General features: G+C 53.2%; 45 protein-coding genes and 1 other RNA gene (2 of these 46 cut by a window edge). 26 read left to right on the top strand and 20 right to left on the bottom strand.

The window, feature by feature from the left end; translation table 11 throughout:
- Nucleotides 1–224: the 3' portion of a VIT1/CCC1 transporter family protein gene (locus IEY39_RS13090; RefSeq protein ID WP_188932138.1), read on the top strand. It extends 292 nt beyond the left edge of the window; the window shows 224 of its 516 coding nt (coding positions 293–516); its start codon lies beyond the left edge, outside the window; its stop codon occupies nt 222–224.
- On the opposite strand, the gene IEY39_RS13085 is transcribed toward IEY39_RS13090, so the two are convergent.
- From IEY39_RS13085 to IEY39_RS13065, 5 genes are all read right to left on the bottom strand, one after another.
- Nucleotides 225–1,637, bottom strand: coding sequence for a c-type cytochrome domain-containing protein (locus tag IEY39_RS13085; RefSeq protein ID WP_188932137.1), 1,413 nt, complete (start codon nt 1,635–1,637; stop codon nt 225–227).
- Nucleotides 1,634–2,557, bottom strand: coding sequence for a sugar phosphate isomerase/epimerase family protein (locus tag IEY39_RS13080; protein ID WP_188932135.1), 924 nt, complete (start codon nt 2,555–2,557; stop codon nt 1,634–1,636). Before IEY39_RS13080 ends, IEY39_RS13085 begins: the two co-directional genes overlap by 4 nt.
- Nucleotides 2,554–4,068 carry a DUF1501 domain-containing protein gene (locus tag IEY39_RS13075; protein WP_188932133.1) on the bottom strand — a complete coding sequence of 505 codons (1,515 nt, stop codon included), beginning with the start codon at nt 4,066–4,068 and terminating at the stop codon, nt 2,554–2,556. The genes IEY39_RS13080 and IEY39_RS13075 overlap by 4 nt, the downstream gene beginning before the upstream one ends.
- Before the next feature lies 1 nt (nt 4,069).
- Nucleotides 4,070–6,763 carry a DUF1553 domain-containing protein gene (locus tag IEY39_RS13070; protein ID WP_188932131.1) on the bottom strand — a complete coding sequence of 898 codons (2,694 nt, stop codon included), beginning with the start codon at nt 6,761–6,763 and terminating at the stop codon, nt 4,070–4,072.
- A gap of 93 nt (nt 6,764–6,856) precedes the next feature.
- A complete protein-coding gene (locus IEY39_RS13065; RefSeq protein WP_188932129.1) occupies nt 6,857–8,395 on the bottom strand; it encodes an MFS transporter in 1,539 nt (512 codons plus the stop codon).
- 63 nt (nt 8,396–8,458) lie between these two features.
- Between IEY39_RS13065 and IEY39_RS13060 the strand changes: the two genes are divergently transcribed.
- Both IEY39_RS13060 and IEY39_RS13055 read left to right on the top strand, forming a co-directional pair.
- Complete coding sequence (locus tag IEY39_RS13060) at nt 8,459–9,070, top strand: TetR/AcrR family transcriptional regulator (RefSeq protein ID WP_188932127.1); 612 nt, start codon at nt 8,459–8,461, stop codon at nt 9,068–9,070.
- 108 nt (nt 9,071–9,178) lie between these two features.
- Nucleotides 9,179–10,426: an MFS transporter gene (locus IEY39_RS13055; protein ID WP_188932125.1), complete on the top strand. Its 1,248-nt coding sequence runs from the start codon at nt 9,179–9,181 to the stop codon at nt 10,424–10,426.
- Between the two features lie 8 nt (nt 10,427–10,434).
- Here the strand turns inward: IEY39_RS13055 and IEY39_RS13050 are convergent, their stop codons facing one another.
- Both IEY39_RS13050 and IEY39_RS13045 read right to left on the bottom strand, forming a co-directional pair.
- Nucleotides 10,435–11,067, bottom strand: a complete 633-nt coding sequence (locus IEY39_RS13050; protein WP_188932123.1) for a hypothetical protein — start codon at nt 11,065–11,067, stop codon at nt 10,435–10,437.
- 32 nt (nt 11,068–11,099) lie between these two features.
- Nucleotides 11,100–11,945: a hypothetical protein gene (locus IEY39_RS13045; RefSeq protein WP_188932121.1), complete on the bottom strand. Its 846-nt coding sequence runs from the start codon at nt 11,943–11,945 to the stop codon at nt 11,100–11,102.
- 97 nt (nt 11,946–12,042) lie between these two features.
- Between IEY39_RS13045 and IEY39_RS13040 the strand changes: the two genes are divergently transcribed.
- From IEY39_RS13040 to IEY39_RS13030, 3 genes are all read left to right on the top strand, one after another.
- Nucleotides 12,043–13,305: a DUF3667 domain-containing protein gene (locus IEY39_RS13040; protein WP_188932119.1), complete on the top strand. Its 1,263-nt coding sequence runs from the start codon at nt 12,043–12,045 to the stop codon at nt 13,303–13,305.
- A gap of 91 nt (nt 13,306–13,396) precedes the next feature.
- Nucleotides 13,397–14,233, top strand: a complete 837-nt coding sequence (gene mazG, locus IEY39_RS13035) for a nucleoside triphosphate pyrophosphohydrolase (RefSeq protein WP_188932117.1) — start codon at nt 13,397–13,399, stop codon at nt 14,231–14,233.
- Nucleotides 14,230–18,012 carry a sensor histidine kinase gene (locus IEY39_RS13030; RefSeq protein WP_188932116.1) on the top strand — a complete coding sequence of 1,261 codons (3,783 nt, stop codon included), beginning with the start codon at nt 14,230–14,232 and terminating at the stop codon, nt 18,010–18,012. The genes mazG and IEY39_RS13030 overlap by 4 nt, the downstream gene beginning before the upstream one ends.
- 88 nt (nt 18,013–18,100) lie before the next feature.
- On the opposite strand, the gene IEY39_RS13025 is transcribed toward IEY39_RS13030, so the two are convergent.
- The 3 genes from IEY39_RS13025 to rplU form a co-directional block, all read right to left on the bottom strand.
- Nucleotides 18,101–19,696: a DNA polymerase/3'-5' exonuclease PolX gene (locus tag IEY39_RS13025; protein WP_188932115.1), complete on the bottom strand. Its 1,596-nt coding sequence runs from the start codon at nt 19,694–19,696 to the stop codon at nt 18,101–18,103.
- A 342-nt stretch (nt 19,697–20,038) separates the two neighbouring features.
- Nucleotides 20,039–20,305 (bottom strand): 50S ribosomal protein L27, encoded by a 267-nt coding sequence (gene rpmA / locus IEY39_RS13020; protein WP_188932114.1) that lies wholly within the window; start codon nt 20,303–20,305, stop codon nt 20,039–20,041.
- Nucleotides 20,306–20,380: 75 nt separating this feature from the next.
- Entirely contained in the window at nt 20,381–20,680 is a 300-nt protein-coding gene (gene rplU, locus IEY39_RS13015; protein ID WP_188932113.1) for a 50S ribosomal protein L21, read from the bottom strand.
- Nucleotides 20,681–20,877: 197 nt separating this feature from the next.
- Here rplU and IEY39_RS13010 point away from each other — a divergent pair, with 197 nt between their 5' ends.
- The 4 genes from IEY39_RS13010 (at nt 20,878) to ssrA (ending at nt 25,539) form a co-directional block, all read left to right on the top strand.
- On the top strand, nt 20,878–22,371 hold the full coding sequence (locus IEY39_RS13010) for a GH3 auxin-responsive promoter family protein (RefSeq protein WP_188932112.1): 1,494 nt from the start codon (nt 20,878–20,880) through the stop codon (nt 22,369–22,371).
- Nucleotides 22,372–22,388: 17 nt separating this feature from the next.
- The gene (locus tag IEY39_RS13005) at nt 22,389–23,558 is read left to right on the top strand and encodes a 1-deoxy-D-xylulose-5-phosphate reductoisomerase (protein WP_188932111.1); all 1,170 of its coding nucleotides are present in this window, start codon (nt 22,389–22,391) and stop codon (nt 23,556–23,558) included.
- 31 nt (nt 23,559–23,589) lie between these two features.
- Nucleotides 23,590–24,963: an RIP metalloprotease RseP gene (gene rseP / locus IEY39_RS13000; protein ID WP_188932110.1), complete on the top strand. Its 1,374-nt coding sequence runs from the start codon at nt 23,590–23,592 to the stop codon at nt 24,961–24,963.
- Between the two features lie 203 nt (nt 24,964–25,166).
- Nucleotides 25,167–25,539: a transfer-messenger RNA gene (gene ssrA / locus IEY39_RS12995) on the top strand.
- 61 nt (nt 25,540–25,600) lie between these two features.
- Here the strand turns inward: ssrA and IEY39_RS12990 are convergent.
- Nucleotides 25,601–30,499 (bottom strand): FG-GAP-like repeat-containing protein, encoded by a 4,899-nt coding sequence (locus IEY39_RS12990; RefSeq protein WP_188932109.1) that lies wholly within the window; start codon nt 30,497–30,499, stop codon nt 25,601–25,603.
- A 230-nt stretch (nt 30,500–30,729) separates the two neighbouring features.
- On the opposite strand from IEY39_RS12990, the gene IEY39_RS12985 reads away from it, so the two are divergent.
- Nucleotides 30,730–31,974 (top strand): DUF2911 domain-containing protein, encoded by a 1,245-nt coding sequence (locus IEY39_RS12985; protein WP_188932108.1) that lies wholly within the window; start codon nt 30,730–30,732, stop codon nt 31,972–31,974.
- A gap of 84 nt (nt 31,975–32,058) precedes the next feature.
- Here IEY39_RS12985 and IEY39_RS12980 read toward each other — a convergent pair whose 3' ends face one another.
- Nucleotides 32,059–32,238, bottom strand: coding sequence for a hypothetical protein (locus tag IEY39_RS12980; protein ID WP_188932107.1), 180 nt, complete (start codon nt 32,236–32,238; stop codon nt 32,059–32,061).
- Here IEY39_RS12980 and IEY39_RS12975 point away from each other — a divergent pair.
- A complete protein-coding gene (locus IEY39_RS12975) occupies nt 32,174–33,199 on the top strand; it encodes a S26 family signal peptidase (RefSeq protein WP_229688894.1) in 1,026 nt (341 codons plus the stop codon). The genes IEY39_RS12980 and IEY39_RS12975 overlap by 65 nt on opposite strands.
- 196 nt (nt 33,200–33,395) lie before the next feature.
- Here IEY39_RS12975 and IEY39_RS12970 read toward each other — a convergent pair whose 3' ends face one another.
- On the bottom strand, nt 33,396–34,385 hold the full coding sequence (locus IEY39_RS12970) for a DUF3592 domain-containing protein (protein ID WP_188932105.1): 990 nt from the start codon (nt 34,383–34,385) through the stop codon (nt 33,396–33,398).
- A gap of 176 nt (nt 34,386–34,561) precedes the next feature.
- Between IEY39_RS12970 and IEY39_RS12965 the strand changes: the two genes are divergently transcribed.
- Nucleotides 34,562–35,101, top strand: coding sequence for a HEAT repeat domain-containing protein (locus IEY39_RS12965; protein ID WP_188932098.1), 540 nt, complete (start codon nt 34,562–34,564; stop codon nt 35,099–35,101).
- Nucleotides 35,102–35,303: 202 nt separating this feature from the next.
- Here the strand turns inward: IEY39_RS12965 and IEY39_RS12960 are convergent, their stop codons facing one another.
- Nucleotides 35,304–35,618, bottom strand: a complete 315-nt coding sequence (locus IEY39_RS12960; protein WP_188932096.1) for a helix-turn-helix domain-containing protein — start codon at nt 35,616–35,618, stop codon at nt 35,304–35,306.
- 198 nt (nt 35,619–35,816) lie between these two features.
- On the opposite strand from IEY39_RS12960, the gene IEY39_RS12955 reads away from it, so the two are divergent.
- From IEY39_RS12955 to IEY39_RS12935, 5 genes are all read left to right on the top strand, one after another.
- The gene (locus IEY39_RS12955; protein ID WP_188932094.1) at nt 35,817–36,356 is read left to right on the top strand and encodes a putative polyvalent protein kinase domain-containing protein; all 540 of its coding nucleotides are present in this window, start codon (nt 35,817–35,819) and stop codon (nt 36,354–36,356) included.
- A 3-nt stretch (nt 36,357–36,359) separates the two neighbouring features.
- Entirely contained in the window at nt 36,360–36,797 is a 438-nt protein-coding gene (locus IEY39_RS12950; RefSeq protein ID WP_188932092.1) for a hypothetical protein, read from the top strand.
- 156 nt (nt 36,798–36,953) lie between these two features.
- Nucleotides 36,954–38,063 (top strand): SBBP repeat-containing protein, encoded by a 1,110-nt coding sequence (locus IEY39_RS12945; protein WP_188932090.1) that lies wholly within the window; start codon nt 36,954–36,956, stop codon nt 38,061–38,063.
- A gap of 228 nt (nt 38,064–38,291) precedes the next feature.
- Nucleotides 38,292–39,374: an aminotransferase-like domain-containing protein gene (locus IEY39_RS12940; protein ID WP_188932088.1), complete on the top strand. Its 1,083-nt coding sequence runs from the start codon at nt 38,292–38,294 to the stop codon at nt 39,372–39,374.
- A 79-nt stretch (nt 39,375–39,453) separates the two neighbouring features.
- Nucleotides 39,454–41,004, top strand: a complete 1,551-nt coding sequence (locus IEY39_RS12935) for a glycoside hydrolase family 99 protein (RefSeq protein WP_188932087.1) — start codon at nt 39,454–39,456, stop codon at nt 41,002–41,004.
- A 30-nt stretch (nt 41,005–41,034) separates the two neighbouring features.
- Here the strand turns inward: IEY39_RS12935 and IEY39_RS12930 are convergent, their stop codons facing one another.
- Nucleotides 41,035–41,616, bottom strand: coding sequence for a hypothetical protein (locus tag IEY39_RS12930; RefSeq protein WP_188932086.1), 582 nt, complete (start codon nt 41,614–41,616; stop codon nt 41,035–41,037).
- A 124-nt stretch (nt 41,617–41,740) separates the two neighbouring features.
- Here IEY39_RS12930 and IEY39_RS12925 point away from each other — a divergent pair, with 124 nt between their 5' ends.
- Entirely contained in the window at nt 41,741–44,173 is a 2,433-nt protein-coding gene (locus IEY39_RS12925; RefSeq protein ID WP_188932085.1) for an ABC transporter permease, read from the top strand.
- Nucleotides 44,174–44,183: 10 nt separating this feature from the next.
- Here IEY39_RS12925 and IEY39_RS12920 read toward each other — a convergent pair whose 3' ends face one another.
- Entirely contained in the window at nt 44,184–45,575 is a 1,392-nt protein-coding gene (locus tag IEY39_RS12920) for a B12-binding domain-containing radical SAM protein (protein WP_188932083.1), read from the bottom strand.
- Between the two features lie 238 nt (nt 45,576–45,813).
- On the opposite strand from IEY39_RS12920, the gene IEY39_RS12915 reads away from it, so the two are divergent.
- Complete coding sequence (locus IEY39_RS12915; RefSeq protein ID WP_188932081.1) at nt 45,814–46,524, top strand: hypothetical protein; 711 nt, start codon at nt 45,814–45,816, stop codon at nt 46,522–46,524.
- Between the two features lie 19 nt (nt 46,525–46,543).
- Nucleotides 46,544–48,211: a hypothetical protein gene (locus IEY39_RS12910; protein ID WP_188932080.1), complete on the top strand. Its 1,668-nt coding sequence runs from the start codon at nt 46,544–46,546 to the stop codon at nt 48,209–48,211.
- Nucleotides 48,212–48,227: 16 nt separating this feature from the next.
- On the opposite strand, the gene IEY39_RS12905 is transcribed toward IEY39_RS12910, so the two are convergent.
- Entirely contained in the window at nt 48,228–48,692 is a 465-nt protein-coding gene (locus IEY39_RS12905) for a hypothetical protein (protein WP_188932079.1), read from the bottom strand.
- Between the two features lie 213 nt (nt 48,693–48,905).
- On the opposite strand from IEY39_RS12905, the gene IEY39_RS12900 reads away from it, so the two are divergent.
- Nucleotides 48,906–49,115 (top strand): hypothetical protein, encoded by a 210-nt coding sequence (locus tag IEY39_RS12900; protein ID WP_188932078.1) that lies wholly within the window; start codon nt 48,906–48,908, stop codon nt 49,113–49,115.
- A 30-nt stretch (nt 49,116–49,145) separates the two neighbouring features.
- Here the strand turns inward: IEY39_RS12900 and IEY39_RS12895 are convergent, their stop codons facing one another.
- Nucleotides 49,146–50,126, bottom strand: a complete 981-nt coding sequence (locus IEY39_RS12895; protein WP_188932077.1) for a zinc-binding dehydrogenase — start codon at nt 50,124–50,126, stop codon at nt 49,146–49,148.
- A gap of 5 nt (nt 50,127–50,131) precedes the next feature.
- Nucleotides 50,132–51,001 (bottom strand): RNA polymerase sigma factor, encoded by an 870-nt coding sequence (locus tag IEY39_RS12890; RefSeq protein WP_188932076.1) that lies wholly within the window; start codon nt 50,999–51,001, stop codon nt 50,132–50,134.
- 66 nt (nt 51,002–51,067) lie between these two features.
- Here IEY39_RS12890 and IEY39_RS12885 point away from each other — a divergent pair, with 66 nt between their 5' ends.
- Entirely contained in the window at nt 51,068–51,607 is a 540-nt protein-coding gene (locus IEY39_RS12885) for a hypothetical protein (RefSeq protein WP_229688893.1), read from the top strand.
- Nucleotides 51,608–51,962: 355 nt separating this feature from the next.
- Here the strand turns inward: IEY39_RS12885 and IEY39_RS12880 are convergent, their stop codons facing one another.
- Nucleotides 51,963–52,835 carry an OmpA/MotB family protein gene (locus tag IEY39_RS12880; RefSeq protein ID WP_188932073.1) on the bottom strand — a complete coding sequence of 291 codons (873 nt, stop codon included), beginning with the start codon at nt 52,833–52,835 and terminating at the stop codon, nt 51,963–51,965.
- A 446-nt stretch (nt 52,836–53,281) separates the two neighbouring features.
- Here IEY39_RS12880 and IEY39_RS12875 point away from each other — a divergent pair, with 446 nt between their 5' ends.
- From IEY39_RS12875 to IEY39_RS12865, 3 genes are all read left to right on the top strand, one after another.
- Nucleotides 53,282–53,878: an RNA polymerase sigma factor gene (locus IEY39_RS12875; RefSeq protein ID WP_188932071.1), complete on the top strand. Its 597-nt coding sequence runs from the start codon at nt 53,282–53,284 to the stop codon at nt 53,876–53,878.
- 79 nt (nt 53,879–53,957) lie between these two features.
- The gene (locus IEY39_RS12870; protein WP_188932069.1) at nt 53,958–55,109 is read left to right on the top strand and encodes a FecR family protein; all 1,152 of its coding nucleotides are present in this window, start codon (nt 53,958–53,960) and stop codon (nt 55,107–55,109) included.
- A gap of 197 nt (nt 55,110–55,306) precedes the next feature.
- Nucleotides 55,307–57,671: the 5' portion of a SusC/RagA family TonB-linked outer membrane protein gene (locus tag IEY39_RS12865; RefSeq protein ID WP_229688892.1), read on the top strand. 1,025 nt of this gene lie beyond the right edge of the window; only the first 2,365 of its 3,390 coding nucleotides appear in the window; its start codon is at nt 55,307–55,309; its stop codon lies off the right edge, out of view.

The following is a 57,671-nucleotide window of genomic DNA, read 5'->3' as shown; positions in this document are numbered from 1 at the left end:
GCGCGATGACCTTCATCGGCGCAGCCGGCCACGCCCTGCCATTTCTTATCCCCTATTTCAAAACGGCCATGACCGTCGCCATCGCCATCGTCGTCGTCGAACTGTTCGTCATCGCCTGGGTCCGCCACCGGTACATGGAAACACCTCTCGGGAAGGCGGCCATCCAGATCATCATCGGCGGGGTCATCGTTTTTCTCGCGGGTATCTTCATCGGGAAGAGCTGATCACTTCTTCCCTGGCCCACCCGGGGCGGGAGCTCGCACCACCGCCGTATCCGTCGCCAGCACCGGTAAAGAATAGCCCCCCGTATCCAGCATTGTTTTGGGAAACGCCTTTTTCAGCGCAGTCCAATCTTCATGCCCCACCTTTGTTCCGTATAGATATATAGCCCGCAGCTTTGTCAGCCTTTTCAATCCCTCCACCCCTGCGACGCTCACTCCCGTCCCAACCAGGTTCAACACCCGCAACTCCCGCAACCCGCGCAGTGCTGCCAATCCGGCATCCGTTATCCGCGTACCGGCAAGGTCGAGCGACCGCAACGCCACACACTGACCGATCGCCGCCAGTCCGCTGTCGCCAACATCCGTGTGATCAACCCGCAGCGAGAGCAGCTGTTTCTTCAACGCCGACAACAGCACTACTACCTCCTGCACCTTGCTCCCCGCCGCTGCCGCCCCCGAAAGATCCGCATCCAGCCAATTACTATTCTGCGCCACCGGCATCACCAGCACCCCCTTTGCCCGCAACGCCTCAACCGCTCGCCGGTCCGGCGCCTCCACCGCATCGGAGGGTACATCGCTTACCATCGTCCTCGGATGCACCGACTGCACCGCCAGCAAGGCCGGGCGAACGGAATCAGGTTGTTTCAGCTCCGCGACCCGGCGCGTAAAGTCAGCCCCCTGGTCGATCCACCAATGCAATAGCGCGATCTGCCGCTCGGTCAATTGTTTCTTCTGCTTTGGCGGCATGTGATGCTCTTCCTCTTCGGGCAACAACAAACGTTTGATCAGTTCGCTCCCGCTCCCGTTGCCAGGCTCGATCACCACCCCATCTTTTCCACCCTTCATCAGCGCCGCGGTCTCATCCATCCGTAACCCGCCTTTTTGGCGCGTAGCGCCGTGACAGCTGAAGCAGTTGTCCCGCAGAATGGGCCGCACTATTTCCGCATAGGCCTTCGCTGCCTGCACGTTGACAATGGGACTGTCCACCTCCGCCGATGCAGGCGAAGCACTGCCGCCGACGGCCAGGTAATCCGATCCATGGGTAAGCGATCCACCCAGGTGGCCGGTCACAACCACCAGTGCCAGCAATCCCAGCGACAATAGTGTATGCATCCGGTCGAACCCCCGCCGGCGCACCCGCCAGTACACCACCAGCGACAGCAGCGTCAGGCTGATCCCCAGCCATCGGTGCCAGGCTACAAGCGATTCTTCGTAATCTCCGTCGGCGGCCAGCAGCCACCCCGTCACACAGGAAGCTATAGCCGACACCGCCCCCGCCAGCAACACCACTGGCACGGCAGGCCGCAAAGCCGCATACGCCGGCCTGCCTGACAACACCTGCAACAGCAAGGCCGCCAGCAACATCCCGATGGGTAAATGAACGATCACCGGATGAAAATGCGCGATCCACCTCATGCGTATCTGCTTCTTAAGATGTGCATCATATGCGCATTGATGGCCCACTGATCCCCCAGCGGCTGGCGCGTATACGGCAGCGTGGGCATATAGTCGGGCGGACCGAATTCTGTCAATATCGTCAGGCGACGGCCCTCTTTCTTCTTTCGCTCGACAACCTTGTCCCACCACGCAAAATGGGCATCCACCGCCGCCTTCCACTCAGGGGCCCGGGGATCGTTCACCTGTGGCCCCTCCGGATGGCCTATCCGTGCATGAATATGGTCCACCCGTGACAACGTCAGATCGACGGTCGCCGCCTGGTCCTGCAACAGGCTTTCGCTCACATTGCACCAGTGTGATACGTCAAAGGTCACCCGAAGATCGGGATCATTTTCGAGGTAGTGCCGCGCGACGGGCGCCGCAAACAAGATGCGGCTCCGATGTGTCTCATGACAGATGGTGATACCTGTTTTTGCCGCAAGCTCCCGGGTGTGATCGAGAAAGGCCTTGTTCTGGTCATAGCTGAAATAATCGCGGCCCGAATGACAGTTGATATACAGGGGCCGCTGCACCGTGTTGGTCGCCGCTGCCGTCGTCATCCGCCGGAAAAGGTCGAGATGTGCGGCAAAATCGCTTTGCTGCCCCGCACAAAGAAAACCCACATCCAGTCCATGGGCATGCAGGGCGGCAAACAACTCGTCCTGCGCGGGTTTTTCCATCGGCCACCAGATCTCGATGCCGTCATAGCCTTCTTTTTTTGCCTTGGCGCAATAGGCGTCCAGGCTGCCGTCAAAGCCCCAGTTGGTGGCCATGATCTTTAGTTCGAAACCAGCGTTGCTGTTCATGTATTGCTTGTCTTTTGCAAAAGCTTCAAGCGACCCCAGCAACAGCGCGGTTACCGCCGCCGAGCTCGTTGAGATAAAAGTGCTTCTTTTCATACTAAAATATCTTCAATCACCTTCCCAAATACATCCGTCAGCCTGAACGGCCGTCCCTCGAAAACATAGGTGAACTTCTCGTGATCGAATCCCAATTGCTGCAAGATCGTTGCCTGAACGTCAAAGGCTGTCGTCTTCCCACTGATGGCCGAATACCCTATCTCATCCGTCTCCCCATAGGAAAACCCTTTTTTCACCCCTGCCCCCGCCATGAAAATAGTAAAAGCATCGGTATGGTGGTCCCGGCCTTTGAAGGGATTGGGTTTACCTTCCCGGTTCTCCATCATCGGCGTCCGGCCAAACTCCCCACCCCAGATGACCAGCGTGTCCTCCAGCAAGCCCCGCTGCTTCAGGTCGAGGATAAGAGCCGTAATGCTCCGATCGACCTGGCGGCATTTATTGATAAACCCGACGTCGATGGCCAGACTTGCTTCCGTACCATGGCTATCCCAGCCCCAGTCGAACAGCTGTACAAAGCGGACACCCTTCTCCACCAGTTTCCGCGCAAGCAGGATATTGTTGGCAAAACAGGCCTTGCCGGGCTGGGTGCCATAGAGTTCGTGGATATAGGCAGGTTCATCGTTGATGTTCATAGTTTCGGGGACGGATAGTTGCATCTTGAAGGCCATCTCATATTGCGAGATGCGCGACAGTATCTCCGGGTCACCGTAATCTTTATATTCCTCCGCGTTGACGGCATTTATCGCATCGATGGACGCCTTCCGCAGATCACGCGACATCCCTGCCGGGTCTTTGATAAACAACACCGGGTCACCCTCGCTGCGGCATTGCACGCCCTGGTATACGCTTGGCAGAAAACCACTGCCCCACACGCTTTTACCGGCATCCGGGAATTTACCGCCGCTGGTAAGCACGACAAACCCCGGCAGGTTCTGGTTCTCCGTCCCAAGCCCATACGTGACCCAGCTGCCCATGCTTGGCCGTCCAAGCCGGGGTGATCCCGTCTGCACCAGCAGTTGCGCCGGCGCATGGTTAAACTGATCGGTAGTAACGGCCTTCAAAAAGCAAAGCTCGTCTGCGATGGTTGCCAGGTGCGGCATGTTCTCGCTGATCCAGGCGCCACTTTGTCCATGCTGCGCAAAGCGGGCCTGTGGCCCCAGCATCTTGGGTACTCCCCGGATAAAGGCAAAGCGTTTTCCTTCCAGCAGGGAGGCGGGACAGTTCTGGCCATCGAGTTTCTCCAATGCGGGCTTGTAGTCGAACAGCTCCAGTTGCGACGGCGCGCCCGCCATATGCAGGTAGATGACGCGTTTGGCCCTGGCGGGAAACATCGGCAGGCGTGGCGCCAGCGGATGTGCCGGATCAAAAACGATCGGGTTGCCGCCCGTGCCCATACTGCTGCTGTGGCAGGACGGTAGCAGCGAGCCCAATGCCAACGCCCCGAATCCCATCGCGCAGTCCTGTAAGAAATGCCGCCGCGTCCCCCGTCGCGCAACGGCTGCTTCCGCCTCGCGCAGCAATCGCTGGTTGTATAATTCTTTTTGGGTCATATCAATTTTTTGTTACCACCTCATCCAGGTTCAACAATGCACTCGCCACTACCGTCATCGCGTCAGGTGAACCCGCACCGGCCTTACTTGCCTTCGCATACAAGTTCATCATCGCCGTCACCTTTTTCTCCGACATGGCGCGCAGCATGATCGCCCCGTAGCCTGATTGTATCGCATCGCCAAGATCTTCCCCTCCTCGCATCTTATCCGCCAAATGTTTTGCCGCCTCCAGGTAGACCGAATCATTCAACAGCACCAGCGCCTGTAATGGGGTATTCGTCCGGATGCGCCGGGCCGTACACACCTCCCGTGCCACCCCGTCAAAACTGATCATGGAAGGGTAGGGGGCCGTCCGTTTCCAATAGGTATAAAGGGCGCGGCGATACTGATCGTGCCCCGGGCTCTTTTGCCAGTCTTGGCCGTTCCATGGCGAAAGCCAGATACCCTTGGGCTGCCATGGCATAACGGAAGGACCATAGAGTTGCTCATCCAGCAATCCGCTCACAGCCAGCGCCTGGTCTCTGATCTCCTCCGCGGAGAGTCGCACCCGCGGCGCCCGCCAATAATACCGATCGTCGGCATCCTTCGCCTCCGCATCCGCGCGAACTCTGGAATCCTGCCGGTAGGTGGCCGACAACACTATCTCGCGCAACATGCGCTTAATGCTCCACCCATCTTCATGCATGAATCGCCACGCCAGGAAATCCAGCAGCTCCCGGTGGGTCGGCGTCGCCCCCTGTGTTCCCAGGTCTTCCAGCGTCTCCACCAGACCTGTGCCGAACAGCTGCTCCCAAAGCCGGTTGACCATGGTGCGGGCCGTCAGCGGGTTTTGCGGGCTCGTCAGCCACTGCGCCAGCCCCAGCCGGTTACGCGGTGCGCCGGTAGGGAAGGGATTCAGCGTATGCGGCGTTGCCGGTTCTACTCGTGCCCCCTTCACCAGCCAGTTGCCTTTTTCAAAGACATAGGTCGGCCGGTGCATATCGCGCGGGTTGTCCATCATCACCGGCACAGTCGGAACATCGGCCGACACCAGCCGCCAATATAATTTCTTCATCGCCTCATCCCCTTGCGGAAACCGGTGGGTAAAGCAGAACCAATCGAATTGTACCCCGCTCATATCCGGCTTCTTCGCCAACCCCGGGTTCTCATAACACAGGTATAGATCGTGCATCCCCTTGCCCACCGGCAGGTCGGCAGCGGCGATCGTCCAGTTATGCGAGGTATCCAGCGGCATCTCCCGCAACACGGGTCCACGCACACTGTCGAGGTGCAAAGTCAGACGTCCGCCCTTTACAAATCCGATGTATCGGTAGATCAGTTGATCCCGCGCCTCGAGGTCTACCCCGGCCAGCCGCGCCACCCCATGATCCCGCATCGCCAGCCACTTGGTATCGGCTAATTCGGCATTTACAAACCGGTCGGCCCGCAGCCCGTTCATCGCCGGCTGCCAGGTACGGAGAAACCAGCGCACTTCCGCTGCGCGCTGCTCGCCACTGTGCGATCGGACCCAATCCGTCAGCCGCGCTACTCCAATACTATCCTCACCCGAAAACTTTCGCAGCAGCGGGTAGTCGGCATAGGAATCTTCGTCGCGCGTATCGTTGAAGAAGGCCATGAACCGGTAGTAGTCATCATGTACAAACGGATCGTAAGGATGGCTGTGGCATTGCACACAGGCAAAAGTGGTACCCATCAGCGCCTGCCACGTAGTATTGACCCTGTCCAGCACGGCCGCGGTGCGAAATTCCTCGTTATCCGTTCCACCCTCATCGTTTGTCATCGTGTTGCGGTGAAAAGCCGTCGCGATCAGCTGGTCGTCGGTGGGGTTGGGCAACAGGTCGCCCGCCAGCTGTTCGACGAGAAACCGGTCGTAGGGCTTGTCCTGGTTAAAAGCCGTGATCAGCCAGTCGCGGTAGCGCCAGATGCTCCGGCTGTCATCGCGTTCGTAGCCCTTGGTATCTGCATAGCGCGCCAGGTCGAGCCACAGCGCCGCCCACCGTTCACCATAATGCGGCGAGGCAAGCAGCGTATCGACCGCCCGTTCGTAGGCACCCGCACTCGTGTCGTCGAGGAAGCGCTTTGCCAGTGCGGCAGAAGGTGGCAGCCCGGTCAGGTCGAGGCTCACCCGCCTCAGTAGTGTTGCCTTATCGGCCTCCTGCGAAGGCGACAACCCCACTGTCTTTAACTTATCCCAAACAAAACAATCAATATCATTCCGTACCCAATCATTCTTCGCCGGCCCCACCAGCCCAAAGAACGACGCCTTTGATCGTGGTACCTCCACCGGATGCACGGGGGTGTAGGCCCAGTGATCACCCCATTTCGCGCCCTCTTTGATCCAGTCACGTAGAATAGCAATCTCTTGTTTGGACAGCGGTGGTTGTTTATACGGCATGCGGTCTTCGACATCGGTGAGCGTCAGCCTGCGCAGCATCTCGCTGTGATCGGGGTCGCCGGGGATGATCGCCCGCTTGCCCGATTTTGTTTTACCAAGCGCATCTGCGCGGAAGAGGAAGCTGAGATCGGCTTGCCGCCTCACCCCGCCATGGCAGATGATGCATTTTTTATTGAGGATGGGCTTCACCTGCGTGTTGAAGTCGATCGGCCGTCGGGGGGAGAAGATCCGCCAGGAAACCAGTGCGATAGAAAGCAATATCGCTACGGCCAAAAGCAGGCGTTTGTGTCGAGCAAGCATACTTTTAAGTTACCCAAATCCCGCGAATGGGCCAAATACAACCTGCCACACACCGGGTCACAAGTTTGCGGTGTTGCGCGCCGTCTCGCCATCTCACTGCTGTCGCGGCTTGTTCCTTACGAACAACAAACCCATCACCGCACCCAGGAAGGCCAGTCCCGACGCCAGCCGCAGGATATCTCCATACACCGTGATAAACCCCTCGCGATAGATCCGCGCCACAGCCTCCTTGTCTGTTGCCGCCAAACCGGCCGGAGGTTTGGCATTTCCCAGGTTGGCCGCCTGGGCCATCACCTCCTGCTTCATCTCCGGCGGCAAAGACAATCCATCCAGCTTTCCCCGCAGCACGCCGGTGAACAACAGCACCGCCAGCGCCCCGAAGATGGCATTGGCAAAGACATTGGAGATGCGTGTCATCGCATTGTTGATCCCCGAAGCTACTCCGGAATGCCGGTCGTCCACGGAAGTCATCACCGTCGTCGTCAACGGCGCCACGGTGAAAGCCAGGCCCAGGCCGAAGACCAGCACCGCGGGCAGAAAGGTTGTCCAGTAATCTCTAGGTCCGCGGGTCTCGCCGATAAAAGAGAGCAGCAACAGGCCCACACCCGCCACTGCCGGTCCGCCGACAAGAAACCAACGGGGACCATACTTGTCGGCCAGCGATCCCGCCCACCGGGCAAGGCCGATCATCAGCAGTGTGAACGGCAGGAAGGTGAGCCCGGACTCCAATTGACTGTACCCCTGGGCCTGTACCAGATTCAGCGACACGAAGAGCATCCCCGCGCCAAGCCCGGCATAGAGGAAGAAAGTAAGCGCGTTGACCCCGCTGAACGTCGGATTGGCGAACAGGTACAGCGGCATCATCGGCCGACGGCTCTTGGCTTCGATCAGCAAAAAGGCCACCAGCAGCAACAGCCCCAGTGCCAGCGAGCCCCATACGGCCCAGTGGTGGAAACCCAACTCCGGCATACGCAAAAAACCAAAGGTCAGCGCGGCCAGTCCCAAAGCGATGGCAAAGACACCCGGCAGGTCGAGCGCGCCGCTGGCGTCTGCGTCCCTGGTCTCGCCCACCTTTCGTGAAAGAATGAGCAAGGCGGCAAGCCCGATGGGAATATTGATAAAGAAGATGTACCGCCACAAGCCCGCATCCGCCAGCGCTCCGCCGATGATCGGTCCACCCAGGGTCACCACTGTGGTCGCGGCGCTCCAGGTGCCGATGGCCTTGCCCCTTTCTTTTTCATCTATCGAGGAAGAAAGCAAGGACAAGCTGCCTGGTATCATCAACGCGCCCCCGATGCCCTGGAGCACCCTGAACGCGATGAGGTAACCGACATTCGGGGCGACGCCACAGGCAGCGCTGCCAAGAAGGAAGATGGAAATACCGATCATGTATACCCGCTTCCGGCCGAGCCGGTCCCCTAGCGAACCCCCGACAAGGATCAGCGCGGCCAGCACCAGCAGGTAGGCGTTGAGTATCCAGAACAGATCGGCGCCAGTAGCATTGAGGCCCTTTTGCAATGCCGGCAGCACGACATTCAATGCCGTGCCGTCGATAAAGGCCATGGAGGAGGCCAGGATGGTCGAGACCAGGACCCAGCGGCCCGCCTCGCTTCGGAGAGGATAAGTTGGCATTCCTTAAAGGTAGGCGACAAAAATATTTTTGAAAATGAACGAACGTTCATTTATTTTTGCACCATGCGCACCCGCGACGAAAATAAAATAGATGCCCTTTTGCAGCACGCCCTCACCTCCATCGTCAAGGACGGCTTCGATGGATTGAGCATGCAAAAACTCGCAAAGGCCGCCGGCGTCTCACCGGCCACCATCTATATTTATTTCAAAGACCGCGACGATCTCATCCAGCAACTCTACATGCGCGAATGCGACAAGTATTTCGGCTACATCATGACCGGTTTCGACCCCGAAATGGATTTCGCCACGGGCCTCACCATCCAATGGAAGAACCGCGCGCGATACCATCTCGAGCACTCCGACGAAACGCATTTTATGGAGCATTTCAAGTTCACCCCCCTGCACAGACTCGCTCACCGCACGAAGCACCAGGGGTTCAGCGAAGCCATGAAACGCTGGGTCACTAAGGCGATAGAGAATAAAGAACTTGTCCGCATGCCCATCGAAGTTTACTGGTCCGTTGCCTTCGCCCCCCTCTACAACCTCATACGGTTTCATCAGGCCGGGGTCAACATGGCGGGCGACCCCTTCACCCTTACCGATGAGGTCCTGATGCAAACGCTGACCCTGGTCTTGAAAGCACTAAAACCCGAAACCCCGCCCCCGGCGCCCTAAGAAACCCAGCTGCCACAGGGCAAATTTTTTTACCAGCATAAATAAATGAATGTTCATTTAAATAACAGCAAGCAAACCAACCAATTAAACACAAGCAAAACCATCCATATGGAACAGCAAACCAAAACCCCGGTCTTCACCGGCTATCAGACCTTCGTCATCGCGGTCATTTCCCTCTTGCAATTCACCGTCATACTCGACTTCATCATCATGGCTCCGCTGGGCGCCCAACTCATCCGCGTCCTCCACATCAGTCCCGGCCACTTCGGCTGGGTCGTCTCTGCCTATGCCTTTAGCGCCGCCGTCTCGGGTATCCTCACCGCAGGCTTTGCCGACAAATTCGATCGCAAAAAGATGCTTCTCTTCTGCTATTCCGGCTTTGTCCTCGGCACCCTGCTCTGCGGCATCGCCCCCGACTACAACTTCCTGCTCTTTGCCCGGATGGTCACGGGCCTCTTCGCCGGGGTCCTCTTCTCCGTCAATATGGCCATCATCGCCGATCTCTTCCCGCTGGAAAAGCGCGGCCGCGTCATGGGTTATGTGCAGATGGCCTTTTCCGTTAGCCAGGTGGCGGGCATCCCCTTGGGCCTCTTTCTCGCCAACCGTTGGGGCTGGCATATGCCCTTTCAGATGATCGTTGCCTTCTGTCTCCCCATCGGCCTTGTCATCCTCCGCTGGATGCGACCCGTCACCGGTCATTTGGAGCAACGCGCCCACCAGCGTCCACTTGCTCACCTGCTGCGCACCATTTCGCAGAAACGCTATCTCCGGGCCTTCTTAACTACGGCGTTTCTTTCCACCGGAGGCTTTCTGATCATGCCCTATTCCAGCGCCTTCCTCGTCCACAATGTGGGTGTCAGTGAGACGATCCTGCCCATCGTCTTCATCGTGGCCGGCGCGTCCGGTCTTATCACCGGTCCCCTCATCGGCAAACGCAGCGACCGCATCGGCAAGTTCCGCATGTTCATCGACGGCAGCATCCTGGCAACCATAATGGTGCAGGTGCTCACACATCTCTCATTAACCCCGCTTTGGGAAGTGCTGATCATCAACACCCTGATGTATACGGCCGTATTCTCCCGGCAGATCCCCAGCCAGGCGCTCATTTCGGGCGTACCCGACGCACCCGATCGCGGGGCCTTCATGAGCATCAATTCCTCGGTGCAGCAGTTGGGCGGCGGCATCGCATCGGCCGTCGGCGGCTTTATCATTGCGCAGGACGCTACCGGCAAATTGATACATTATGATACGTTGGGAATGGTCACCGTCGGCGCCTTTATGATCTGCGCCGTATTGATGTACGGGGTCAACAAACAGTTGCAGGCATCAGCGGCCCCGAAGCTGCAGGCCCAGTAACGTGCAGCTTAATTCAGAAAACCCCAGTCGACTATGCGTCGCAGGTATTGCTTATTACGGATAACAAAGGTATACTCGGTACCTTTGTTATCTATATTCAGCAGGTAGATGTAGAAGGTATGCTTGTCGCCCGACAGGAAAACCCCATTTCTGCTTCTCGTGGCCCCATTCTCCCGGAAGCTGAATTTCGGGTCGTAGAGATCGAAAAATGCCGTAGGAGGAATGGCGACAGTATCCTTCCCCACCAGCACCGTAATGGACTCTATCGTCGTGTGCGGGGGCTCGCCGATGACGCCGCCATAATAGGGCTTGCCGTCGATACGCAACAGATGGCCTTCCTGCATCATCAGTTTATGCCTGGATTGGAAGAAGATGCCCGTCTTTATCGTCACCTGGATATTATCGTCGCTGTATTTGATAAAATTGGGCCCGTAGTCCACCACCGGCACGGCGGCCAGGGGCGCCTTCCCGATACTCTCGTCTACCGCTGCCAGGGCGAAGCTGGCGACATCGGCGCGCATATCCTTGTCCGATATTTTGGCGAAGTTGTCCTTTTTATTACGGAAGTCGGGGAAATCGAGGTCCTGTGCCATCCCCGAAAGGCCACAAAGCACGAGAAGAAGACAAATGGTCTGACGCATATCAGGTATTTTGTGCCGGCGCCGGAGGCGCCTCATTTATAACTATACTCGTATTCTACGCTTCCAAGCAGCTCTTTTTCTTTATTGTAACATTGGTCTTTTGTCTTCAGCCCCTTTTCATCGTCATAGGTGTAATACCATTTCTGATAAAAGGTATTTCCCTCCTCCGGGACAACCAGCATGGTGCTGAGCCGCCCATCCGCGTATTCGAAGATGTCCATGGGCAGCAGCCGCTGTGCCCTTATGCTGTAACGAACAATATCGGTAAGATGGTTGTCTGCGTCGTAATAATAATAGATGGTCGGCAGGTTCTCGCCCAGCCGGGCACTTCTTTCCTCGACGATGTTGCCCTTCTCATCCGAAATAAAACGGATATAGGTGGTGTCCGACCCGTTCTTGACCTTTAACATGGACACCGGCTTGCCCGGATGCGCGGCATCATAGCTCCAGAGATGCTGTTCGACATCCTTTAGATGGTTGTCCGTCTCGATGGCGGTATTAGTAATGGACATAATGTGTCCGGCCGCATCATACTGGTATTCCGTTGTACTCTGGTAGGTATCACTGGTGTCGACGGTCTTTGTCATCAATCCGTTGGCATAGGTGGCAAAGATCCAGGAATCCGTCGAACCTGCTGTCTTGGTGTGGGTGGTCATCTGCGTATAATCCGCAGCCAGTGTCTGCTCGCCGACAAAACCCTCGGTAGGCTGGCCGTTTGCCTCCAGGCTCTTTAGTGTAACTCCACTTACATGGTTCTCCCGGAAGAGCTTCCAGCGGGCATTGTTCTGCCGGGTAACGACCAGGTCTTTGTATAAATATTGGGCTTCACTTGCCTGGCCCGGTAAGCACAGGATCAGGCATCCGATAAGAAACTTCATAAACGCAAATTTAGAACCTATCCCGTAACGAAAAAACAATCAATTTAATACGCGAAACCCCGTTGATTCTCTTATTTTAGGAGAAAATTTAACTGCTTTGTCCCACCTAAAGGAAAGAAAGGAAAAGACCTGCCTGAATTGTCAGACGGAAATTATTGGCCGTTATTGCCACGTCTGCGGCCAGGAGAACCTCGAGCCCAAGGAGACCGTCTGGCACCTCGTCCAGCACTTTTTCAACGACATTACTCACTTTGACGGGAAATTCTTCGCCACGTTGAAATACCTCCTGAAAAAACCCGGTTTCCTCTCCCTCGAATATATGCGCGGTCGCCGGATGGCCTATCTCAACCCCGTGAGGATGTACGTCTTCACATCGGCCATCTTTTTCATTGTCCTTTTTTCGATGAGCAGACCCGAAAAGATGGCCAGGGTGATGAAGGAAGACCAGGAAGAGACGCAGAAGACAACCCACAGCCTCGCCGATCTCAGAACAGACAGCGCCCGCCTCCAAAAAAAGCTCGCTGCAGCCGACGAGGAGGATAAGGACGACTACCGGGAGAGCCTCGAAAAACGCAACATCGAGATTGCGGGGATAAAAAAGAAGTATGGAGATACGGCAAAACAGATTTTTTCCAATAAGGGGCTCGACAGCATCCTCGCCGCCGCTTACGGCGATTCGCTTTCCCGCAGTAATCTCAGCTTCGTTCAATCAAAGAAATTCCGCAAGGCGATCCGCACTTATTCCAAGGCAAGCGCCGCCTCCGCCACCACAGAAAATTTCAACTTCCTGGGTGTCGACATCGACTACAACACTGTCGGGGAGTACGATTCCGCTGAAAAAACCCTGCCGGACAGCCTCCGCGACGGCTGGCTCAGGCGCTTCATTGTTCGCCACGGCACCGTGGTCAAGCAGGAGTTCGAGGAGAACCAGCAGCTCTTTACCGAACATCTTCTCGAGAACATCTTTCATTCCTTCCCTAAGATACTCTGGATATCACTGCCCATCTTTGCCCTGATAATGAATATCTTATACTACCGGCACAAGCAATATTACTATGTCAACCATGGCATCTTCGCCATCCACGTCTATTGCGCCACCTTTATCCAGCTCTTCCTGTACATGATGCTGTATGCGCTGAGGAATGCCACCACAGCGCAATGGTTGCATATTGTCATAGATTTGGCGAACTTTGCGATTTTCCTGTGGATGCTCATCTATCTGTACAAGGCGATGCGGGGCTTCTATGGCCAGGGGAGGGGGAAGACTTTTCTGAAATACTTTTTTATCTGCAGCCTGATGTTTGTCATCAACCTGGTTCTGCTGTCCACCTTCCTGCTGATCTCCGTGTTCTCGGTATAGTTAGGCCTGAGATGCTGGAAGCATCTCGTCCGAAGGACAGACATTAGCCTTTGATCAGGGATGCGAAGCATCCCAAGAAAAACAGCGATTTATGAATGAAAACGTAACGGCCTTCCAGCGCCTGGTCAAGATTATGGACGAGCTGCGCGAACAATGCCCCTGGGACAAGAAACAGACGATCCGCACCCTGCGGCCACTCACCATCGAAGAGACCTATGAACTGGCGGACGCTATCACGGAAAATGATTGGAAGGGCATCAAGGAAGAACTCGGTGATCTTTTCCTGCATCTCGTCTTCTATGCCCGCATCGGCAAAGAAGAGGGACAGTTTACCCTCGACGAGGTGCTCAACGGCATCTGCGACAAACTCATCGCCCGCCATCCCCATATCTACGGCGACACTTCTGCCCATCCCGGCCTCGTCACCGTCAACAACGAAGAGGACGTCAAACGCAACTGGGAGCAGCTAAAGCTCATGGAAGGCAAGAAGTCGGTCCTCAGCGGCGTCCCCGTCTCCCTGCCTGCCACCGTCAAGGCAACCCGGCTACAGGAAAAAGCCGGGAAAGTGGGTTTCGAATGGGACGAGACAGCCCAGGTCTGGGATAAGGTGCAGGAAGAAATGGCCGAGCTCCAGGATGCCATAGCCCTGCAGGATCCCGACCGCATCGAAGAAGAATTCGGCGATCTTTCCTTCTCGCTAATTAATTATGCACGATTTTTGCATATAGACGCCGAGAGCGCCCTGGAGCGAACAAACAAGAAATTCATCGCCCGCTTCACCCGCATGGAGGAAGAGGCCCGTTTGCAAGGCCGGACCCTGGCCGGCATGACCCTGGCGGAAATGGACGCCCTGTGGAACTCGATTAAAGCCAAATCCCGCGAAACCGACGCCCCCGGAGCCCCCAAACAACAAAATTCTTCGGATTGAAGTCCTTTTTTATCGATATTTTCCGCAGGAACATCTATCTTTTGCTTGCTGCCTTCGTGCTGTTGCTGAGTGGCTACTTCCTCAACCTGTACTTCGGCAGCGATGCTTCCGTCAAGGTGCTGCGCAACTCCATCCAGTCCTTTCTACAACAGCGGCAACAGGACTTTGGCCAGCTGTCAAAGGACACCGCCTTTCTCAATCGGCTGGCTGCGAACCGGTATTCCAAGCCCGAACTCGAGACCATCCTCGAAAAGAAGTATGGTATTTTTCTTTATGGCACCGACTCCGCCGGCAACCCCGGCACTCTCGCTTTCTGGAACGAACAGCGCTCCCTGCCCCCCAATGTCCTCGTGGGAGGTGTGGATGGCACCGGCTTCATCCATCTCGCCAACGGGCAATATGATTATATCCGCAATACCGTTCCCCTGGCGACAGGCCGGTCGATGATCGCCATCGCCCTTATCCCCATTCGCTGGCAATACTTCATCACCATCTCCAACCTCACCCCGGAATTTGTCGATATCCCTTCGGCGGAAGACCGTGTCCAGATCGTTTCCACCCCTACCGAATTCCCCGTAAAGGATATCCGTGACAGCACTCTTTTCTACCTCCAGAAAAAACCGGGCTACCTTGCCTCCGCTCACAACTGGTCCATCCCCCTGGTGATCCTGCTGGGGACCTTCCTCGTTCTGATCATCATCCACAACATCGCCCATAGCATCCGGGAGAAGTGGGGACCTGCCTGGGGCATCGGCTTCCTCATCACCGTCATCCTGCTGCTGCGGGTGATCACCTATGTCTCGCCGGGCCTGCTCAATCTCCGGCAGTACGATCTCTTCGACCCCAGTATCTACAGTTCGAGCATTGTCCTGAAATCCCTGGGCGACCTGCTGATCAACTCCTTCCTGTTCTGCTGGATGATCCTCTTTGTCCGGCGCGAGCTGAGCGATTACACGATCCCCCAGTCGGTGCACCGCTGGAAGAACTGGATATTCACCATCATCGGCCTGGCCCTGCTGGTCATCACCACCTTCGAGTTCGCCAATATCATTCAGTCCCTGGTGATGGACGCGAAGATCTCCTTCAATGTCACCAATTTCTTCAGCCTTTTAAACAACTATAGCTTTGTCGGCTTCATAGCCCTCGCCGCACTGGCCCTTGGGTATTTCTTCCTTTCCCAGACCCTTTTCCAACTCATCGGCTACCTGATCAGGAGCCTCTCCATCGTCCTCTATATCCTCATCGCCACGATGGGCCTCCTGCTGCTCACCTTTATCCGCAACACCGATACCGTCGAACTCGATATCTTCGTCCTCGTCTGGCTGCTCGCCTATACCTGGCTGATGCAGCGCCGCATCTTCTCCGATCTCCGCTTTCGCTTCAACGTCTCCGAGGTGTTGTTCTGGCTGTTCATCTTCTCTACTTCTATCTCGGCCGTCATCCTGTTTGAGAACCGGAAGATGGAAGAGCTCAACCGCCGTCAAATGGCCGAGCAGCTCGCCGATCAGGCCGACCCCGACAGAGAGGAGATACTGAACATCGGCTTTGGATACGTCGACAACGACTACCTTTCCCTGCATTTCGCCCGGTTCAAAGACCCGGTGGAGAACATGTCCATCAAGGACAGCATGATCAACCGCGCCTTCACCGCCTATACCAACACCTTCGACACCCGTATCTATACTTTTGACGGCGATGAGAAACCGCTGTACAACGATCCGCCGATCTCCTACGATACCCTTAATACTATCTTCACCGTCGGCAAGGGCACCGATGTCCCCGATCTGAAATACTACTCACGCAGCTTCGACAAATACACCTACATCTACCGGAAGACCCTGCGCAACGATACGACGGGGAAAATGGCCGGGTATATCTTCATCCTCTCCGATCCGAAAATATACAAGGGGGACGACGCCCTCATCCCGGAGTTGTTCCACCAGAAGTCGGGAGATCTGCCCGAATATTACGCGATTTACAACAAGCGGGAGTTGGTAAGCGAGAAGAGCGACTATCCCTTCTCCACCCATCTCACCGACGAGCAGATCCCCGCCACCGACTTCACCCACGTCAAGAAGGATGGCTATGACGAACTCTGGCACCGCATATCGGACGACGACTATGTGGTGGTCGTCAAACGGGATAACTCCTCCCTGGAGGACATCACCCTTTTCGCCTATCTGTTCAGCGCCTTCCTCTTTCTCGTAGCCATCTTCCGGGTGGCGGCCCTGCTCATCTGGTCACGGATGCACTGGAGCCAGCTGCGTACCTACTGGCAGATGAACATCCGGTCGCAGATTCATACCACCATCATCTTTATCAGCCTCTTCTCCTTTGTCGTCATCGGCGTGGCGACCATCATCTTCTTTATCAACCGCTACAACCGCAACAATCAGGACAGGCTCAGCCGCACCATGCAGACCATGGTCAGTGAAATGCAGAGCAAGCTCGCCGGACAGGTGGGTGGGGAAGGGGAACGGCCTTTTTACCAGGGGTCGAGAACGGTATTGCAGCGGCTGACGGAAGATCTCGCCCAGACCCATGGCACGGATATCAACATCTATGACCTCGACGGCAACCTGCTGGTCTCGTCCAACCTCTTTGTCTACAACAAGGGTATATTGAGCAAGAAGATGCATCCCCTGGCCTATTACAACCTGCATGACCTTAATACCATTCAGTTCCCCAACGACGAGCGCATTGGCAGTGTACCCTATCTCAGTGTCTACCGTCCCCTGCGCGACGACAGCGGCAACGCCTATGCCTATCTCAACATCCCCTCGTTTACGACCCAGGACGAGCTGAAAGAGGAGATCTCCAACTTCCTCGTCACCATCATCAACCTCAATGCCTTCATCTTCCTCATAGCGGGCACCATTGCCCTCTTTTTGACGAACCGCATCACCATCTCCTTCCTGCTCATCTCGAAGAAAATGCAGGAGATCAACCTGGGTAAGACCAATGAGGTCATCGAATGGAACCGCAACGACGAGATCGGCGGGCTGGTAAAGGAATACAATAAGATGGTGCGGAAACTCGAAGAAAGCGCCGCTGCGCTGGCCAAGAGCGAACGGGAAGGCGCCTGGCGCGAGATGGCCCGCCAGGTGGCACACGAGATCAAGAACCCGCTGACCCCGATGAAGCTGAGTATCCAATACCTGCAGAAGGCCATCGACAACAACTCCGCCAATGTCAAGGAAATGGCCGCCGGCGTGGCCCGCACCCTTGTCGAGCAGATCGACCACCTGTCGAAGATCGCCTCCGACTTCGCCCAGTTTGCCAATATCGGGAATCCGAAAAAGGAGGTCTTCGATCTCCATGAAATGCTCTATTCCCTTGTCTCCCTCTATGAGACCACCGAGAACCTGCTCTTTAAATGGGTGCCGGTGCATCATCGTATCACGGTCTATGCGGATAAGACCCAGCTAAACCGGCTTTTCACCAATCTCCTCCAGAATGCCCTCGAGGCCTGCGTCAACAAGACCCGCCGGGTCATCAGCGTCAGTGAAGAAGTGCGGGAAGAGAGCATCGTGGTAAAAGTAACCGACAACGGGGAAGGCATCCCCCTGGAAATGCAGTCCAAGATATTCATCCCCAATTTCACCACAAAATCCTCCGGCACCGGTCTCGGCCTCGCCATGAGCAAGACCATCGTCGAGCAGGCCAAGGGCAAGATCTGGTTTGAAACAGTAGAAGGGCAGGGGACTACATTCTATGTCGAGCTGCCCATTCTCCGGGCGACGCAGATCGTTCCACCCCCGGCTGCTGCTGCGACCTAACGTGGGCGCCCCCTTCGGGCCGGGCTCTCTGCTTTAGTCCTCGCTTTGCTGCGGGCTGCCGCTCCGATCCCTGGCGCACGCCGCAAACCTAAATCCCCTTCGCCTCCCTCGTCTCCAGCAACCACTCTTTAAACTCTTCCAACCCAAAGCTGCTCAGGTTCTGCTCGGCCGTCACCCCGGCCTTCTGCGCTGCCAGCACCCCATACCGGATTACGTCGATCCCCCCCACCGAGTGTGCGTCCGGATCGATGGAGATCATCGCCCCCTGCTCCAGCGCATAACCGATGTACCGCCAGTCCATATCCAGCCGCCGCGGATGGGCGTTCAATTCGATGACCACATTGTTTTGCACACATGCGTCGATGATGGCCTTGTGATCGACCGGATACCCTGGTCGGCTCAACAGCAACCGCCCCGTCATATGGCCAAGAATAGTCGTGTATGGATTTTCAATCGCTCTCAGCAGCCGGCTCATGGCCTTCTCCTGACTCATCTTGAGGTTGGAGTGTACGCTGGCGATGACGAGGTCGAAGGTGGCGAGAACATCGTCGGTATAGTCCAGCTTTCCGTCGCTGAGGATATCGCACTCGATGCTTTTAAATATCGTAAAGGGAGCAAGTTTCCGGTTCAGCTCCTCTATCTGGGCCTGTTGCTCTTTTATCCGGTCTTCCTTCAGCCCGTTGGCGTAGAAAGCGCTCTTGCTGTGGTCGCTGATGACGAGGTATTCATATCCTTTTTCAATACAGGCCGCGGCCATTTCTTCCAGTGTGTTCGACCCGTCGCTCCAGGTGCTGTGGCTGTGGATCACGGCCCGGATATCTCCGGGGACAATCACCTTCCCTTTTTCCACCCACCCCTTTTGTTCCCTGCCCACCGGGGAGACATACGGCTTGCCTGCTGCGGCAAACAATTCCTCTTCGCTCGCAAACTTTCCCTCTACCTTCAAATCTTCCAGGAACTCCCCGCTGCAGCTCGTCTCGAACAGCACGCGCACAAAGTCTTCCGGTGCGGTGTGAATAAACTCGATGGCTACCCCCTCATCTGCACTCACTGACGCCTTTGCCGCGGCTGCATCCGCCGTCGTCACCCATTGCAGCTTGCTCACCACCTCCAGCTGCCGCCGGAAATCCCCGGTAAGCTCGAACCGTTCGGTAGGGAAAGCCTGTTTCAGCTGTGCATCCAGCGCTAAAGCCAGCGCCTCTACCTCCGCATATAAATGACTGCCGGTATGTTTAAGTCTGAACTCTATAGCCTCCCGGACATTCTGCTGGGTCTTCTCTCCAAATCCTTTGAAGAGCAACAGCCGGTTCTCCTGGCATGCGTACAGGAGCTCGCCGATGGACTCGACCTCCATGTCTTTCCAGATGGTGGCGATCTTTTTCGGGCCGAGTCCCTTTATCTGCAACATCTCGATGATGCCCGTCGGGGTCTTGGCGACAATTTCTTTCAGTACCCGAAGCTCGCCGGTCTGCTGGATCTCCAGGATCTTCTTGCCGATGGCGTCACCGATGCCTTTTATCGCGGTTATCTTTTCCAGTGGCAGCCCTTCCAGCGGTGGCAGCTTTTCGAGCGTAAAGGCAGCCGAGGAATACGACCGGCTCTTAAAAGAATTCTCGCCATGGATGTCCATCAGTTTGGACAGCAGGCTGAATTGTTCGGCGATATAGTCGTTGTCGATAGTCATAAGCCGAAGGTACGTCTTCCCCCGCAAACCCGGTCCTCCCGCGCAAACCCTTGCCTGTCCTGCATTTCACGCTTCCCCGCCCCAAAAAAGAAAAGTCCCGAATCTCTTCGGGACTTTATTATTTTCTGCACTAAGGAAGAACTATTTCTTCTTTGCAGCTTTCTTAGCGGCTTTCTTCTTGGGAGCAGCTTTCTTTTTAGGAGCGGCTTTTTTCTTAGCGGCTTTTTTTGCAGTTGCCATTTTTTTTGAATTTAAATTGGTTAGTAAAACAATTTACACTCATAAAAATAGAAACTTCTTTGGAAGTTCCAAAAAAAATTTTTGAAAAATCCAAAAAATTTTCTAAGCACCTGCTTCAACTGCGTTGACACTAACGAAGGTCTTATCGCCTTTTCCTTTTCTGAATTCAACCAGACCATCAGATAATGCAAACAGCGTATAGTCTTTGCCAACACCTACATTCTTGCCCGGATGATACTGTGTTCCGCGCTGACGAAGGATGATGTTGCCGGCAATGGCGGGCTGACCACCAAAGATCTTAACCCCCAAACGCTTGCTTTGCGAGTCGCGGCCGTTCTTTACACTACCTTCACCTTTTTTGTGAGCCATATTCTAAAGTTTGAATCTTTTAACTTTAATTATGCCCAGAGCCGCCGCCTAATGTCGTCGGATTCGGCTCCAAGTTTATTCGATACCGTTGATACGGATCTTCGTATAGTGGGTACGATGACCATGCTTCTTACGAAAACCTTTCCTTCTTTTCATTTTGAAGGCGATGACTTTGTCACCTTGAACGTGATCGATGATCTCGGCCTTGATGACAGCCTTCACATCCTTGCCAACGGCAAGCTTGTCGCCGTCGCTAAGAAGGACTTCACCGAACTCGACTTTGTCACCGGCGTTGCCCGCGATACGGGGAACATACAAAGTCTGGTCCTTCTGGACCTTGAACTGCTGCCCGGCTATTTTCACAACTGCTAACATGATAAATAATATTAGGGCTGCAAAGGTAAGGGGATTTCACGAAAAGAGAAAGAAAAACCACACCGAAACCCAAAAATAACCCAATTTCTCCACCTCTGCAGCCCAGCCCCTCAAAACCAACGCCTTAGGGCGTCGCACCACACCCGCGGCTACCCATTGTCCATTGCTCATTTTATCTTACGTTTGCCCCCATGAATATGAAGATCAAATCATTCCTTGCCAGGCCCTTTGCATCATATATATATAAGGCCATACAGAAGGGGATGACGACGGCAACCGCAGATCAGGAAGCTATTTTTAAGGAGCTGTTGCGGGTAGGGAGCAAGACGGTTTTTGGTACCGAACACCGGCTGGGAGAAGTGAAGACCTATGAAGAGTTTGTACAGGCGGTTCCGGTGAGGGACTACGAACAATTCTCAGGCTATATTCAACTGATCAAGGAAGGAAGACATAATGTTCTCTGGAAGGGGCAACCCATCTACTTCGCAAAGACTTCCGGCACCACCAGCGGCATCAAATACATTCCCATCTCGAAAGAATCTATTTCCAACCATATCAACACGGCACGCAATGCACTGCTTTGCTATATGGCGTCCACCGGCAACACGGACTTCGCCGACGGGAAGATGATCTTTCTCTCGGGTTCGCCCGAGCTGGAGAGGGTAGGGGGCATCCCCACCGGCCGGCTAAGCGGCATCGTCAACCACCATGTGCCCGGTTATCTCCGCACCAACCAATTGCCTTCCTACGAGACCAATTGCATCGAGGATTGGGAGACCAAACTGGATAAGATCGTCGAAGAGACCCTCCTGCAGGATATGCGGCTTATCAGTGGCATTCCACCTTGGGTACAAATGTATTTCGATCGCCTCACCGAACTGAAAGGCATGCCCATAAAGGACATCTTCCCCAATTTCTCCGTCCTGGTGCATGGCGGCGTCAACTTCGAACCGTACAAGAATCGGCTCTTCGACACCATCGGGAAAAAGGTGGATACCATCGAGACTTTCCCGGCCTCCGAAGGTTTTTTCGCCTTCCAGGACTCCCGCGAAGAGGAAGGGCTCCTTCTCAACACCAATAGTGGCATCTTCTTTGAGTTCATTCCAGCGTCCGAACTGGGGAAGGAAAACCCGCGGCGCCTCTCGCTGAAGGACGTTACCACCGGTGAGCATTACGCTCTCGTCGTCAGCAACAATGCCGGACTCTGGGCCTATAGCATCGGCGATATGGTACGCTTCACGTCGGTGAACCCTTACCGTCTTGTCGTGACGGGGCGGACCAAGCACTTCATCTCCGCCTTTGGGGAGCATGTCATTGGCGAAGAAGTGGAATACAGCCTGATGAAGGCGGCGGAAGAAGCCGGTCTGCATATCACCGAATTCACCGTCGCCCCAATGATCCAGCAGGAGAAAGGCAAGTCTTACCACGAATGGTTTGTTGAGTTTGGGAATAAGCCGGGTGATCTGGCTGCCTTTGCCGATAAAGTCGACCACAACCTCCGCGAAAAGAATATCTATTACGACGACCTCATCACGGGACACATCCTGCAGCCCTTAAAGATCCGCGCCATAAAAAAGCATGGCTTCATCGATTATATGAAATCGGTAGGGAAATTAGGCGGGCAGAACAAGGTTCCCCGGTTGAGCAACGATCGGAATCTGGCTGTCGAACTGGAAAAGTACACCGAGTAACAAAGAATTATAAGCGTATGTCAAATGCCAGTGTAAAGAAACGCATTGCTATTTTCGGCTCTACCGGTTCCGTCGGCAAACAGGCGTTGGAAGTCATCGACGCCAATCCGAACATTTTTAGCGTAGAGGTGCTGACGGCGCATAGTAATGACGATCTCCTGATCAAACAGGCCCTTCACTTCAACCCCAATGTTGTCGTCATAGGCGATGATAAGAAATATTCCCACGTGAAGGCCGCCCTGGCGGGTCATCCCATTAAGGTTTTTGCCGGTGAGAAAGCATTGGAGGAAGTGGCTGCGATGGATATATATGATATGATGCTGGCCGCCATCGTCGGTTTTGCCGGTCTTCGCCCCACCTTGTGCGCAATCCGTAATGGTAAGGCGATAGCGCTTGCCAACAAGGAGACCCTGGTCGTTGCCGGGGACATCGTCATGAAAAAGGCCATGGAGCATAAGGCCCCGATCATCCCGGTGGATTCGGAACATTCCGCCATCTTTCAATGTCTTGTCGGCGAGACCCGCAACCGCATCGAGAAGATCATTCTCACGGCCTCCGGCGGCCCCTTCCTCGGCAAAAAGCCCAATTTCCTCGTCAATGTCAAACGCGACCATGCCTTACAGCATCCGAACTGGAGTATGGGGGCCAAGATCACCATCGATTCTGCCACGTTGATGAATAAGGGACTGGAGATGATCGAAGCCCGCTGGCTCTTTGGCTTGCTGCCCGATCAGGTACAGGTAGTAATTCATCCTCAGAGCATTATACATAGCATGATCATGTTCGAGGATGGCAGCATCAAATCGCAGATGGGCCTTCCGGATATGAAGCTGCCCATCCAGTACGCCCTTGCTTTTCCGCGGCGTATCCCCAGCAATTTCCCCCGTTATGATTTCCGGAAGCCCAACACGCTGACATTTGAAGAACCGGATACTAAAACCTTCCGTAACCTGGTCCTTGCCACCGAAGCGCTCAATAAAGGAGGCAACCTCCCCTGTGTGCTCAATGCGGCAAACGAGATCGCAGTGTTTGCCTTCCTGCGCAACCGCATCGGCTTTCTCGATATGACCGACCTGGTCGAACGAACCATGCAGGAGCTGCCGTTCATCCCGAATCCCACGCTGGAAGAATATTTTGACAGCGATGGGGAGGCTCGTAATTTTGCCGCATCTTTAATAAAGTTATAGGACCGGGCGCAGCCCGGTCAAAATGTATAATATGGTATTACTAGCAATCGAGTGGGCCTCCATCGGAACCAAAGTCCTCCAGTTTATCCTATCCTTCTCTATCCTGGTGGTGCTCCATGAGCTGGGCCACTTCCTGCCGGCGCGCTGGTTCAAATGCCGGGTGGAGAAGTTCTATTTATTTTTCAACCCCTGGTTCTCCCTCTTCAAAAAGAAGATTGGCGAGACGGAATACGGACTGGGCTGGATCCCCTTCGGTGGCTATGTAAAGATCTCGGGGATGATCGACGAGAGCATGGACAAAGAGCAAATGCAGCAGGCGCCCCAGCCCTGGGAGTTCCGCAGCAAGCCGGCCTGGCAGCGGCTGATCATCATGTTGGGTGGGGTTACGGTCAACGTATTGCTGGCTTTTGCCATTTTTATCATGATCATGTGGATATGGGGCGATAGGTATGTACCGGTCTCCAATCTCAAGTATGGGTTATATGCGGATAGCCTGGGCCGTAAAATAGGGATGAAGGATGGCGACAATATCATCGCCGTAGCCGGCAAACCCATCGAAAGGCATGGGTCGGCGGGGTCCGAGATCATCATGAACGAGGCGAAGACTATCACCGTCCTGCGCGACGGGAAACCAGTGGAGCTCACCGTTCCCCCCGGCGTCATCGGTCAGCTGAATAAGAATCGGCTGCTGGGGCTGGCGCTCGTCCGTTATCCCGATGTCGTCGATTCCGTGATGCCCTGGTCCAAAATACTAAAGGGAGATGTCCGCAAGGGGGACACGCTCATCGGCATCGACGGCCATCCTATCCAATACTTATCCGATCTCATCAAGGACACTACGTTTGATTATATAAAGGACGAGAAGGTGGTCTCGCTCACCTATCTCCGCAATGGTCACGATACCGTGCAGGTGCAGATACAACGTAACGAAAAGGAAAAGGGGGCGCTTGGGCTGCACTATAAGCCTATGGAGGATATCCTGGGCAGCGTGCATGTGACCTATACGTTTTGGCAGGCCATTCCCGCGGGCGTCAATAAGGCTATGGAGACGCTGAGTAACTATATCCGCAACCTGAAATTGCTTTTCACTTCCAAGGAAGTAAAGGCGCAGGACTCTCTCGGCAGCGTCATCAGCATCGCCAGCATTTTCCCTTCCACATGGGACTGGCAGAGCTTCTGGACGCTGACGGGCATCTTCAGCATCCTGCTGGCCTTTATGAATGTCCTCCCCATTCCGGCGTTGGATGGCGGTCATGCCCTTTTCACTCTTGTAGAGATGATCTCTGGCCGCAAGCCCAGCGACAAATTCATCGAATACGCCCAGATGGTGGGAATGGTACTGCTGTTCAGCCTGATGGCCTACGCCCTCGGCCTGGACATCTTCCACGCTTTCAAGTTCAAATAGGCCGGCTCGCTGCCAATAAGCCGGTCTCACCGCCAATGTACCGGCTTCCCCGTCCGGCGCCAGGCGCCGCGGAACATCCTTTGCGCCCGTCGCCCAACCGCGCCTCGCCCAACCGCGCCCGTGACTTGCCCATGGCCGGGTTCCAACTTTTTCGTATATTTGCTGTTCCGCCGCCATTTCCCCGGCCGGCGCTGACCAAAATTGGGGGTGCCTGGTTTTGACAGCATAGATCTTTGAAGGTGTAAGCATGTCGTGCGTTGGATAATTAGCACGTTAATCTGAATATTCAAACTTCAAATGGCAATACTCAGTATGCCATGGCTGCCTAATCAGTGATTAGATAGTCATTTGGGCCGTGCTGGCCGGTTCGCCCGTTACCACGCTGCACCGCCGACTCAACACAAACACGGGATGCTGCAACAGAAGGCTGTGCCTGTTGCTTAAGCCCATTCAGCTAAGGAGGAGGTTGGTTTGTCCGGCCCCGGCCGCCTCCCGACAATCAATGCCGGAATAAACATGTAGAAAGCTTTTGGCGATTATGTTTGGACAGGGGTTCGAGTCCCCTCACCTCCACCAATGACAAAGAAGATGGCCTCTGCCTCCGGCAGGGGCTTTTTTCGTTGATAGCGGTCGAAAATCAAAGCTTCAAAATCAGGAAATATTCCGCTTTGCCGGATCTCCGGTCCACCCGAACCACATATTCTCCCGGATTGATGCCGGCGACAGCAATGGCGATCTTTGTTTGATTGCCCGGGATGTTCACTGTGAGCATCATGTTGCCGGTATTGCTAAGAATGCTGACAGCGGTTATGGGGTCTGCGGCATCCAGGTTATCGATATAAAGGGTTGTCCTGACAGGATTGGGATATTGCCTGTAGTCGCCGGACGTCGATGTGCCGGCCGGAGAGCTTTTTATGCGGTAAGATAGGGTGTTGCTGGTACCCGAACATCCGGCACCCGTGGTGACTTCACATTTGACAGCATCACCGCTATCCACAGGCGAGTAGGTGATCGAATTTCCCAGATTCCCGGGAATATTCTGCCAGGAGTGTAGCCTGGTACTATCCTGCCACTGATAACCAGGATTCGACCCGCCGTTCGAGACCGCGGATGTCAGCGTCACTGAGGCGCCGGGTGCAACCGTGGTGTCGCTGGTGATGGTGATGGTAGGAATGGGGTTAACGGTTATGGAAAGGAGTTTACTCGTGACCTTCTGCGGACTGGCACAACCATCGCTGCTGGTGAGCGTGACCGTGATTGCGTCGCCATTGGCAAGACCAGTGGCAGCATAGGTGGAGGTGCCGTTTCCCGTTGCGAGATTATTTTTATTCCACTGATAAGCCGGGGACAGGCCTTCTCCCGTGGGATTTGCCGTGAAGATAACGGTCTGGCCGCGACAGATGATGGTGTCGGACGCGGCAACGGTCACGGTCGGGACGACGACGTCATTGATGGTCATGACCACAACGTTGCTGTTCGCTGTGCTTTGTTGCCGGCAGGTAGCCGGGCTGGTTAGCATACATTGTACCTTGTCATTGTTATGCAGGCCAGACGACAGGAAGGTCCTTTGATTGCTTCCGCTATCCACCCCGTTGACCAGCCATTGATAGGCCGTGGTCGTGCCCGCGTTTGCCCCCGTGGCCGTGAAGGTGATGGGCGTGCCCTTGCAGACGTTATTCGCGCTTGCGGCTATCGAAACATATAAAGCGCTCGTGTCAAGTACAGTGATCGTCAGGGCATTGCTATAGGCCGTGAAAGGCCAGGGACAGGCAGCTGAACTGGTCATCCACACCTCAACCCTGCTGCCGCTCGTGAGACCCGAGCCGGTGAAAACCGGACTATTGACGCCCTGTGCACTGCCATTAACCAGCCAGTTATAAGAAGGACTGGAGCCCGGATTCACCGGCGTGGCAGTGAACGTAACGGACTTGCCTTTGCAGATCACTGAATCGGAGGCGCTGATCGTTACAGAGTCGGGGGATTCGTTCACGTGAACCGTAATCGCCCGGCTGGTATCGGCATGCTGGCCCTGGCAAATATCGGCCCATAACAGGATGACCCGCACCTTGTCCCCGTCATGCAGCGAGTAGCTGGTGAGCGTATTATCCGGATAGCCGGAGTTGACATTCTGGCCATTTACCTGGAACTGGAAGAGATGGTTCGTATTATCAGAAGTGTCGGTAGCGGAAAAGGTAGCCGCCTTGCCAAAGCAAATGACGCTGTCTGTCGCCGTGATAGCTACGCCCGGGTCGATCACCGTATCCAGCTGCAGGACGAAGGTGCTGCTGTAAAAGCTGTCGACAAGGCAACGGTAAAGATTTCCGCGCCATGACAGGGGCGGTAGAATAAATTGGAGGGTACCCGTGGTCGACCCGGAGATATTGGCATTGTCCGTGAGATTGGTGAAGCCGCTGCCGGTGTTCACCTGCCACTGGTGCGTCTTGCCGGGTATGTCCGCCTGCATCTGTTTTAACCAGGGGCCCGTAGAGCACATGGTCGCCGGTATATGGGCGCCGGCTGTGTTGCGAAGAACGTCAAAAACACTGTAGTTGTTGTAATTATAGAAAACGGCCAAATCGGGCTTTCCGTCCTGATCAAAGTCGCCTATCGAAGGATCCTGAAAGGCTCTGTCTGTAAGGGATGAATAGTGCATGACGCTGTCGACGCTGAACACGCCGGGCGAAGAATGGTTCTTGAACCACATAAAGCTGAGCATGGTCGACGAACCTACGATGATATCGGGCCGGTAGCTACCGGTGAAATTCGCCATGGCGGAAATTTGCCCATCGTTGCTCAGGGAGATCTGCAGTGCCGGGGCGAAGCTCAGGTTTCCAGGCGTGCTGGAATTTCGGAATACGTACAGGTAGTTCATGTCGGTGACCTCGATGTCCGGTTTGCCATCCCTGTCGAAATCGGAAATGAAAATGTTGGGCCAGTCGAGGCTGAAGCCGGGCATGTTGAGGGTAACAGGCAAGGCAAAAGAAATGGCGCCCGGTGAGGAGGTATTGCGGAAACAGCTGACGGTCGACTGGGTAGTCGAACCATCATTCAGGGTCACGACGTCCCTGAAGCCGTCTCCGTCGAGGTCGCCGGCCGCCAGGACAAAAGGCATTGGGCCGTTCGGGAAGATCTGTGTGGGGCCAAAGGAAATGGAACCCGGAGAACTGGTGTTCCTTGCGACTGAAATGAAACTCGATCCTACAGGGTTCCCGTTGTTGGCCATGAGAAGATCATTGCGACCGTCATTGTCGAGATCGGCCAGCGTCGCCGCCAAGACCTGATAGTTATAATCATTAAAAATATCCGGAGTGATGGCCACTGGAACCCTGAATCCCGTGTCGAAGGAGATCGCACCCGGCCTGCTGGTATTGTGATAGGCGATGGTATAATTGTCGTAGGATGTCGCCACATAGTCCGGTAATCCGTCGCCGTCGAGATCACCCGCTACATCTCTGCCCCCGGCATAATATGGCCTTTGGCCAAAATTAACTTGCGGGGCGAACCGGATATGCCCATTGCCGCTGATGTTGCGGAATGCCGCCGGACCAGACCAAAAGACGCCCACCAGATCGGGTTTGCCGTCACCGTCGAGGTCTCGCGCCGACAACTTTGATCTTGGTGCAAGGTTATTGGTCGTATAGGCTTGTGTGAAAGAGTTGCGGGTAAAGTTAAAGGCGCTGTCGGCAAAACTGACACTAAAGGGTTGCGCGGAAGTACCGGTGAGCCCATCCGTACGGCGGAGCACGGCGATATTGTCATAGACAGCCCCAGCCGGGACGGTACATACAATGCTGCCGGCGGAAGCCGATTGTATGGTTGCGGGCACCCCGCCGAAGAAGACGCTGTTTTGGGCAGGGTTGCCGCTAAACCCGCTGCCGCTGATGGTGACGGTAGTGCCAACGGGGCCGGCTGTGGGGTTCACCGACGTGATGACGGGCGCGGGTGAAGCAGGAGGCTGAAAATAGGTGAAGCCGTGAATGGAATAGCTGCCGTGGAAGTCTTTGAGGGTGACATTGCCGGTGCCGCCGGCGCCCACCACGGCTCTTACCATAGTATCGCCATAGATCTTAACCGAGGTCGCGGGCACATTGCCGAAGGATGCTCCGGTGACGTCCGAAAATCCGACCCCTTTGATCGTGATCATCGTGCCGGTGCTACCCGTAGCAGGATAAAAGGAAGTGAGTTTGGGGAACACAGGAACGAAGAAACTTTGGATGACAGTAAGCGTATCCGAGATGCCGGCGGAAGTGTTGACCAACTGGATGCTGTCGAAATTGCGGGTAACATCATGGGTATAGGTAGCATTGTAGCCGGTGCTTACGGGTTGATGGTTGACGATCCATTGAGATTGGTAGCCTGGCCGCGATAAATTGGTCAGCGTAACGGTATTGGTAAAAAAGACGCCGGTGGTATCGACCAGGAAATAGGGTGCGGGCAGTGGGGTTCCACCGCCGTTGGCGCTCATCTCCAGGAAGCCGTGACCGCCGCCCGCCCAGAGCTGGTTGGGGGATAGCCATTGGAGATCGTTATTAGTATAGCCAAGATAGGTATAGGAATTATCTCTGGGCAGCGGCTCCCAGGTCGTTCCGCCGTTGACCGTTTTGTACACCTCGTACGGGGCTACCAGCGCATAGCCGGTGTTGATATCGAGGAATCTCATTTTGTCGCAATTGAAGGGGGTGGCCTTGCTGTTGTTGAGCTGGGTCCAGGTGGCTCCGCCATTTGTCGTGCCATAGATGTTTTTGTTCCAGCTTCCGTCGGTAATGCTTATCCAACCTTTGTTCGCATCCAGAAAGTAGGCATAAGTCAGAAAGCTGTTCTGAAGTGCCGGTAGCGAAACAAACGACCAGGTAGTACCGCCATCGGAGGTCTTGAGGATGCGGCTGGTGCCATAGTTGCTGTAGTCCCCGATATCGGTATTCAGGACGATGAGGTTGTTATCGTCTGCCGCCTCGATGTGATTGAAATAGCTGCCGGAGAAGTTGCTGGTCAGGACGGTCCAGGTCAGACCTTTGTCGGTGGTCTTGAGAATACGGTCTGCATCTACAGCATAGCCGATATTGTCGTTTTGCGGGAAGGAGACATCGGTGATGCCGGTACGCAATTGCACGGGGCTGAATTGAGAGTAGAAGACCAATGTAAAGGATTTGCCGCCGTCTGAGGAAGAGAGGATGGCTGGAACAAGACCATAGTCGCCATAGACGATCAGGTTATTCCGGTCGAACGCTTTTACTCCGTTGATCTCGTATCCAAAGGTGACATTGATGTCGGTATAAGGGCCGTAATTGACGTTGTTAAGGAGGATATACCTCTTTGTGAAGGTGTGGCCGCTATCGTTGGTATAACCTATCCAATTATCAAAAGCTACATACCCCTCGTTGGGGGAAAAAAAGCTGAGCTTTTCTATGGAGTTGCTGGAATCGGTGTCCAGATAGATCTGACGCATCTGTGCGGCCGCGGGAAGGCAAAATAAGATATGGATAAGCAGCAACAGGAGTACAACGTGCACGCGCGTGTCGGGACGGGGTAATCGCATCAGGGGAAGATTTAGGAGTTCCACGAAAATAGGTCAAATCGCTCGTATTGGGGCAGTTTACTTCAAGCCGCTGATTTTCAGCGGATCCCATCATCGCCCCGGCCCTCCGGCTGTCCGTAAATATGGGATGATTCAACTTGAACAAACTTGAATAGGCTGGCGATGGGTCGGGAGATTGGAAATCCGCTAGCTTTAGCGCCAGGCCATTCTTTTTGCCATATTTATATCCCATGTATACTACAATTGATTCCTCAAGCTGCTATGATCCGGCTAAGCCCGCCGGGTTTTACGTTTTACTTTGTGCATTGATGTTGCTGGTTTCCTGTCATACGGCGCCGGCAAAACGATACGGTTTTCTTACGATGCTTGGGCAGGATACGATTTCGGTGGAGACGATAATCCGCCAGGGCAATACGTTAGAAACCGATGAAGTGGATCGCTTTCCACTGGTTCGGATACGTCATACCGTGGTTAAGCTGAACGACGATGGCAGCATACGACATCTGGAAATGGAAATTCACACCCCCAGTGAACCATCCGCCGAGCGGGACCGGACAGTAGTGGCCGATGTCGCCCATAACAACGTGCACCTTTCAAAAACAGACAGCACCGGTACGGTGAACCGGGATTTCCCAACAGGCGGCAGCATGGTAGTGGCACATGTGCCGCAAATGTATAGTCTGTATGAGCTTTACTTTGCCGCGGCGTTGAAGCAATCGGCGGCATCAAAGCTTGCGGCCGGCAGTGCTGTTCCGTTGCGGCAGTTTTATATTGACCGGGAATTTGACCGGTTTCCGTTGGGCCATGCCACGGTAACTGCCGTCGGGAAAGGCAAGGTAGAGATTGCACACGACTGGCTTTCCGGAACCGGCGAAGCCGTGATGGACTCCGGCGATGACATGCTCAGTTATTCGGGCGGCCGGACTACCTACAAAGTGGAGGTAAAACGACTGGCCACAGCACCCGACGTAAAAGCTATCGCTGCCGGTTTTGAGGCAAAGGAGACAGCAACTGGCGGCGTGAGGTCGTTAAGCGTCCGGGATACCGTCCGGACGCAAATGGGTAATGCCACGTTGACCATTGATTATGGCAGGCCGCTAATGCGGGGACGAATCCTGCTAGGAGACGTGATCCCTTACGACCGGGTATGGAGAACAGGAGCCAATGCGGCCACTCAGTTTACGACGACAACCCCAATTAAGCTGGGTGGTGTGCAGGTTCCCGCGGGCACATACACACTGTTTACCGCACCACATACGAGTGGAGTTGATCTGATCGTGAACAAGCAAAGCGGAGAGTGGGGTACAGAGTACAATGGTTCACTTAACCTGGGTACAACAAGGATGACCAGTGAGGTGGCCACAACAGCTGTGGAAGAGTTCACGATATCTGTCATTCCCGGCGATCCTCGGCACGGTAAACTCGTATTCGAATGGGGGTCATTCCGGTGGATCGCGCCTATCGAAGTGCAGTGAGATGTCTAAGGTTTTAAACGCTGAATCAGTGCTAAAAGCGACGCGAGGGGTTCGATTGGGATCCCCTCACCTCCCCTTACCGGTTCATTGAACAGATTCATCAAAGGGGGATTGAGCAAAACCGGGCGAAAAGAGATCGATAAGTAAATAGGTTTTCCTATCTTCCCCCAAGGTTGTGGAAGGCTTAATAAATTTTTCTATGAAACATGCATTTTCACGAAAGCGGTCACTGGCCGTTTTGATATCGATCAGTGTCGGGGTCATTATTTTTGGCATTTGGTTTCTGGTCAGGACATATGTGACAGGGGCATACAACGTACCCACTACGTCCATGGAAAAAACCATCCACCTGGGGCGTAAAATATTGGTAAACAAGCTAAACTATCACCCTATCAAGCGAGGAGATATCCTCGTGTTCCATTTCCCCGTGGGAGACACCGTCATCGATTTACCCGAGTACCAGTCAGCTCAGCCCTATTATGACGTGATCCGCATGCTCGGCGCGGGAAACTCCGATTCCGGCAGGCAAATTGTTCTCGGTAACCCTGATCAATATCCGCTCTCGGTCCGCCCCGTGGACAAGCGCGAAGCCTATCTCAAACGCTGCATCGCCGCTGCGGGCGATACACTCGAGATGCGTAATGAGGTAGTATATATCAACGGACGCGCACAAGCCTGGCCGCCGGAGTCGGAGACCTATTTTCATGTCGTCACCAACGGACAGCCCCTCGACGAAACGGCCATAAAGGCGCAGTACGGCCTCGATATTACGAGCGCTGATGAAGTGCGCCCGCTCGGCAATCCGACTGAATTCGATATGCTCCTGACCTGGAAAGCCCGCGAAAAAATGCTAAAGGATGGTTTTGCCCGACAGATCATCCCGGATATAGACTCCTCAACCACAGGAATTTTCCCGAACGATCGATTACATCACTGGACGACGGACAACTACGGCCCGCTATGGGTACCGCGGAAGGGCGCTACGCTTCACCTGACGCCGCTCAACTACTCAGTCTATGAACGGGTTATCCGCACCTATGAAGGCAACAAACTCGAAATAAGGAATGGCAGGATCTATCTAAATGATCGCGAAGAAGCCAGCTATACCTTCAAAATGGATTACTATTGGGTCATCGGCGACAATCTCCATGGGTCCCAAGACTCCCGGTATTGGGGCTTTGTGCCGGAAGATCATATGATCGGGAAAGTATCGGCAATCCTGTGACGGAATAGCCGCGCCATTCCGTGCCCCTAACGGTACAACAATCCCCGTATTTTGCCACCCCCCTGGCCGTTTATTTTGGCGTGACGTAACGTTTAGCGCATGGTGTTTAACTAACAACAATTGAACCGCAAATAAATGATCATCAAAGACTGATGATCATTTATTATTTTACAAGACTTCTGAAGCGGCTTAAGTCTTATCGACTAATCTTATCTGTATGGATCAATGGCTCCTTTGGATCATACAACACTTCGACCGAATCCCCCTCTTTATATTGCGCCCCGGCTTTAAAGTCCCTAAAAATTCTAAAACCAGAACGGAACCTCTGTCCGGCCACCCGATATTCATACTCGTAGTTGAATGCACTTTTATTATCCCTCATATTCCATATACTCTCAGTAATGACGCCTTTTGTGGATACTCCTTCCTCCTTAAGCAAATTATCTATCCGGGGATCTGCATATAGCACGGACTCGCTAGGGATCTTTGTCTGGCCGATATCGGCAAGATCAACCTTATAAGCCACCCCCTTATTAATATAATCAGAAGGTTCATACATCCGTGCATCCTTCATATACAAACCAATATCATCACCATGCCAGGTGGCATACTGAATAGGATCGACATTACCCGCCGGAATCGTCACCAGATTTCCATACTTAGGAAGCTTATCTCCGTATTTTATAGCGGAGATGTTGAGATCGCCCGTATATTGGTAAACTATAAGAATCTTTTTCCTGTCATCCGAGAAACTAAGATGTTTAATCAATGGAGCCCGCTCATACGAATTGTCATATGGAACAACCTTACAATCAATTCCATTAACTTTTATAGCCGTGGAGTCAAAAGGCAAACCTGCTTTTACAAAAGATATCTCCTCCAAAGTCACCTGCAGCGTTTTGCTGTTAATCCAGTGGTCCGGGAAATAGCACGAATTATGAGGCAAATCCTTGCAAGGCAGCTTGCCTTTATTAAGCGACCCTAGTGTATCACCGACCATCAAAACATTAGCCATTGACCGGCTGTTGCCCATAGCACCGTTATCAATATAATAGATCAAAGCGACATAACTAGAGTCGGGAGAATACAATCGATTAGTCACAACAACATCTCTGAGATGCAAATCCCGATTGCAGCTTGCCAGCATAAAGGCCAATAAAACGAATAGAACAAACTTCGTCATCATCGTAAGGGTTCGGCCAAATATAAATCAATTTAGATATTCATAACCGTTGGCTCCCCCTTGCAGCCAAATCGCTGATTTTCAGCGGCTTTCTTGTTGGTGCCTTGCGAGCAATCGAACTCCGGGATAAATTGGGAAGCTGCTGCAATTTTTTATTATCTTTCTCGAATTGACAAACTATGACAAAAAATTGGGAACTATTCCAACGCGATTTTTTACATGCGAATACCTGGCCGCAACGCAAGGATGGCGTCCCCTTGGAATTGCTTGATAGGTTGTCCCACGAAGAGAGGGCTTTGGCTGAAGACCAACTGATAGAGGCGCTAAGTTCTGGAGACTCCTGGCCTGCCAGAGGGTTGGGGCATATTCGTTCAATGAAAGCGTTGCCCGCATTATACGCGTTACTGGAAAAATGCCAGCAGGATATGAAAGTGAATGTCGCTTATGCGATCTATCAGGTCAACTACGATAGGGGCATGGTAGATATAGTTTTGGCGGAGCTTCCAAAGATTGGTAGCGAGTACAGTTTGATAGATGTTATGCATTTATTACCCAACTTTCAAGATCCCCGGGTGACGGAGTTGTTACGCGTCTATCGACACGACAAACGTTACCTTGTTGCATACAATGCTGCTAGGGCCCTGGGCGAGTCGACTGATAAAGTGGTGAGAGATTTTCTCGGGAGGAAAGCCTGGTGGAAAATATTCTCAAAAGATTAAGTATATATTCGAATCTATGTCCACTAAAATTGAGATTTACAGGAATACCTAAAGACAAACCGTCGGATTAGATCAATAATATCATATGTTGCAAAATAAAAATACCTCCGTTCTTCAAGCGAGGTGGCGGCTCGTGGGGGTCGCGCATACGTGTGGAAGTATCCAATCCCTTCCAGTCGGCATAAACGATTATACCCATACGCTATTTCTTTTTGGGAGCTCGTTTGCCGGTGACCAGTTGAGCATCTTGTAACCTTCTTCCAAGTTCGTCATCGGAGGCCAGTTTCAATAGGTCTTTTTCCATGCCTAACACGAAAAGTACCTGAGCGTAGGCACCCATACTGACATGCGTGGCTCCTTTTTCCACCTGCCATAATGTGGTACGTGTAATTCCAGCCCGTTCAGCAACTTGCGCCATCGTTAACTTCCTGTGCAATCGGCCCAGCTTTAAATTTTCACCCAGTTGGGCAAGGAGCTTTTCCAGCCGGGGTAAAACAACGATACTTCTGCTTCGCATAATGTCTATTGTAATAGACAAGTATAGTCTAAATGTTCATTTTAATAAACATTATATAAGATGGTCAAGTACAGATAGTCAGGAATAGTAGAAGCATGCCCAAGTGTTCGCTTCCACGCCCCTCACCTCCACCGCTCTTTAAGCCGCTGATTTTCAGCGGCTTTTTATTTTCGGTCTATTTTTTTTAGCTTTGCATAAATGATTTCAGATGAAATCCGCCAAAAACTTCAAAATATCGTTAGAGGAGAACTCCACCAAGGGCAAAGCGATCCTTGCACAGCAATCCGGAATCTCCTATGCGAAAGCTTTGGCGCAAGTCCAACTGTTAAAAGCGAATTCGAAAGTAGGACACTCATCAAAGAAAAACAGGTCGGTTTCCTAAAGGCTCATGCTCAAAAGTCTGGACTGTGGTTGGAGTCTTTGCCTCAAGGCAGTCAATACCTGACTGAAGGAGGCGAGTCAAAAGTTTACCTTTCTGAAGACGGCAGATTTGTCATTAAAGTAAATGATGCTGCATATTATGCCACTTGGACCGAATATTTCAATAGCCTGCTGCTCCACAATTTGTTATTTTCCAACTCAGCGTATTCCTTGCTAGGAAATGCTTTTGCAAAAACAAGGCGGCAGGACTACTATAACAGCGAATTCGGCCTGACATTGGAGGATATGCATGATGAAAACGTGATAGCCAAAGACAATATTTTATTTTTCATTGACACGGTATTCTATATAATGTAAAATATGTGCTTCACACTATATGTCGGCGCATCAATCAAATTGCCTTTGATCGAATGGAACAAAGACCAACCCGCAGTCCATACCACAAATCTGCAAGACTATGAACTGGGGGTTTTGAGCCGCTTTACTTTACCCTACGTTTTAAATATAGGATCCGATCAGGGTTGTGGATGTGGTTTCAGGCAATCTCATGTTGCTGGACAAGAATGGCTCCCCATAGTCGAGGACAACAAGGATAATCTGGATGCTATACAGAAAAATCATTTGGGTCTATGGCAATACCTTACTGGCAATGCAACGGGCGAAAGCATTGAAATTTATGCTTGTTGGAATGGTGATGTTTATGATTGCTCTGATTGTATCAGTGACATTAGAATAGAAGACATCCTTAGTGAGGAATTCTATTTCAAGGAAGGTTGGCTATACAAAGTGACGGTCTAAAACTGTCACAAGCGCGATCATGGGTTCGATCCCGGCCCCCCGACAACCGAGCGTGAAGCGAGGTAATCCCCTCACCTCCACGGATATTTCAGCGGCTTTTTCATTGCTTTCATCGTTTTTTTTCGTATTATACATGCTGTTATATTTGCTTAGCCCATGATAAAACACCCTACTGTTAGAGCCAGCTATTCTCTCGTCTTTTGGAGCCTTGTGTTTTCGTTTGCTTCCTGCACTAAAAATTCCTCCACCCCTCAAGGCACTACAGATACCGCAATTGTCTCACCGCCGAAGCCTCCTGCTCCATCCAAGAAATGGATCGTTTCTACTGTGGCGGGATCCACCAACCCAGGATTTACAGACGGGGATACTACACAGGTGCAATTCAGCAATGCCCAAGGCATCTTCGCAGACAATCATGGCAATCTTTTCGTGGGCGATCTGGGAAATGCCAGCATCCGGCAGGTTACCTACGCGGGTCATGTCACCACCTATGCAGGTAAAAACATCGGGAGTCCCAACCCGCTTTTCGGTAATATATATTCTCTCGTCAGGGATAGCATGGGGGCTCTTTATACCATTGAATACAGCCTGATCCGGAAGATAGTCTCGTCAACGAATAGTTCGATATTTGCAGGAGCGCTGGCAATCAATTATGCAGATGGCACAGGGACAAACGCCCGTTTCCGTATCCTCGGCAATATGGCAATTGACCCCCAGGGCAATATTTTCCTGCCGGATTATGATAACAGTGATAGTTTCCGTATTCGCAAGGTTACCCCAGGTGGAGTTGTTTCCACGTTGACTTTGCAGGATAACACCGGGTATCCTTCTAACGGCCTGCCCAATTATCATTATCTATATGCCATTGCAGTAGATGCCTCTGGCAATATCTATGTCACCGGTAATGGCAACTGCCTCATAAAAAAAGTAGATCCCACCGGCAACGTAACCATTCTTGCCGGGGCTGGCAACATCGGTTTTACCGACGGGAAAGGAAGGGCCGCTCAATTTAACACTATCCTGGGCATGACCTGCGATGCTTCTGGCAATCTCTGGGTCAGTGATGGTGACAATCATGCCATCAGAAAGGTGACGCAGGACGGTACAGTCACCACCATCGCGGGAAAAGGGATGATGGGCTATGCGGATGGAGATAGCACGCAGGCACTTTTCAAATATCCGTTTGGGATCACGGTCGACAACACGGGGACTGTATTTGTCATGGACAACGGGAATAATCGGGTGCGGAAATTGGAGTACAAATAATTGCGGCAAGATTTGCCAAATTCCAAATACGCTGTCGGGGGTCGGACCATGTTTGGTCGCGGCTGTGAATGGTTTTCCTTTTGCGTTTTTGGGAAATAAAACCCCTGTTTTTGGACAACGTTCAACAAACTTCCAGGGCTTGCACTATTTTCGAATAAGATCCGGGTGGAGAAAGCCGCATCAACGTACTTGCGGAAATGTCGCCGGTTCGACCTTGTCATGGATCATATGATTGATTTACAGCTTAATTACCCTGTATTAGATGGGCATGAAGAGCTTTTAAAAAGCACCATGGTGCAGGCGCTTTCGGAAATTGATGAAATCATCCCAATCTGTAAAACCGGAGGGGAACTGGCGGATAGAGAAGTGGGCGCAAAATGGTTATCGCAACCCGGGTATGCTGTGGCCTGGAAAAATGTTTTTATAGGAATGGGGGGTCATAACGCCCTTGTGACTGCTATCTTATCTGCAAATCTTAATAATAAGGTGATGGCGACCGATGAGCTAACCTATTCGAATTTTAAGGCTATTGCGAGGCTGATGGGATTGAAGATCATCCCCTGCGTTGGGGATGCAGACGGAATGACGCCATCGGCCCTGGCTAAAGCATGCGAGACATTCGGTGTGGAGGCGGTTTATTTAATGCCGACGGTCAATAATCCGTTAGGTTCGGTGATGCCGTTGAGGCGACGGGAAGAAATTATTGCCGTTGCGCGAGAGAACCATCTGGTAATAATAGAGGATGACGCCTATGGGTTTCTTGAAGATGTTATCATTCCGTCTTTCTTTCATTTGGCTCCCGAACGGTCATTTTACATTTATAGCTTTTCAAAGCCGCTTGCCCAGGCGATCAAAACCAGCTATCTCCTTGCTCCTGACCGGTATGCTGAAAGGGTGATCGACTCATTGAGGCTTACCGGATCTACGCCTTCTGCATTATCCACGCTTACGTTAAATAAATTGATAGCGCGCGGCGCATTGCAGTCTATTATCGCTGCTAAAAGGCAAGAAGGTAACTTCCGACAACAGCAAGCAAGGCGGTTATTGAACAATTATGAAGTTATTGGCCACAAGAATGGCTGGCATTTTTGGATTCCCTTACCACCAAACATAAATTCAGCCAACCTAAGCCATCTATTATTTGATCGGGGCGTCCTTGTCGTTTCGTCAGATAAGTTTGCTATTCATGAAGTGAGCCATGAACAAGGTATCCGCGTAGCGATGGGCGCTGAATTGGACTTTGATAGTGTAATTAAAGGAATAACTATTCTGAAAGAAGAGTTGCAGAAATTATTCCAGCCGGATGCCTGACGTTGTGCAGCCATTAATCAATTATTAATATATTTTTTGCATGCGGCCGTTATTTTACCGGTAAACAAACCAAATCATTATGCTTAGCCGTATGTTTTCCCTGACTATGGTCGTCCTGTCGGCCACCGGTTGCGTAAAAACCAGCAAATCGGATTCCCTTTCGAAAATGCCGCTTTCCATTACTACTGCTCTTTCTTCGGCCAGCGCCGCGGCCCTTTCTTCACCCGGCGACGTGGTAGGGAAAGTTACCGTTGGTTACCAGGGGTGGTTTTCTGCAGCCGGAGACGGATCCCCGCTCAATTCCTGGGGCCATACAAATATGGAGACCTGGCCGGATATACGTCAGTATGCCCAAACGTATTCCGGCGATCCATTTTATCAGGATGGCGTACAACAACCCGGGTTTACGGGAAACCTGGGAAATGGCCAGCCCGCAAAGATGTACAGCGCTGACGACCAGCATGTAGCCAATGTACATTGCCTTTGGATGCAGCAAAACGGCATCGATTGTATCGCGCTGCAACGGTTCGGAAGCTATACCAACCCCGGTTCAATAAAGAACTTTCATGATTCCGTGGATGCAAAAATGATGAGGGCTGCACAAACCTATGGTCGTAAATTTTATATTATGTACGATTGCAGCGCGACCGATCCGGTGGAGTCCGATTGGACCAATACGATCGTAGGGGCCCAGCATCTGACTTCTTCTTCCGCATATGCCTATCAGAACGGCATGCCCGTCGTCGCGCTCTGGGGGGTAGGAAAATCGGGCCGGGGTGCAGTTACGGACTGGGAGAATACGATCAAGTGGTTTAAAAACCAGGGTTGTTATGTCATCGGCGGCCCCCTGGAGGGCTTTGCCACGGATACCCCTAACCAACCCGCGTATAACTTGTGTAATATGATCATGCCCTGGATGGTGGGAAAAACGGCCGCTACCAACTTCCAATCAGACTATGCCAATGACTTGGCTTATTGCACCGCGCATGGCATCGACTTCCAGGCGGATGTATACCCGGGAACCGCCTTTTATAATACCAATGGGGGGACAAAGTCACCCAAGAACCAGATCCCGCGGAACCATGGGCTTTTTATGTGGTCCCAGTTTGCCGCAGTGCGGGGCGCCGGGGTACCCAGCGTGTACATCTCTATGTTTGACGAAGAAAACGAGGCGACTGGTATCTTGAACTGCGCCGAGGACGCATCCTCCATTCCAGCCGGCGAGTATTTTTTGACCCTGGACGCCGACGGCGTACATTGTTCGTCCGACTTTTATCTGAGGTTGACCAAGGACGGTGCGGCCATGGTCAAAGGGCAGACCGCTTACACTACGACGCTGCCGACCCCTCCCGTCCTGTCCGCGCCGGCCAGCCTGACGCCGCACGTGCTTTCCTCCAGCTCTATAAAGATCGACTGGTCGGCCGTCACAGATGCGCCCTGCTATAACGTAAAACGGTCTACCACCAATGGCGGTCCATATACCACGATCGCCGCAGGCATCACCGGGGGAACGTACACGGATAATGGGCTGAATGCGGGTACTACCTATTACTACGTGGTTTCCACCGGTCACATCAACGGAGGGGAAAGTGTTAACAGCAGTCAGGTGAGCGGAACGACCGCCAATTAAACATTTTGGGATAACCTCGCCCGCCCATCCCTAGCTTACCCACGAACCCCAGTCCTTGACGAAAACCCAGTTGTCGCCGTCTTTCTTATAGAGCGCCAGCCGCCCACCGCCACAAAGCCATCCGCAGTGACTGCCGGCATAGAAGATACACCAGGTGTAGTTACGGAGAAATAGGGGACACCCGAATGTGTTGAAGCTCTGACCGACATGGCTATAAAAGTAAGCCCAGCCGTCCCTGTGTCGGTTGGAAAAGATGGACACGATCGTGTCTTTTTGTATCAAGCGGGCGTCCGGAACGAGCTCAGTCGTCCACACCCGAAACGGAGGATGGGACGCCCAGGCTCGAATCTGCTGTCGTTCGTCGGGGGTGAACGTAGCAGTGTCGTTCAAACAGCCCGCCAGGAATTCGGAGCCGTGGCCGGCCGAGACGCTGTCCTCCAAAATAAAGGGGGTGTAAGCCCCCCTCTCGTTACGAATAGCGAAGGACACAAAGTCCCGCACCGCAACATAATATCGGGCGTCATATTGACTGTCGGCCGATCCCGTCTGAGCAGACGTGCACGAAATGGTGATGACCGTTACTATTACGGTGAGAAGGGTTATTCGAAACATGGCTGTGCTTTTACCTGAGATGCTGGATACCCTCTTTTTTCATATGATCCATATTTATTTTACCTCCGCTGAAACATTCGGGTAAATTATGGCGTCCCAGTAATATAAGACCAAAACCCATCTTATGCTTAAAAACTTCTGGAAGATCGCTCTTCGCCAACTGGGAAAGCAAAAATTCTACTCTGCCGTCAAGATCGGCGGATTTGCCCTTGGCATCGCCGCCTGTCTGCTCATCGGATTGTACGTCCATAACCAGCTTAGCTATGATCGTGATTTCCCGGGAGCCGACCGGCTTTACCGGCTGGCAGGATATATAAGCGAAAATGGAAAGGTTCGCAAGGGATCTGGTTGGCAGGCCCCTTTCGCGCAGGCCCTGAAGACCGAATTTCCCCAGGTGGAGCGCACCGGCCGGCTGATGTCTTCCAACCTGTTTTACGGTGCCGGCAGCAACCAGCTACGGCCCATCGAAAGCACCCGGGACAGCTATGAACAGGGTTTTGCTTACGCCGATTCCAGCCTCCCTGATCTGTTCCAGTTCCAGATGGTCTATGGCGACCGGACCAAAGCATTGATGCAACCCCAAACCCTGATCCTTTCGAAAAGCAAGGCCGACAAGTTTTATCCCGGCCAGAACCCGGTGGGCCGGCAGATCATCCTAAACGACGACAAAGACCATCCCTGGACCATCGGGGGGGTGATGCAGGACCCTCCCGAACATACGCATCTGCAGTTCGACTATTATCTTTCCCTGACGGGACACGAGCTCTGGAAAGGGGAGCAGCAGACCTGGATGGCCAGCAACTATGATATCTATTTGCGGCTGCGTCCGGACGCCGACACGGGCAAGCTGGCAATCCTAATTACATCTACCATTAAAAATAAATACTGGATACCTGCGATGCAGCAAAACGGCCAGCCGGATGCGGCCACAGCAATTAAAAGTCTGGGCTTTATGCTCCAGCCGGTATCGGATATCCATCTGGCAGCGGATTTCGAGGACGGTATGCCGCATGTGGACCGGAAATACCTTTGGCTGTTTGGAGCTATAGGTGTCTTTGTGTTGCTGCTGGCCAGCATCAATTTTATCAACCTGTCGACTGCGCGCAGCGCCAATCGCGCCAAGGAAGTGGGCCTACGAAAGGTCGTCGGCTCGGATCGACAGGGGCTGGTCCGGCAATTCCTGCTGGAGTCCATTGTGACCAGCGGTTTTTCGTTCCTGCTGGCGATCGGTCTGGCGGCGCTGCTGTTGCCTCTTTTCAATAGGCTGGCGGGGACTTCGATGCATTTCCCCTGGGCCGCCTGGTGGCTGGTTCCCGGCGTGGTAGGGGCATCGGTAGTCATCGGGTTGATTGCTGGTCTGTATCCCGCTTTTTATCTTTCGGCATTCCGTCCCGTGCAGGTGTTAAAGGGCGATATCAGTCGTGGCGCCCGTCATTCGGGTCTGCGCAGCGGCCTGGTGGTCTTCCAGTTTACCACTTCGGTGGTGCTCATTATCGCGACGATCGTCGTCTATGGGCAGATGCATTTTATCCTCAACAGCAAAATGGGGTTTAATAAGGACCAGGTGTTGCTGATACAGGGGACGGGGTCCCTGGGCGACAAGCTTCCGGCCTTTAAAAATGAGTTGCTCCAACTGTCGGGAGTGCAGGCTGTGACCAACAGTGACTTCCTGCCGATCAGCGGAAGCAAACGCAACGGCAATACGATGTACCGGGTAGGCAGGGAAAAACTGGATCCTGGAACAAGTTTACAGAGGTGGGATGTGGATGTGGATTACCTGAAGGTGATGGGCATCAAGCTGGTCGAAGGCCGAAACTTTTCTCCCAGCCTGGCCTCCGATTCACAAGCTGTGATCATCAACCAGACGATGGCCCGCAAGATGGGCATGACGCACCCGATAGGTGAGCGGATCAACTGGGGACAGGGACAAGGCGTGCTGGTCATCGGGGTGGTGGAAGACTTCAACTACGAATCGGTCAAACAGCCCATCGGCTCCCTGATGCTGATATTGGGCAATTGGACGACTACCGTGGCAGTGCGGACCCATACGACGGATATGAAAGGCTTACTCGCCGGCGTCGACAAGGTCTGGCGGGGATTTGCTCCGCAGCAAACCTTGCGTTATACCTTCCTGGATCAGTCTTTTGAACATATGTATGCCGACGTGCAGCAGACGGGAAATATCTTCACATCACTCGCCACGCTGGCGGTATGCATTGCCTGTCTTGGTTTGTTTGCCTTGTCGGCCTTTATGGCGGAGCAGCGGCGTAAGGAGATGGGCATCCGTAAGGTGTTGGGCGCATCGGTGATGGAGGTGGCAGGTTTGTTGTCCCGTGATTTTCTGCGGCTGGTGGCCCTTGCCATCGTGATCGGTTCTCCCATTGCATGGTGGATGATGCACTGGTGGCTGCAGGATTACGTCTATCGGATAACGATCGGCGCCGGTATTTTTATCGGAGCTGCCGTACTGGTGATGGTCATTGCCCTGCTGACCGTCAGTTGGCAGGCTTTGAAGACGGGGACGACCAATCCGGCTGTGGCCTTGCGGTCGGAGTAGGGGCTGCCATTCAAGCAGTTGCGACCGCACGCTCGCGTTGTGAGAGCTTCATTGTCGCCGGGACGTATTCTTCCCAGTGTCCCATAGGATGGTTATTCATGTCCACGGGATAATTCTTTCTGATCCGCTTGTACATATAAAAGCTATTCATAAACAAAGAAAGACACATGGCTCCCGGCCGCAACGTCAGGAGTCCCCGCATGATGCGCTTCACCGAATAGGTTACTGAAAATGATCTTTTCCATAAATTCCTGTGTGCCAGCAACAGTTCCTCCGGGGTCATCCTGCGAGGCTTGAAAGCGACATTGTATCCATTATAGAACTGCCAACCCTTTTCCAGCATCCGGTTCTCCTTTAACAGCTCATGATAGATGGGCGTCCCCCGAAATGGCGTCATGACACTGAGGAACGGTACATCGATACCTATTTCCATGATGCGGTCGGCCATTTCTTCAATGCTTTCCCGGGTGTCATGATCGAACCCTGCAATAAATCCCGCCATCACGGCAATACCCCTTTTATGGATGGCTGCGACCGCGGTTTTGTAGTGCTCGATCTTGTTCTGCCGTTTGTGCGCGTCCGCCAGGCTTTCGGTGGAGAAGGACTCAATGCCCAGGAATACACCGATGCAACCCGAATCTCTCATCAAATCCAGGAGTTTGTCATCTTTGGCGATATCCAGGCTCGCCTGGGTAAGCCACCATTTTTTCAACGGCTTCAGCTCCGTCAGCAGCGCATGGATATACTTCCGGTTGATGGTGAGATTATCATCCCAAAACCAGACAACCTTTCGTTGCCACCAGTGAGGGAAGGCATCGTAGGCCGCATCCCTGACGACGTCTTGCACGGGCCTTAGCCGGAAGCCAGGATTTAGCGTCGGCACCGTACAGAACGAACAGGTAAAAGGACATCCCCTTGTCGCCTGTATCACTTTCCGGATAAAGAACTTATTGGATAACAGGTCATACCGGGGTGTGGGCAGGTCTTTCATATCGCACGGCCGGCCGGTGTAGACTCTTTTCAGTTGTCCAAGACCATGATCCCGCAGCAGGTCGATCCAGGCCGTCTCGGCTTCACCCGTTACGATGGCATCGAAATGATCGAGGGACTCATCAATATTGAACGTTACATGCGGGCCACCCGCCACCACCGTCTTGCCTCTTTTCTTAAACTCCCGTGCCAGGTCGAAAGCTGCAGGTGCAAAGCCACTGAAAAAGGATAGCGCGATCAGGTCGGCCTGCGAGTCGAGGTCAATCCGGTCTACCTGCTGGTGAAATACCCGGACGGTATGTTCCCTGGGCGTGATGGCTGCGAGATGGATCCCTGTTATAGGAGGCACGAAGTCTTTTTCATGTCCGAACTCATACCTCTTCAGGTAAGCAATGATAATATCGATTGTCATGGGAAATTGTTTTCCTTATATTCAAAAGCACTTTGTATTACAAAGTAAAATATCCTAAAAAAAGGGTTATTAAAAACCCTTCCCGGTCTCTCTGCACAATGTGGTTAAAAGTACTTTTAATTGCAAAGTAAATAGAATCCCCTGACTTCTGCAAGCTTTTGGAAAAAAATAGTTGCAATTTTATGCTACAAAGATCATCGTACCGGGAAGGCCATCCATAACCATTCATCTTATAGCTATGACCCCTCACCAATCGAACCCCGCAGGACTCTCCCGTATAGAGCGTTGGCAAGCCCGCCTGCTGCCGTGGATGATCATCATGCCAACCATCCTGATACTCGTATTCATCTATTTGTCCACTCAGCAGCTGAATGAATTCAAATCATCTATTAACAGCTACCGCAACGGGCCCGCAGCTGGCGACATTCCCTCCCCCTGGGATACCAGCGGAAAATTCGTCTCCCTTCAGAATAACCTGGATTATATAAAGTGGTATTCCCGCGTAAAGCTGGAAGACAAGGCCATCGATCACCGCTATGCACAGAGTGGATTCCTGCTCATCGCCAGGACATATTCCAAATACCTGGGTTTTTTTACAGGGATGATCCTTGCCATCGTAGCTGCCGTCTTCATCATTTCAAAGCTGAAAGAGGATGTCAGTCAGCTGGAGGGTTCCATCCGGGAAAAGATCAGATTCCGGGTCGTCAGCTCTTCGCCGGGTGTAATCTTCGGCTTATTGGGTACAGTCCTGATGCTATCGACCATTCTCTACAACCCGGAGATCGCGCAGACGGATACACCCCTTTACATGGTACCCGACATTTCGATACAGGGAAATCCCGCTCCAGCCCAGAATACCGCAGCTCCCAAAGGGCAGATCCCGGCGGATGAGATCCGCAGCCTCGACCCCGGCGATCAAAAAGACTCGCCACATTCAAAACGCCCTTAACCCCATTAAACCTTTTTTTATGAAAATTTGCCTGACAACGATCTTCTTTGTCTTCCTCGTGAAACTCCTGCCCGCCCAGGCCACGATCCCGGTGGAAAAGTACCTCGGCATGCTTCGCGATGGAAACTACCGGGACGTCTTTGAGGACATCCTAAAGCTGAAGAAGAGCCGCACGTACACGAAATCCGCTATTTTGGACTATTTCGAGGCAAAATGCCTATGCCTCAATGGAACATGTGAGAGTGCCTATGCCATTTTCACAAAGATGTTTCAATGTTATTCCTTTACAGATGATCAGAAAGACTTTCTATATAAGGAAATGATGACCTGCCAGGGAACTCAGGCGCCCTCTTCCGGGATATCCTCTACGGTGGTTACGATTCCCGCGCAAATCCCCCTTCCTACCGCTACCCTGCATGGAAAGCTCGGCATTGTTACCAATTGTTATGACCAAAGCCAGTTTGTCGATTTTTCCCATATGCCTTCCGGAGACGACCTGGCGAAACGCGTCTTCGACAAAGGGCAAAAGGCCCGGGCCCTGGCCGTCTGGCACAGGATACTGGGAAAGGGCTATACCATCGATACCAGTTCAGACCGCTTTCTCATCGTCACTTACGAGGGTGAGCAAGTGCAGGAAATAAGGAATGCGATCAGCGCCCTGCATAAGGCTGCATCTTTTTACGGCAGTTATTATCACTTGTCCCCGCCGGATAAGCTCATCACTGTCATTATGATGCCCGATGGCGCTTCGCTGAGAGCTGCAGCAAAAAAGGTCCACCTGCTCGATCTGCCTGCCGCCAACCTGGGTTATTCCAGTCTCGCGGATTTGAGTCTCCTGGGAATTGGTGATCCAGAACATATAGGTACCATCTTCCACGAGCTTTTCCATCTCATGATCCGGTCGGACATCGGTGACATCCCGGTCTGGCTCGATGAAGGGCTGGCCTGTCTTTATTCTACCTATGCCTGGAGGGGGGATACGCTCATTGGTGCAGCGACCTGGAGAACAACGGTTCTACAACGTGCGAATGGGTCGCAGGACTATGCCATGAAGCTCCCCGGGATAAAATTACTCACCGCGTACAGCTGGAGCGAATTCAATGGGGTAGAAGACGGCAATATCTGCAAGGCCGCTGTCAACTATGCCATGGCGAACCATCTCATGCTTTATTTCCAACAGCGCAACTGGCTGCAAAAGATCGTCGCCGCCTTCCGCGAGCGGCCGGATCCGGAATTTGGCAGTTCGACCACTTATCCTGCCACCCGCCAGCTATTGGAAGCCGCCATCGGAGAACCATTGGATAGCCTTCAAAGTGAATTCTCCGCATGGATGGAAAAAACATTTAGAATTTATCTGTCTTCCTATAACATGCAACCTCCCCTCTATCCATTCCAGACCATTATTGACGTTAGTGCCACGGAGCTGGCAACAGCCAGAATATATGGGATGCCAGCGGATTCTGCCCACTCGTATGACAGTCAGCTCAGGCAGATCGATGCTGAATACCGACAGCAATTCGCTGCTTCTCCCGACCTGAAGGCATTTTACCTTGCCGAGGAGAACCGCCGGGAGGGGATATACGATCCCTTTACCAGGACTGATAGTTTTAGACGGATGAAACAACTGTACGACCGGCTTACGACCCTGGCGGTTCGCATACGAGCCGGTTCTTTCAAGAAAGGGTAATCACCGAGGGAGGGGATTACTGAAGACTGATAAAGCTGCCGGCAAAACCACAGGCCATTGCAAAGGAGGAGAACATACCCAGCGGACTCCAATTAAATCCCTGACTTTCGTCGGCGTTTTGATACCAATACAGCGTGCCTCCGCCGGTGTCTCCTGTAAGCCCGATGGAGCCATTGGTCTCTGAGAACGACCAATAACCATTCGAGTCCGGGGTCGGCAAAGCAGGGGATGGTAGCGTTATCATGGCGGTTGTGCTGTCGATCACGTCGACAGATACGATCACCGGCCCGATGTTGGTAGGGCCATTATCCAGATCGACATAAGAAAGATTCAGGGTATAGGTTCCGGTAGAAAGCTGGTTGTTCAGACAAGTACCGGTGAGCGTAATGACATTATCGGTGTTGGATAAAGTCTGGGCGAGGCAGGGTTTTGCAAAAGACAGGCCCAGCAAAACGAGCAGCACCGTCAAACGGTTTTTCATGAATATTGGTTTAATGATTCAACTATCGAAAGCCTAATCTAGGGTTTTTTGTTGCCAATTGCAATAAGGGGAAATCTACCCATATTTATGAAACACCCCCTAGACGATCTGCAACTTTCTCTATGCTAAGGTTTTCCGGAGAGATGGGGAAGGGTGTTTATACGGCATCTTCTCCAAGTATTTCTATAGCACCAACGGAGCGGTCAAAATACCTTGCATCCCGAATTAGTAGCTAAACCCGGCGCAACCACCACAGGCTTCATCCGGCTGGTGGGCATCGATGGCCGGGTATACCGCACCATCACCGTCCCCGCAGGTTCGACAGCCACCAGTATCGACATCGCCGGCCTGGCAAGAGCCAACTACTTCGTTGTTTTCGCCGGCAATGAAACGGTGGCCGCGACACAAGTGTGGAAGGAATAAAGAATGGCCCCGGGAAATGTAAGTGGGTCTTTACCATTCCATCACAACCTTCCCATTTGCTTCCCCCGCCTCAACCAGCCGGTGGGCTTCCCTTATCTGTGATACGGGAAAGGTCATGCGCAGGATATTCGGTATCCGCTTGTTCTCGATATCCGTGATGATCTGTTGTAAGGGGATCTTCGCAAACTCGAAGCCTTTTTGACCAAAGGCGAACGCACTGGCCAGCGCCGTAAGCCGGATGCCATTGGGTAGCTGGAAGATGGGATGGAAATTTTCCATCGGCGCCAGCCCGCCCAGGAATCCTGCCATCGCGAGGGCTCCCATGGGCCGGATACAAGCCAGCGAGTCTGCCAGCGTGCTGGTGCCTACAAGCTCCAGTACTTTGTCCACGCCTTCTACAAACAAACGTCGCACCTCGCCGCTGATCTCTCCATCGTCTATGACGACGCCATCGGCTCCAAGTTCTTTCAGCAGACCCTGCTTTGCCGCCGATCGGGTGGTGGCAATAACCGTCAGGCCCAGGTGACGCGCCAGGACGATCGCCGCCATACCTACCGTAGACGTTCCGCCCCTGATCACCAGGGTCTCTCCCGTCTTTGCCTCCAGGCACCAGCGTAGCATGGCCCAGGCGGTGGCATAGGATTCCGGGATGGCGGCGAGCTCATTCCAGGGCAAGCTGCTTTCAAATGGGATGACATGGGACACGGGCACCGCGACATACTCGGCATAGCTGCCATTAATGTTGCGCGCCATTCCCCCCACCATGGCAGCCACTTGTTGCCCCTTCCGGAATGTTCCCGATAGGTCTTCCGCAACGATACCCACGCATTCGATGCCGATGATGTCGGTAGTGTCGCCCCAGTCTCCCCGCCGCATATAGATCTCCGCGTGATTGATGCCAAAGGCCTTGATTTGAATGAGCACAGACCCCGGCCTGGCAGCAGGCAAGGCATAGTCGCCCAGGAAAAGCGAGTCGGCCCCGCCTTTCCCCTTTAGTAAGATCGCTTTCATTGTTCTTATTTTAAGTTGAATATTCGATTTATCTTGTCGGATGCGAGCAGTTCGTCCAGGGCCCGCAGGAAATCGGGTCCCTCGAGGTAGCTATGTGCCAGATATAATTTCCGGTATTCCTCGTCCAGCAGGTTATCGAGCTCGTGTTGTCTCTCTTCGGCGATGCTTTCTATTTTTCTCAGGTGGCTTCCTGCAAACCGGAGGCTCCTGGGGTTTACAAACCCGGCATCGATAAAGGCTTTTGTTTTTTTAGCGCAGCGGCAGGGATTGGCCGTGTTGACCAGCCCGCATTTGTCCTGCATGAAATTATAGAGGTCCCGTTTTGCCCTCGACAGCATCATCCGGAAATTTTCCGGCGTCACCCGCATCATCTGGCTTCCCGCCTTATCACCTACGCCAAAGAGCTCGCCCAACAGATAGACCATGCGGTGCTTCTTATCAAGGCATAGGAGCATGCCCGACATACAGGTTTGCTTGGTTTCTTCGAAGAGTACCTCCTTATCGGCCTCATAGCTTTCTGCCGCCGGAAACTCGGCATCGGGCGCATTGTCCAGGGTGTCCCCGAACTGTTTGAAAGTAAATCGCCGTTTTACCGCCGCCGATTTCCGGTAGTTGAGGATATGATTGACGGCAACCCGGTACACCCAGGTCTTGAAGGAGCTGTCCTGCCGGAAACCGGCCAACTTGGTGATCACTTTTATCAGCACCCCCTGCGTGATATCGGCCGCATCCTCCTGGTTCATCACCATCTTAAACGCCAAATTGTAAATGAGGCTGTTATACCGTTTGACCAGCTGTTCGAGGCTGTTCCTGTCGCCCTGAAGGCTAAGGCGGACAAGTTCTTCGTCGGCCGGGATAGGTTGGTGCTGCTCCATGGTAAATGCGATTTATTATTTAGACAAGTTACCATTGGTTTTGTAACCGTAAATTGGATTTATTTTATGAGATCGACGATCGCCCTATTCCTTGTCTTACTAAGCCTTTCCTTTACTGTAAGGGCTCAACAAACAGATACTATAAGAGCCCGGCAAACAGACTCATTACGGCTCAGGCGGAAAGTCATAGAGCGAGACTTAACCTTGATGGGAGGTCTTGCCGCCGGTAGTTATGTTTTTGGCGACATCGGGCTTTCGGTCAATACCATAAATACGACCAATATCGAGCCTGCGTCGGGCGCCTGGTTCGTTTCCGATGAGGTGAAATTTGCTAATAAATTATTGATGGGGCCTAAAGTGGGTATTTGGGTGGGAGGAGGCCTGGCTTTTGGCTTAAATATGATCTATTATACCGATTTTAGCCAGGGAAGCCTCGTATTTCGGCCGGAGGTAGGAATGGGATTCTCCCCCTTTAAGCTCGTATATGGATATAACGCTAAGCTGACGAATACCAGGTTTGAAGGGATCAACAGGAATCTGGTCGAAGTGGTGTATTGTTTCAAGTTGAAAAAGCTGAAGTCGTGGCATCCATTCGATCAGCCATAAACGAAAAAACCTCCGAGGCTAATCAGAGGTTTTTCAGAGAATTGGATAGGGTTTTCACAGGGGCGGCAAACGGGCAGATCGGTCAGATAGGGGTTGCGGCAAATAGCGCAGGGTCGGGTTTGGGTATTGGATTTAGGGGGATCAAGTGGTACGGATGTTTTGCTTTTGACAGAACAAAGATGCAATGAATGGCCCCGCGGACAAAATATCGTCCGCCCGCATTTCCATCACTGCTCGATAAACTTACTCCCCTTTACTTGCAATTGCTTAGCATCGAGTACTGTCCGAAGGGATGCATCGTAGATTTACGATAGCCGGCGCGCCGCTCCCGACGCGTAGCCCTCAACGCGCGTGTCTATTGGTGTTGCAGCAGCTTTATCAAGGGGTCGAGTTGCGGAAGGATAGTGATCCGCGTCCGGCGATTGGCCGCCCTTCCCTCGGGGGTATCATTGGGGGCTGCCAGAAGATATTCTCCATGCCCCGCAGCCGTCATCCGCACCGGGGATATATTGTAATCATTCTGTAATACCCTCACCACGGCAGTGGCCCTTTTGACACTGAGATCCCAGTTGTCTTCCAATATCGCCTGCTTTTTCCAGGTGCTGTCCGTGTTTCCTTCCACCATAAAAGTAAGATCAGGCTGGTCGGTGAGCACTCTGGCCAGCTTGCCCAGCACCGATTTCGCTTTATAGCTCAGCGCATAGCTGCTGCTGTCGCCAGAGAACAACAGCTTGTCGGAAAGGTCGACAGAAACCATACCTGAATCCACCTTGATCACCGCATCATCGCCAAGACCCCCCAGGGCTGCCTTGAGTTCCAACAGCACGGCCATGTTCACCGAATCCCGGTGTACCACGGCCCCGCGCAATTGCTGGATATAGGTGTCTTTGGACCCGATATTCTCCAGCGCTTTTTTCATACTCTCCGCCTGGGTGGAGCTGATCGATGACAAAGCTGTCAATTGCTTTTGCAGATCGGCATTATTTGCCTGGACAGTGGTGAACCGCTGGTTCAGGTCGTTCATCTGATTCTGGATGTCTGTCTTCTGCTTGATGAGGTCGGCGTTGACATCCTGGCAGGTTTTCAGCGAATTCAGCGTTGATGTATACAACGAATCGCTTTTTTGCGCCTGTTGCTGCATGGATTTGTATTTCCCTGCGGGGACGCAGCTTCCGAGGGAGAGTACGGCTAGAGTCAAAACAAAGAGATAGGGATGGACCGATCGCATAATAGAGTTTTATAATTCGGCCCAAAGGTAATGCATTATGATAATTACACGGCCCTGGCTATCAGCCGTTATCGTAAACTTCCGATACCGGCTTCGGAAGATACTCGATGCTAAGTAATAGTTCGTAACACCACCTAAGTTTACCGCCAAACTACTGAAACCCAATGTAAAAATCCTTTGTGGCCCGACGAGCCCGTTGCATCTTTACAGGGTCAAAAGCAAAACCAACCGTACCCTGAGCGAAAAACCCGATCCACACCCTTTGAAATCCGATCCGAAACCGTGAAAACCACTGTAGCTACCCGGGACCCGATACAGTGAAAGTATTAGAGGCTGTTTACAATTACTTGTAGACGGCCTCTTTTCATTTTAGGTCCGCACGCGCCTTTCCGTTAAAAATTCGATCAAAATAAATTATCTTTTCGGCTTCTAGTTGTTATATAATATTGCCTGTAGACCAAACACATAACGACCCTATCCTGCTTTCGCAACTCGCCCAGGGGGACGAAACAGCGCTCACCGGCCTTGTCCGTCTGTATTGGCGAAGCATCTATTGCCAGGCCATCGCCCTGATGAAGTCGGCCGAAGAGGCGGAAGAAGTCACACAGGATATCTTCCTCAAGGTCTGGAACTCCCGCGACCGGCTCGGCCAGATCGGGAATTTTGAGAACTGGCTGTTTATCATCGCCCGCAATACCATCATAACGGCCTTTAGGAAGAAGCTCAATCGACCCACCTTCCTGCAAGACCAGGAGATCGAAGAGCACGCACTGCGTCCCGACCACTGGGCCGAGGGCCGGCAGCATTATCAGGTATTGCTCACCGGGATCAGCCTGCTGCCGGAAAAAAGACGGGAGGTCTTTCGGATGAGCCGCCTGGAAGGTCTGACGCACGAACAGATAGCCGAACGGCTAGGCATTCACAAAGACACAGTGGCCCAGTACATTGTGAAGGCCGTCACCTTCCTCAGGGGCTATTTGCAGGAACATCTCGGCAACAGCGTCCTGCTCATCATTCTGCTGGGCGCAATAGCACGCTCATAAAAAAAATCTTCCACACCCTACTCAGCAGAAACTTTTTCCTGCGTCTTTAATAACAATGCATCATCGACTAATAACTTTATTGAATACGTATCTGTCCGGGAAGCTGACACCGCAACAACACCAGGAACTCATCTCCCTCCTCGAACAGGAGGATGTAGCAAACGAGCTGGATCAGCTTCTGCGGGCATCCGCCGGAGAATTCACCATCGATGATGAACTGCCGGCAACAGAGAACCGGATCATCCAAGGCCTGCTTCAAAAGATAGAGCAGCGGCCCGCCCCCTCAACCCCTGTGAAACGGTTGATCCGGAAGTGGTCATGGGCGGCGGCTGTACTACTGATCCTTGGCACAGGAGCTTACCTCTGGCTGGCAAAAGGAAGACCGACCCCGGTAGTAGCCAGCCGCCTGCCACTATCCGACGTTGCCCCGGGTGGCAACAAGGCGGTTCTCACCTTAGCCGACGGCCGTGCCGTCCTCCTCGATAGCACCGCGAATGGCACCATCGCGCTACAGGGAAGTACGACGGTTGTCAAGTCTTCCGATGGCCAGCTCATCTATCGACCCAAGGGCTCAACCGCAACGACGGCCGGCCTGCTCAATACGCTTCGTACCCCCCGTGGCGGTCAATATCATGTGACCCTTCCCGATGGAACCGGCGTCTGGCTCAACTCCGCATCGGCCATCACCTACCCCACCAGCTTTGCTGACGATCAACGAAAGGTCAGCATCAGCGGCGAAGCCTATATCGAAGTCGCAACGCAAAAAGACAAACCCTTCCTCGTAGACGTCGATGGAAGGGGCGCCATAGAAGTTCTCGGAACGGCTTTCAACGTTAACAGCTATGTGGACGAAGCCGCCATCACCACCACCTTAATAAATGGCGGCATCCGGGTCAGCGATCGCGGCCTCCATCAGGTGATACTCAAACCCGGTGAGCAGGCGCACGCCGGCACAGACGGACTAACCATCGTCCATCACCCCGACATCGACAAGGTGATGGCCTGGAAGAATGGGTTTTTCAATTTCGAGAATGTCCATCTCGGGGAGGTGATGCGTCAGATACAGCGATGGTATGACGTGGACGTCATCTATGAGAAGGGCATCCCCGATATTCAGTTCGAAGGAGAGATCAGCCGGAATATAAAACTATCCGATCTGCTCAAAGTACTTGCCAGGGCAGAAGTAAAATTCAGGCTGGAAGAAGGCCGCCGCCTGGTCGTCTTGCCATAGCCTTCGTACTGCACCATCTAAATACCACCACTATAAACCTATCCATTGGACGAAGCTTGCCGCCAAAAACGCTTTGGCCTCACACAAAAAACCGCTATGGATTAGGGCCCACAGCGGCTATTGTTAAAGGCTGATTCCTTTCATATAAGTCCGGAGAGACTTGTTTTATTAAATCAAACCCAAAACGTAACGAAGGTATGCAAAATGCTGCTTATTGCACCCCGCCTGCCTGGTCAGGGCATCGCGGGCTCACCAAAATCTGGCTCATTGTGAAGTTATCCATTGTTCTGTTGACAACAGCCTTGATCCACGTTCAGGCCGCGGGCCTTTCCCAATCCATTACCCTCTCGGGTAAGAACCTGGATGTCAAACAGGTGTTCGCCGCTATTAAGAAACAAACCGGCTATGTCGTCTTCTACAAAAAAGGGCTGCTCGCCGAAGCACGGCCCGTCTCGTTATCCGTACAGAACATGCCTCTCACCGATTTCCTCGAGCTGAGCCTGAAGGACCAACCCTTCACCTGGCTCATCCTGGATAAGACGATCTCGCTTTCGCGAAAACCGGCGCCGGCGGTCGGGCCGGTACAGCCGGCCGAAAGCCGTCCACAGCCGCCGGCAGACCCGCCCACGTCCATCACGGGCCGCATCTTTGACGCCGATGGCAATCCCCTGGCTGGAGCGTCCATCACCATCAAAAATTCGAAGACCTCCACAAGCTCCCACGCAGATGGGACTTTTATTCTCTTCGCGCATGAGGGCGACGTCCTCACCATTTCCTTCATCGGCTATGTGACCAGGCAGGTAAAACTTTCGGGCGAATATTTCGGGACCGGCAAAAAGTCGCTTGTTATCCGCCTGCAGTTGGGCAATAGCGATCTCGACCAGGTGCAGGTGCTCGCTCATGGCCTCACTACCAAACGCCTCAACCCCGGCGACGTCACTACCATCACGGCTACGGAGATCGCGAAGAACCCTGTGGGCAATGTCATGGAGGCGATTCAGGGCAAGGTGCCCGGCCTCTTTATCCAGCAGGTGACCGGCCAGCCCGGAGGCGCTTTCAACCTGCAGGTGCGCAGCTCTACGAATGTCATTACCCAGGGGTCGATCCAGCCGCTGATCATCATAGACGGGGTGCGGTTTCCGCAGGGTACCGTGCCTCTCAACTATGGAAGTGATGGCACCAATGCCTTTCTCCAGGGTGGCAATACCCTCAACTATCTCAATCCCGCCGACATCGCCAGCATCGATGTGCTCAAAGATGCGGATGCCACGGCCATCTATGGGTCCTCCGGCGCTTACGGGGTCATCATTATCACGACTAAAAAAGCCAAGGCCAGCGACCCCTCCCTCAACGTCAACATCTATTCGGGTATCTCAACGAAAGGCGAAATGCCAAAGCTGCTCAACACGCAACAATATGTCATGCTGCGGGAAGAAGCGATAAAGAATGACGGCCTCACCCCGGGCGCCAGCGATGCGGATGTAAACGGCAAATGGCCTCAAAACACCAGCACCGACTGGCGCAAGGTCTTTATGGGGTCCCATGCCCAATCCACCAGCGCCAACATCACTTACAGCGGCGGCTCGCGCAATACGACCTACCTCATCGGGGGCAGCCTGCGGCAGAATGGCAATATCCAGCTGAATAAGGGGAATTTCACCGACGGAACGCTCCGGTTCGCGCTCAGCACGGCTACCCTTGACGATAAGTTCCACCTCGATCTTTCAGGTAGCTATCTCTCTTCCAAGGATGATATGGTGCCCTACGATTTTTCCCTGTCCAGCGTCATCGAGGCCCCCAATGCTCCGTCCCCTTTACTGCCCGACGGCACCGTCAACTGGTTGCTGGCCGCCGTAGACCCCAATGGTGCGAGCAGCGCCGCCAATTTCAACCGCACCTACAGCAATGTCACCGGTAATCTCCTCGCCAATGCCGCCCTGGTGTACAAACCCGTAGCCGGCATCACCCTGCGCACCATCTTCGGGTACAACGACCTCGCCGGCAAGGAGCTCATCGGCAAGCCCACGACGGTATTTGCTCCCACCAATACCACTGCTGCGCAGCAGACTGTGGGCATCTTCCACAACTATGATACCCGCACCATCACCGTCTCGCCCTATGCCGAATACGATCGTACCCTTTGGAAGGGTGATCTCAGCGTAAAGGCCGGGGGCGAGATCGACGACCGCAACCAATACTGGTACGAGATGCAGGGAGTCGGCTTCCCCTCGGATGCCCTGCTGAACGATCCTGCCGAAGGCACCACCGTCACCAGCACCTATAACCAGGTGCCCTTCCGGCCCCTGGGTTTTTATGGGATCATCAAGTATGTATGGGATCAGAAATACATCCTCGATCTCAACGGCAGACGGGATGGCTCCACCCGCTTCGCGCCGCGCAATCGTTTCGGGAATTTCGGTTCCATCGCTGCCGCGTGGATATTCAGCGAAGAAAAATTCGTCAAGGATCATCTCTCCTTCCTCAGCTTCGGCAAGCTGCGGGGCAGCACCGGTGTCATCGGCGGCGACGCCATCCCCGACTATGGCTACCTGACGGTCTACG

Source organism: Puia dinghuensis (genome assembly GCF_014642875.1).
GTDB lineage: Bacteria > Bacteroidota > Bacteroidia > Chitinophagales > Chitinophagaceae > Puia > Puia dinghuensis.
The sequence above is the reverse complement of the archived record's forward strand: the minus strand, read 5'-3'. Positions and strand labels throughout refer to the sequence as shown.

Coding starts and splice junctions, on each gene's coding strand:
- IEY39_RS13085 (WP_188932137.1), bottom strand. CDS start 1,637: ATGAGGTGGATCGCGCATTTTCATCCGGTGATCGTTCATTTACCCATC.
- IEY39_RS13080 (WP_188932135.1), bottom strand. CDS start 2,557: ATGAAAAGAAGCACTTTTATCTCAACGAGCTCGGCGGCGGTAACCGCG.
- IEY39_RS13075 (WP_188932133.1), bottom strand. CDS start 4,068: ATGACCCAAAAAGAATTATACAACCAGCGATTGCTGCGCGAGGCGGAA.
- IEY39_RS13070 (WP_188932131.1), bottom strand. CDS start 6,763: ATGCTTGCTCGACACAAACGCCTGCTTTTGGCCGTAGCGATATTGCTT.
- IEY39_RS13065 (WP_188932129.1), bottom strand. CDS start 8,395: ATGCCAACTTATCCTCTCCGAAGCGAGGCGGGCCGCTGGGTCCTGGTC.
- IEY39_RS13060 (WP_188932127.1), top strand. CDS start 8,459: ATGCGCACCCGCGACGAAAATAAAATAGATGCCCTTTTGCAGCACGCC.
- IEY39_RS13055 (WP_188932125.1), top strand. CDS start 9,179: ATGGAACAGCAAACCAAAACCCCGGTCTTCACCGGCTATCAGACCTTC.
- IEY39_RS13050 (WP_188932123.1), bottom strand. CDS start 11,067: ATGCGTCAGACCATTTGTCTTCTTCTCGTGCTTTGTGGCCTTTCGGGG.
- IEY39_RS13045 (WP_188932121.1), bottom strand. CDS start 11,945: ATGAAGTTTCTTATCGGATGCCTGATCCTGTGCTTACCGGGCCAGGCA.
- mazG (WP_188932117.1), top strand. CDS start 13,397: ATGAATGAAAACGTAACGGCCTTCCAGCGCCTGGTCAAGATTATGGAC.
- IEY39_RS13025 (WP_188932115.1), bottom strand. CDS start 19,696: ATGACTATCGACAACGACTATATCGCCGAACAATTCAGCCTGCTGTCC.
- rpmA (WP_188932114.1), bottom strand. CDS start 20,305: ATGGCTCACAAAAAAGGTGAAGGTAGTGTAAAGAACGGCCGCGACTCG.
- rplU (WP_188932113.1), bottom strand. CDS start 20,680: ATGTTAGCAGTTGTGAAAATAGCCGGGCAGCAGTTCAAGGTCCAGAAG.
- IEY39_RS13010 (WP_188932112.1), top strand. CDS start 20,878: ATGAAGATCAAATCATTCCTTGCCAGGCCCTTTGCATCATATATATAT.
- IEY39_RS13005 (WP_188932111.1), top strand. CDS start 22,389: ATGTCAAATGCCAGTGTAAAGAAACGCATTGCTATTTTCGGCTCTACC.
- rseP (WP_188932110.1), top strand. CDS start 23,590: ATGGTATTACTAGCAATCGAGTGGGCCTCCATCGGAACCAAAGTCCTC.
- IEY39_RS12990 (WP_188932109.1), bottom strand. CDS start 30,499: ATGCGATTACCCCGTCCCGACACGCGCGTGCACGTTGTACTCCTGTTG.
- IEY39_RS12985 (WP_188932108.1), top strand. CDS start 30,730: ATGTATACTACAATTGATTCCTCAAGCTGCTATGATCCGGCTAAGCCC.
- IEY39_RS12975 (WP_229688894.1), top strand. CDS start 32,174: ATGAAACATGCATTTTCACGAAAGCGGTCACTGGCCGTTTTGATATCG.
- IEY39_RS12980 (WP_188932107.1), bottom strand. CDS start 32,238: ATGACCCCGACACTGATCGATATCAAAACGGCCAGTGACCGCTTTCGT.
- IEY39_RS12970 (WP_188932105.1), bottom strand. CDS start 34,385: ATGATGACGAAGTTTGTTCTATTCGTTTTATTGGCCTTTATGCTGGCA.
- IEY39_RS12965 (WP_188932098.1), top strand. CDS start 34,562: ATGACAAAAAATTGGGAACTATTCCAACGCGATTTTTTACATGCGAAT.
- IEY39_RS12960 (WP_188932096.1), bottom strand. CDS start 35,618: ATGCGAAGCAGAAGTATCGTTGTTTTACCCCGGCTGGAAAAGCTCCTT.
- IEY39_RS12955 (WP_188932094.1), top strand. CDS start 35,817: ATGATTTCAGATGAAATCCGCCAAAAACTTCAAAATATCGTTAGAGGA.
- IEY39_RS12950 (WP_188932092.1), top strand. CDS start 36,360: ATGTGCTTCACACTATATGTCGGCGCATCAATCAAATTGCCTTTGATC.
- IEY39_RS12945 (WP_188932090.1), top strand. CDS start 36,954: ATGATAAAACACCCTACTGTTAGAGCCAGCTATTCTCTCGTCTTTTGG.
- IEY39_RS12940 (WP_188932088.1), top strand. CDS start 38,292: ATGATTGATTTACAGCTTAATTACCCTGTATTAGATGGGCATGAAGAG.
- IEY39_RS12935 (WP_188932087.1), top strand. CDS start 39,454: ATGCTTAGCCGTATGTTTTCCCTGACTATGGTCGTCCTGTCGGCCACC.
- IEY39_RS12930 (WP_188932086.1), bottom strand. CDS start 41,616: ATGTTTCGAATAACCCTTCTCACCGTAATAGTAACGGTCATCACCATT.
- IEY39_RS12925 (WP_188932085.1), top strand. CDS start 41,741: ATGCTTAAAAACTTCTGGAAGATCGCTCTTCGCCAACTGGGAAAGCAA.
- IEY39_RS12920 (WP_188932083.1), bottom strand. CDS start 45,575: ATGACAATCGATATTATCATTGCTTACCTGAAGAGGTATGAGTTCGGA.
- IEY39_RS12915 (WP_188932081.1), top strand. CDS start 45,814: ATGACCCCTCACCAATCGAACCCCGCAGGACTCTCCCGTATAGAGCGT.
- IEY39_RS12910 (WP_188932080.1), top strand. CDS start 46,544: ATGAAAATTTGCCTGACAACGATCTTCTTTGTCTTCCTCGTGAAACTC.
- IEY39_RS12905 (WP_188932079.1), bottom strand. CDS start 48,692: ATGAAAAACCGTTTGACGGTGCTGCTCGTTTTGCTGGGCCTGTCTTTT.
- IEY39_RS12895 (WP_188932077.1), bottom strand. CDS start 50,126: ATGAAAGCGATCTTACTAAAGGGGAAAGGCGGGGCCGACTCGCTTTTC.
- IEY39_RS12890 (WP_188932076.1), bottom strand. CDS start 51,001: ATGGAGCAGCACCAACCTATCCCGGCCGACGAAGAACTTGTCCGCCTT.
- IEY39_RS12885 (WP_229688893.1), top strand. CDS start 51,068: ATGAGATCGACGATCGCCCTATTCCTTGTCTTACTAAGCCTTTCCTTT.
- IEY39_RS12880 (WP_188932073.1), bottom strand. CDS start 52,835: ATGCGATCGGTCCATCCCTATCTCTTTGTTTTGACTCTAGCCGTACTC.